Source organism: Vibrio qingdaonensis (assembly GCF_026191675.1).
Classification (GTDB): domain Bacteria; phylum Pseudomonadota; class Gammaproteobacteria; order Enterobacterales; family Vibrionaceae; genus Vibrio; species Vibrio qingdaonensis.
Genome location: NZ_JAKRRY010000007.1, coordinates 1 through 57,671, shown reverse-complemented (window position 1 = coordinate 57,671; position 57,671 = coordinate 1). Strand labels below are relative to the sequence as shown.

General features: G+C 44.7%; 53 protein-coding genes and 7 pseudogenes (1 of these 60 running past the window's edge). 44 read left to right on the top strand and 16 right to left on the bottom strand.

From position 1 onward, the window contains the following. The 17 genes from MD535_RS07545 to ureG form a co-directional block, all read left to right on the top strand. Positions 1-336, top strand: the final stretch of a protein-coding gene (locus MD535_RS07545) for a hypothetical protein (protein ID WP_265674267.1). It extends 546 nt beyond the left edge of the window; 336 of the gene's 882 nt are visible here — the last part of the coding sequence; its start codon lies beyond the left edge, outside the window; the stop codon is at positions 334-336. Between the two features lie 154 nt (positions 337-490). Further along, the gene (locus tag MD535_RS07540; RefSeq protein ID WP_265674266.1) at positions 491-640 is read left to right on the top strand and encodes a hypothetical protein; all 150 of its coding nucleotides are present in this window, start codon (positions 491-493) and stop codon (positions 638-640) included. Between the two features lie 114 nt (positions 641-754). Continuing rightward, the gene (locus tag MD535_RS07535) at positions 755-970 is read left to right on the top strand and encodes a TIGR02450 family Trp-rich protein (protein ID WP_265674265.1); all 216 of its coding nucleotides are present in this window, start codon (positions 755-757) and stop codon (positions 968-970) included. A gap of 139 nt (positions 971-1,109) precedes the next feature. Further along, on the top strand, positions 1,110-1,955 hold the full coding sequence (locus MD535_RS07530) for a GNAT family N-acetyltransferase (RefSeq protein WP_265674264.1): 846 nt from the start codon (positions 1,110-1,112) through the stop codon (positions 1,953-1,955). A 247-nt stretch (positions 1,956-2,202) separates the two neighbouring features. Continuing rightward, complete coding sequence (gene urtA / locus MD535_RS07525; RefSeq protein ID WP_265674263.1) at positions 2,203-3,489, top strand: urea ABC transporter substrate-binding protein; 1,287 nt, start codon at positions 2,203-2,205, stop codon at positions 3,487-3,489. 102 nt (positions 3,490-3,591) lie between these two features. Beyond that, entirely contained in the window at positions 3,592-5,217 is a 1,626-nt protein-coding gene (urtB, locus tag MD535_RS07520; RefSeq protein WP_265674262.1) for an urea ABC transporter permease subunit UrtB, read from the top strand. A gap of 11 nt (positions 5,218-5,228) precedes the next feature. Further along, on the top strand, positions 5,229-6,395 hold the full coding sequence (urtC, locus tag MD535_RS07515; RefSeq protein ID WP_265674261.1) for an urea ABC transporter permease subunit UrtC: 1,167 nt from the start codon (positions 5,229-5,231) through the stop codon (positions 6,393-6,395). Beyond that, the gene (gene urtD, locus MD535_RS07510) at positions 6,392-7,243 is read left to right on the top strand and encodes an urea ABC transporter ATP-binding protein UrtD (protein WP_265674260.1); all 852 of its coding nucleotides are present in this window, start codon (positions 6,392-6,394) and stop codon (positions 7,241-7,243) included. Before urtC ends, urtD begins: the two co-directional genes overlap by 4 nt. A gap of 1 nt (position 7,244) precedes the next feature. Then, positions 7,245-7,940, top strand: a complete 696-nt coding sequence (gene urtE / locus MD535_RS07505; protein ID WP_265674259.1) for an urea ABC transporter ATP-binding subunit UrtE — start codon at positions 7,245-7,247, stop codon at positions 7,938-7,940. Beyond that, positions 7,937-8,851: an urease accessory protein UreD gene (locus MD535_RS07500; protein ID WP_265674258.1), complete on the top strand. Its 915-nt coding sequence runs from the start codon at positions 7,937-7,939 to the stop codon at positions 8,849-8,851. The genes urtE and MD535_RS07500 overlap by 4 nt, the downstream gene beginning before the upstream one ends. A gap of 32 nt (positions 8,852-8,883) precedes the next feature. Then, positions 8,884-9,186: an urease subunit gamma gene (ureA, locus tag MD535_RS07495; protein WP_265674257.1), complete on the top strand. Its 303-nt coding sequence runs from the start codon at positions 8,884-8,886 to the stop codon at positions 9,184-9,186. Positions 9,187-9,194: 8 nt separating this feature from the next. Next, positions 9,195-9,530 (top strand): urease subunit beta, encoded by a 336-nt coding sequence (locus MD535_RS07490; protein ID WP_265674256.1) that lies wholly within the window; start codon positions 9,195-9,197, stop codon positions 9,528-9,530. 77 nt (positions 9,531-9,607) lie between these two features. After that, positions 9,608-11,311 (top strand): urease subunit alpha, encoded by a 1,704-nt coding sequence (gene ureC, locus MD535_RS07485; protein WP_244354136.1) that lies wholly within the window; start codon positions 9,608-9,610, stop codon positions 11,309-11,311. 51 nt (positions 11,312-11,362) lie between these two features. Further along, a complete protein-coding gene (gene ureE / locus MD535_RS07480) occupies positions 11,363-11,815 on the top strand; it encodes an urease accessory protein UreE (protein WP_265674255.1) in 453 nt (150 codons plus the stop codon). Positions 11,816-11,888: 73 nt separating this feature from the next. Continuing rightward, entirely contained in the window at positions 11,889-12,458 is a 570-nt protein-coding gene (locus MD535_RS07475; protein WP_265674254.1) for a HupE/UreJ family protein, read from the top strand. A 3-nt stretch (positions 12,459-12,461) separates the two neighbouring features. Further along, on the top strand, positions 12,462-13,154 hold the full coding sequence (locus MD535_RS07470; protein ID WP_265674253.1) for an urease accessory protein UreF: 693 nt from the start codon (positions 12,462-12,464) through the stop codon (positions 13,152-13,154). Positions 13,155-13,193: 39 nt separating this feature from the next. Beyond that, positions 13,194-13,814 carry an urease accessory protein UreG gene (gene ureG, locus MD535_RS07465; protein WP_244354128.1) on the top strand — a complete coding sequence of 207 codons (621 nt, stop codon included), beginning with the start codon at positions 13,194-13,196 and terminating at the stop codon, positions 13,812-13,814. Between the two features lie 79 nt (positions 13,815-13,893). On the opposite strand, the gene MD535_RS07460 is transcribed toward ureG, so the two are convergent. Next, positions 13,894-14,352: an exoribonuclease R gene (locus tag MD535_RS07460; protein WP_265674252.1), complete on the bottom strand. Its 459-nt coding sequence runs from the start codon at positions 14,350-14,352 to the stop codon at positions 13,894-13,896. A 279-nt stretch (positions 14,353-14,631) separates the two neighbouring features. Between MD535_RS07460 and MD535_RS07455 the strand changes: the two genes are divergently transcribed. Both MD535_RS07455 and MD535_RS07450 read left to right on the top strand, forming a co-directional pair. Continuing rightward, on the top strand, positions 14,632-15,165 hold the full coding sequence (locus MD535_RS07455; protein WP_265674251.1) for a YbhB/YbcL family Raf kinase inhibitor-like protein: 534 nt from the start codon (positions 14,632-14,634) through the stop codon (positions 15,163-15,165). Positions 15,166-15,224: 59 nt separating this feature from the next. Further along, positions 15,225-16,007: a helix-turn-helix transcriptional regulator gene (locus MD535_RS07450; protein ID WP_265674250.1), complete on the top strand. Its 783-nt coding sequence runs from the start codon at positions 15,225-15,227 to the stop codon at positions 16,005-16,007. Positions 16,008-16,135: 128 nt separating this feature from the next. Here MD535_RS07450 and MD535_RS07445 read toward each other — a convergent pair whose 3' ends face one another. After that, positions 16,136-17,431: a DEAD/DEAH box helicase gene (locus MD535_RS07445; protein ID WP_265674249.1), complete on the bottom strand. Its 1,296-nt coding sequence runs from the start codon at positions 17,429-17,431 to the stop codon at positions 16,136-16,138. Between the two features lie 380 nt (positions 17,432-17,811). Here MD535_RS07445 and MD535_RS07440 point away from each other — a divergent pair, with 380 nt between their 5' ends. Beyond that, positions 17,812-18,120, top strand: coding sequence for a Fis family transcriptional regulator (locus MD535_RS07440; protein WP_265674248.1), 309 nt, complete (start codon positions 17,812-17,814; stop codon positions 18,118-18,120). Positions 18,121-18,413: 293 nt separating this feature from the next. Next, the gene (locus MD535_RS07435) at positions 18,414-18,614 is read left to right on the top strand and encodes a hypothetical protein (RefSeq protein ID WP_265674247.1); all 201 of its coding nucleotides are present in this window, start codon (positions 18,414-18,416) and stop codon (positions 18,612-18,614) included. 154 nt (positions 18,615-18,768) lie between these two features. Here the strand turns inward: MD535_RS07435 and MD535_RS07430 are convergent, their stop codons facing one another. Then, a complete protein-coding gene (locus MD535_RS07430) occupies positions 18,769-19,809 on the bottom strand; it encodes an oxidoreductase (RefSeq protein WP_265674246.1) in 1,041 nt (346 codons plus the stop codon). A gap of 5 nt (positions 19,810-19,814) precedes the next feature. Then, positions 19,815-20,666 carry a DeoR/GlpR family DNA-binding transcription regulator gene (locus MD535_RS07425; protein WP_265674245.1) on the bottom strand — a complete coding sequence of 284 codons (852 nt, stop codon included), beginning with the start codon at positions 20,664-20,666 and terminating at the stop codon, positions 19,815-19,817. 389 nt (positions 20,667-21,055) lie between these two features. Between MD535_RS07425 and MD535_RS07420 the strand changes: the two genes are divergently transcribed. Continuing rightward, on the top strand, positions 21,056-21,763 hold the full coding sequence (locus MD535_RS07420) for a GntR family transcriptional regulator (RefSeq protein ID WP_265674244.1): 708 nt from the start codon (positions 21,056-21,058) through the stop codon (positions 21,761-21,763). A gap of 46 nt (positions 21,764-21,809) precedes the next feature. On the opposite strand, the gene MD535_RS07415 is transcribed toward MD535_RS07420, so the two are convergent. Continuing rightward, positions 21,810-23,009, bottom strand: coding sequence for an enolase C-terminal domain-like protein (locus MD535_RS07415; protein WP_265674243.1), 1,200 nt, complete (start codon positions 23,007-23,009; stop codon positions 21,810-21,812). A gap of 264 nt (positions 23,010-23,273) precedes the next feature. On the opposite strand from MD535_RS07415, the gene MD535_RS07410 reads away from it, so the two are divergent. Continuing rightward, entirely contained in the window at positions 23,274-24,716 is a 1,443-nt protein-coding gene (locus tag MD535_RS07410; RefSeq protein WP_265674242.1) for a PTS transporter subunit EIIC, read from the top strand. Positions 24,717-25,018: 302 nt separating this feature from the next. Then, positions 25,019-25,174: a CCGSCS motif protein gene (locus MD535_RS07405; RefSeq protein ID WP_265674241.1), complete on the top strand. Its 156-nt coding sequence runs from the start codon at positions 25,019-25,021 to the stop codon at positions 25,172-25,174. Between the two features lie 179 nt (positions 25,175-25,353). On the opposite strand, the gene MD535_RS07400 is transcribed toward MD535_RS07405, so the two are convergent. From MD535_RS07400 to MD535_RS07375, 6 genes and pseudogenes are all read right to left on the bottom strand, one after another. Then, positions 25,354-26,094, bottom strand: coding sequence for a DUF3726 domain-containing protein (locus tag MD535_RS07400; protein ID WP_265674240.1), 741 nt, complete (start codon positions 26,092-26,094; stop codon positions 25,354-25,356). Next, complete coding sequence (locus tag MD535_RS07395) at positions 26,088-27,827, bottom strand: hypothetical protein (RefSeq protein WP_265674239.1); 1,740 nt, start codon at positions 27,825-27,827, stop codon at positions 26,088-26,090. Before MD535_RS07395 ends, MD535_RS07400 begins: the two co-directional genes overlap by 7 nt. Positions 27,828-27,986: 159 nt before the next feature. Continuing rightward, a pseudogene (locus MD535_RS07390) lies at positions 27,987-29,498 on the bottom strand (BCCT family transporter); the annotation flags it as partial. A 230-nt stretch (positions 29,499-29,728) separates the two neighbouring features. Beyond that, complete coding sequence (locus MD535_RS07385; protein ID WP_265674237.1) at positions 29,729-30,718, bottom strand: membrane dipeptidase; 990 nt, start codon at positions 30,716-30,718, stop codon at positions 29,729-29,731. A gap of 93 nt (positions 30,719-30,811) precedes the next feature. Then, positions 30,812-32,269: an aldehyde dehydrogenase family protein gene (locus MD535_RS07380; RefSeq protein ID WP_265674236.1), complete on the bottom strand. Its 1,458-nt coding sequence runs from the start codon at positions 32,267-32,269 to the stop codon at positions 30,812-30,814. A 105-nt stretch (positions 32,270-32,374) separates the two neighbouring features. Further along, a complete protein-coding gene (locus MD535_RS07375; RefSeq protein WP_265674235.1) occupies positions 32,375-32,776 on the bottom strand; it encodes a RidA family protein in 402 nt (133 codons plus the stop codon). Between the two features lie 157 nt (positions 32,777-32,933). On the opposite strand from MD535_RS07375, the gene MD535_RS07370 reads away from it, so the two are divergent. The 6 genes and pseudogenes from MD535_RS07370 to MD535_RS07340 form a co-directional block, all read left to right on the top strand. Next, on the top strand, positions 32,934-33,818 hold the full coding sequence (locus tag MD535_RS07370; protein ID WP_265674234.1) for a LysR family transcriptional regulator: 885 nt from the start codon (positions 32,934-32,936) through the stop codon (positions 33,816-33,818). 585 nt (positions 33,819-34,403) lie between these two features. Next, positions 34,404-35,156 carry a TerC family protein gene (locus MD535_RS07365; protein WP_265674233.1) on the top strand — a complete coding sequence of 251 codons (753 nt, stop codon included), beginning with the start codon at positions 34,404-34,406 and terminating at the stop codon, positions 35,154-35,156. A 64-nt stretch (positions 35,157-35,220) separates the two neighbouring features. Further along, positions 35,221-35,415 carry a hypothetical protein gene (locus MD535_RS07360; protein ID WP_265674232.1) on the top strand — a complete coding sequence of 65 codons (195 nt, stop codon included), beginning with the start codon at positions 35,221-35,223 and terminating at the stop codon, positions 35,413-35,415. Between the two features lie 105 nt (positions 35,416-35,520). Further along, positions 35,521-37,635, top strand: a pseudogene (locus tag MD535_RS07355) (methyl-accepting chemotaxis protein). 195 nt (positions 37,636-37,830) lie between these two features. After that, positions 37,831-38,148, top strand: coding sequence for a hypothetical protein (locus MD535_RS07345; protein ID WP_265674229.1), 318 nt, complete (start codon positions 37,831-37,833; stop codon positions 38,146-38,148). 109 nt (positions 38,149-38,257) lie between these two features. Continuing rightward, positions 38,258-38,395, top strand: a pseudogene (locus MD535_RS07340) (IS630 family transposase); the annotation flags it as partial. A 39-nt stretch (positions 38,396-38,434) separates the two neighbouring features. On the opposite strand, the pseudogene MD535_RS07335 reads toward MD535_RS07340, so the two are convergent. Next, a pseudogene (locus MD535_RS07335) lies at positions 38,435-39,167 on the bottom strand (IS6 family transposase). Between the two features lie 423 nt (positions 39,168-39,590). On the opposite strand from MD535_RS07335, the gene gatZ reads away from it, so the two are divergent. Next, the gene (gene gatZ, locus MD535_RS07330; protein WP_265674228.1) at positions 39,591-40,865 is read left to right on the top strand and encodes a tagatose-bisphosphate aldolase subunit GatZ; all 1,275 of its coding nucleotides are present in this window, start codon (positions 39,591-39,593) and stop codon (positions 40,863-40,865) included. Between the two features lie 81 nt (positions 40,866-40,946). Here gatZ and xylB read toward each other — a convergent pair whose 3' ends face one another. Further along, complete coding sequence (xylB, locus tag MD535_RS07325) at positions 40,947-42,434, bottom strand: xylulokinase (RefSeq protein WP_265674227.1); 1,488 nt, start codon at positions 42,432-42,434, stop codon at positions 40,947-40,949. A gap of 162 nt (positions 42,435-42,596) precedes the next feature. Between xylB and MD535_RS07320 the strand changes: the two genes are divergently transcribed. From MD535_RS07320 to MD535_RS07280, 9 genes and pseudogenes are all read left to right on the top strand, one after another. After that, positions 42,597-43,646, top strand: coding sequence for an alcohol dehydrogenase catalytic domain-containing protein (locus MD535_RS07320; RefSeq protein ID WP_265674226.1), 1,050 nt, complete (start codon positions 42,597-42,599; stop codon positions 43,644-43,646). Next, a complete protein-coding gene (gene gatY, locus MD535_RS07315; RefSeq protein WP_265674225.1) occupies positions 43,643-44,497 on the top strand; it encodes a tagatose-bisphosphate aldolase subunit GatY in 855 nt (284 codons plus the stop codon). The genes MD535_RS07320 and gatY overlap by 4 nt, the downstream gene beginning before the upstream one ends. Positions 44,498-44,509: 12 nt before the next feature. Continuing rightward, positions 44,510-44,932, top strand: a complete 423-nt coding sequence (gene fucU / locus MD535_RS07310) for an L-fucose mutarotase (protein WP_265674224.1) — start codon at positions 44,510-44,512, stop codon at positions 44,930-44,932. A gap of 9 nt (positions 44,933-44,941) precedes the next feature. Next, a complete protein-coding gene (locus MD535_RS07305; RefSeq protein ID WP_265674223.1) occupies positions 44,942-46,465 on the top strand; it encodes a sugar ABC transporter ATP-binding protein in 1,524 nt (507 codons plus the stop codon). Continuing rightward, on the top strand, positions 46,465-48,450 hold the full coding sequence (locus tag MD535_RS07300; RefSeq protein ID WP_265674222.1) for a substrate-binding domain-containing protein: 1,986 nt from the start codon (positions 46,465-46,467) through the stop codon (positions 48,448-48,450). The genes MD535_RS07305 and MD535_RS07300 overlap by 1 nt, the downstream gene beginning before the upstream one ends. 45 nt (positions 48,451-48,495) lie before the next feature. Continuing rightward, on the top strand, positions 48,496-49,518 hold the full coding sequence (locus MD535_RS07295; RefSeq protein ID WP_265674221.1) for an aldo/keto reductase: 1,023 nt from the start codon (positions 48,496-48,498) through the stop codon (positions 49,516-49,518). Between the two features lie 130 nt (positions 49,519-49,648). After that, the gene (locus MD535_RS07290) at positions 49,649-50,422 is read left to right on the top strand and encodes a DeoR/GlpR family DNA-binding transcription regulator (RefSeq protein ID WP_265674220.1); all 774 of its coding nucleotides are present in this window, start codon (positions 49,649-49,651) and stop codon (positions 50,420-50,422) included. A 146-nt stretch (positions 50,423-50,568) separates the two neighbouring features. After that, positions 50,569-51,217 (top strand): annotated as a pseudogene (locus tag MD535_RS07285) (IS5 family transposase); the annotation flags it as partial. 47 nt (positions 51,218-51,264) lie between these two features. Beyond that, positions 51,265-51,863: pseudogene (locus MD535_RS07280) on the top strand (transposase); the annotation flags it as partial. Positions 51,864-51,945: 82 nt separating this feature from the next. On the opposite strand, the pseudogene MD535_RS07275 reads toward MD535_RS07280, so the two are convergent. Further along, a pseudogene (locus MD535_RS07275) lies at positions 51,946-52,295 on the bottom strand (transposase); the annotation flags it as partial. A gap of 73 nt (positions 52,296-52,368) precedes the next feature. Here MD535_RS07275 and MD535_RS07270 point away from each other — a divergent pair. Beyond that, the gene (locus MD535_RS07270; RefSeq protein WP_265674219.1) at positions 52,369-52,788 is read left to right on the top strand and encodes a GNAT family N-acetyltransferase; all 420 of its coding nucleotides are present in this window, start codon (positions 52,369-52,371) and stop codon (positions 52,786-52,788) included. A 122-nt stretch (positions 52,789-52,910) separates the two neighbouring features. On the opposite strand, the gene MD535_RS07265 is transcribed toward MD535_RS07270, so the two are convergent. Then, positions 52,911-53,555 carry a flagellar brake protein gene (locus tag MD535_RS07265; RefSeq protein WP_265674350.1) on the bottom strand — a complete coding sequence of 215 codons (645 nt, stop codon included), beginning with the start codon at positions 53,553-53,555 and terminating at the stop codon, positions 52,911-52,913. 383 nt (positions 53,556-53,938) lie between these two features. Here MD535_RS07265 and MD535_RS07260 point away from each other — a divergent pair, with 383 nt between their 5' ends. From MD535_RS07260 to MD535_RS07250, 3 genes are all read left to right on the top strand, one after another. Beyond that, positions 53,939-54,937 carry a 2-hydroxyacid dehydrogenase gene (locus MD535_RS07260; RefSeq protein ID WP_265674218.1) on the top strand — a complete coding sequence of 333 codons (999 nt, stop codon included), beginning with the start codon at positions 53,939-53,941 and terminating at the stop codon, positions 54,935-54,937. A 212-nt stretch (positions 54,938-55,149) separates the two neighbouring features. Continuing rightward, complete coding sequence (locus tag MD535_RS07255; RefSeq protein WP_265674217.1) at positions 55,150-55,797, top strand: hypothetical protein; 648 nt, start codon at positions 55,150-55,152, stop codon at positions 55,795-55,797. A 305-nt stretch (positions 55,798-56,102) separates the two neighbouring features. Next, entirely contained in the window at positions 56,103-56,717 is a 615-nt protein-coding gene (locus tag MD535_RS07250; protein ID WP_265674216.1) for an alpha-ketoglutarate-dependent dioxygenase AlkB family protein, read from the top strand. Positions 56,718-56,779: 62 nt separating this feature from the next. Here the strand turns inward: MD535_RS07250 and MD535_RS07245 are convergent. Further along, a partial coding sequence (locus MD535_RS07245) for a diaminopimelate decarboxylase family protein (protein WP_390902904.1) occupies positions 56,780-57,671 on the bottom strand: 892 nt, incomplete at its 5' end.

Here is a 57,671-nt window from a genome sequence, read left to right as displayed (position 1 = left end):
CATATTATGAGAGAGGTCAGCGAAAAGTATCGTTATCATTTGCCAGATTCCATCCCTCAATGCCAGGACGAATCCGACTCTTGTATCACCATTTATGAAGATGCCAAACAAGAATTTGTTTTGGTTTATTTTTTGCCGATTGAAAATAGTGCGTTTATAAACAACCGCGCTTATTTGATAAAAGCGGTAACAGGCGCTATCTCAGAAGTTCCATTGTCGCTTCTCACTGAAGTAAAAAAAGATGAAGCGCAGCCAATATTGTCATTGCCAAAGACGTTGCATTTAACGCTTGATAGGCAGCAAACGGTTGTGTCGATGGAAGCACGAAATGACTAAAGACTTCCCAACTAAGTACTTATACCCACCTACGTTAGTCACACTGTATTAGCCAGAATATACACGCAATGTTCACTTTATTTACATGATGCCTTGACCTCAACTTAGCTTGAGGTTTTATGCTTACCCCAACAACAACGAAAAGGGGTAGGTCATGCAAAATAATTATGTAAAAGAACTCGCAACAAAGACTTTTCAGGAAGATATTGCCAAAGAGGTTCAGCGAGCACAGCAGCGTCCGTTTCATAGCCCGAGCTTTATTGCCGGTCTCTTTACCGCAGTAATAGTCGTGAACCTACTTTGAGTCGAGACATTGGCTTGTTGTTATTTATTCCTTTAATTGGATTGACCTGAAACATTACGAGGCTCGTAAAAACGGCAGTGTTTAAATCCATTCGCCGATATTCACGGAGTCATTATGAATCGAATTAATCCAGCTAAGCTGCGCAATAGTAAATGGACAGCAACGAAACCACTGAATCGAGAAAAACATTTTTTGGTAACAGAAGTGGAGTTTGAAGAAGATGGCTCAGTTTTATCGTGTAAATTAGAAGCCGTTTTATCAAAACGCGAATACGCTATTGATTGGGTTATCTTGAAAAATCCTCAGGACTGGCTTCAAGGTTGGAAGTAATGAAGCTTACTCGTTGCACTTTCGCGAAATGTCTCTGTTCATAATTAGGGCAAAGAGAGCGTCATTGCCCTTGTTTCATAAGCTAATCCACACTAGTTTATTCTTTAAGGGCACATCAATAACAAGGCAGAAAGGGACGATGAAAGGATTTCATATTCGAGTGATGGCTAAGGACGAACTAGACGTTGCGGTTGCTTGGGCGGCTGAAGAAGGGTGGAACCCTGGGTTGAACGATGCGGCCAATTATTACTTAGCGGATCCTACCGGCTTTTTAGTTGGTGTGCTTGATGGTGAGCCCATTGCATGTATCTCTGTTGTGAAATATAACAATCGTTTTGGTTTCCTTGGCTTCTATATCGTCAAACCTAAGTATCGTGGTTTAGGCTATGGTTGGAAAATATGGCAACGCGGAATGGCGTATTTGGATGGCTGCAATATTGGCTTAGATGGTGTGGTTGAACAACAGGATAACTATCAGCATTCAGGCTTTGTTTTTTCCCATAATAACGTGCGATATGAAAGTGTCACTCGACGGTGCGACCTTAAGTTAGATGAGGTCATCGCGGCGAATCAAGTCGATGAGTCTACGCTGACTCGCTATGTCGAAGGCTTTTTCCCAGCAGCAAGAGCGGCGTTCTATCGCGCTTGGTTTACTCAACCCGACAGTGTGGCACTTGTTTATTATGATGGCAGTGATATCAAAGGTGTGGGGGTCATACGCGCATGCCACAACGGATATAAAATAGCCCCTTTGTTTGCTGATAATGTAGCGATCGCGAACCAGCTCTACCCTAGTCTCATCTCTGCGGTCAATGAGGGCATGCCGGTTTATCTTGATGTCCCCGAAAATAACAAAGCCGCAATTGAGCTTGCTCAGCAGTATCAGATGACGCCAAGTTTTGAAACGGCGCGCATGTATACAAAATCTTCACCAGATATACAGCTGGGTCGAACGTATGGTGTGACGTCATTTGAAATTGGTTAGTGAGGTTAAAAGCTCTAGCCATTACTTAAAATATTACGAGTCACCTCTCCAAATTAGTGAAACTCATTTCAACACTTGCACCAATATGCGGCGCATCACAATGGTGTGATGTGCTTAATTTGTGCGCCCGAAAAAATAAACCTAATCATTTCAAGTGCTTATGCCTATCTCTGCGCCATTTTTAAAAGTGGCATTTTTCTTGATGTATGAATATTGAATAACTATTCATAATAAGGAGATATCCAGCATGAACATGACGTTCAAACTTAAGCTTGCGGCAATCGGTGCATCACTTGCTTTCACCTCTGGCCTAGCGATGGCCGACGACACGATAAAGGTCGGTGTATTGCATTCACTCTCTGGAACCATGGCGATTAGTGAAACCACACTAAAAGACACGATCCTGATGTTGGTAGAGGAACAAAACAAAAAAGGTGGCTTGTTAGGTAAAAAGTTAGAAGCCGTGGTGGTAGACCCTGCGTCAAACTGGCCATTGTTTGCGGAAAAAGCACGAGAGTTGGTAGAGAAAGAGAAGGTAGACGTCGTCTTTGGTGGTTGGACATCCGTATCTCGTAAATCCATGCTGCCTGTTTTTGAAGAGCTCAACAGTATTCTTTTCTATCCGGTCCAGTATGAAGGTGAAGAGTCGTCTAAAAATGTTTTCTATACTGGTGCCGCGCCAAACCAGCAGGCTGTACCTGCTGTTGATTACTTAATGGAAGAGCTGGAGGTGGAACGCTGGGTGTTAGCTGGTACAGATTATGTGTACCCGCGTACGACCAACAAAATCCTTGAAGCGTATCTGAAAAACAAAGGGGTGAGTGAGCAAGATATCATGATTAACTACACGCCTTTTGGTCATTCTGATTGGCAGTCAATCGTGTCTGATATTAAGAAGTTTGGTTCAGAGGGTAAGAAAACGGCGGTTGTATCGACCATTAATGGGGATGCAAATGTACCTTTCTACAAAGAGCTTGGTGCACAAGGCGTCTCTTCAGAAGACATACCTGTGGTTGCATTCTCTGTGGGTGAAGAAGAGCTCTCCGGTATGGATACGTCCGCACTAGTTGGACATCTGGCGGCATGGAACTACTTCATGAGCGTTGATACCGAAAGCAATAATGAATTTGTTGAAACATGGCAGAAGTTTATTGCGAGTGAAAAACGTGTCACCAACGATCCAATGGAAGCACATTACATTGGCTTTAATATGTGGACTCAGGCAGTCACTAATGCCGGCACCACAGATGCTGAAAAAGTACAAGACGCACTAATCGGCGTGTCAGTACCGAACCTTTCTGGCGGCTACTCCACCATGTTGCCAAACCATCACATTACGAAACCCGTTCTGATTGGCGAGATCCAAGATGATGGTCAATTTGATGTCGTATGGGAAACCACGGGTTTAGTGGCAGGCGATGCTTGGTCAAATTACCTCCCGGAATCTGCCAAGCTTTACTCAAGTTGGTCTAAGCCATTTTCTTGTGGTGCGTTTAACGTAGAAACCGGTAAGTGTGCAGGTAGCGCAAACTAATTCCTCGGTTATGTTGGTGCTTCTACATAGATATGTAGGAGCACCTTTTCGTTTCTGCCCAGATAAATGATGGATTGTGGGCAGTACAAAAGGACACATTTCATGAAAATTATCATACAGATGTTGAAAGCGGTGGTGTTCCTTGTTTTGGGTACGCACGTTGCGTTCGCCAGCGTTAGTGACAGAGAGTCTTTTTCTCAAACGCTTATAGGAAAAAATAACCCCCAGAAAGAAACAGCGATGAATTGGATTATTGGTAACGAGTCAAATGACGTTGCTAAATCTGTTTTGACCGCCTGGTTACAAGGGGACTTGTTCTATTTTAACGACAGGAAAAGTGAACACTTTCAAAGTTTATATATTTCGACAGATATCAAGCAGGCTTCTCACGCACAAAGCGCCTGGAGTGACGACACTCTTGCGGTAGAAAAATCCCGTCTTTTTAAAAAAGTGCGAGTCAATAACAAGTTACGTGGTCTATTACGTTTAGAAATTGCGGCATTAGGGCTAGAACATAGCGACCCAAGTGTACGTTTAAGTGCGGTAAATGCTTTGTTGGGGCAAACCGATGAAGCGATGGTTGCTCGGTTAAGTACACAACTGAATGTTGAAAAAGACCGCGATGTTGCTCATATACTTAACCTTGCCGTAGCCATTGATAATGCGCTAACAGGGGTGACAATAGAACAACGGATATCTGCCATCGAGGTATTGTCTCATTACAAACAGTCTGTGGTATTACAGACGCTAAATAGCGTGCTGAAGTCGGAAGAAGACCCCGCTGTTATTGCTGAAGCAGAGCGAGCACTTGGCCGCTATCAACAAAGCCAGCAACTCTATTCGGGGGTAGAAACGGTCTTTTTTGGCTTGAGTTTAGGCTCCGTGCTGGTTTTAGCGGGTATTGGTCTTGCGATTACTTTTGGCGTCATGGGCGTTATTAATATGGCGCACGGTGAACTGATTATGATCGGTGCTTACACGACCTATGTGATGCAACAGCTTATGCCGAATCAGATTGGCCTTTCTTTGATTTTGTCTATTCCGATGGCTTTTGTTGTATCCGGAATGGTGGGTATTGCAATTGAACGAAGCGTTATTCGTCACCTCTACGGTCGACCTCTTGAGACTCTTCTTGCGACTTTTGGTATTAGCTTAATCTTGCAACAAGCGGTTCGATCTATTTTCTCGCCACTGAATCGCTCGGTCAGTACGCCTGAGTGGATGTCAGGTGCGTTACAAATCAACCCGATGCTGTCGCTAACATACAACCGCCTCTACATCATATTGTTTTGCATCATGGTGTTTCTTGGTCTTGTCATGGTGTTAAAGAAAACCCCTTTAGGGTTGCAAGTGCGTGCCGTTTCGCAAAACCGTGGCATGGCGAGAGCGATGGGTATTCGTTCTGAACGTGTTGATGCGCTGACATTTGGTTTAGGTTCTGGCGTAGCGGGAGTGGCGGGTGTAGCCCTATCTCAGCTGACCAATGTTGGACCTAACATGGGTCAGGCATACATTATCGATTCGTTTATGGTGGTGGTGTTTGGAGGGGTTGGTAACCTCTGGGGCACGCTCGTTGCCGGGTTGTCTCTGGGCTTATTCAATAAAATCCTTGAACCATGGGCGGGAGCAGTACTGGCGAAAATTCTCGTGTTGGTATTTATTATTTTGTTTATTCAAAAACGTCCACGTGGGCTATTCCCGCAACGCGGACGAGCAGCAGAAGGTTAAGGGTAATTATCATGCAATCAAAATCTTTTGTACTGTCAGCCATGCGCGGCGATAAAGGTGGCCAGCTCACCGTCTTCGCTATTTTGGCCGCTGTAATACTGGTTCCGCTGGCCAATGTCATGTTACCAGTTGGTCACCCCTTACATGTAGAAACCTTTACCATCTCTTTAATGGGCAAGTATCTAAGCTATGCCATGCTGGCGTTAGCCGTAGATCTCGTATGGGGATATTTAGGTATTTTGAGCCTAGGGCATGGCGCTTTCTTTGCCCTTGGTGGCTACGCGATGGGCATGTATCTCATGCGTCAGATCGGCGATCGGGGAGTGTATGGCAATCCGATATTACCGGATTTTATGGTATTCCTGGATTGGCAAGCATTACCGTGGTTCTGGCAAGGGTTTGACCAGTTCTGGTTTGCGTGTTTGATGGCGGTGTTGGCACCGGGAATACTGGCGTATTTGTTTGGTTACTTGGCATTTCGCTCGCGGGTTTCTGGTGTGTATTTGTCGATCATGACTCAGGCATTGACCTATGCACTGATGCTGGCCTTTTTCCGCAATGAGATGGGTTTTGGAGGCAATAATGGGCTGACTGACTTTAAAGATATTCTGGGTTATAGCCTACAACAAGACGCCACTAAGATCGGGTTGTTTATGGTGACGGGCGTTGCGCTTGTTCTGAGTTACTTTGTTTGTCGTAGTGTTATCAGTAGTCGCTTGGGCCGTGTATCAATGGCGATTCGAGATACGGAGTCGAGAACGCGTTTCATGGGTTATGACGTCGATGGGATCAAACTGTGGATCTTTGTATTGTCAGCGGTCATTGCGGGTATTGCCGGGGCATTGTATGTCCCCCAAGTTGGCATTATTAATCCAGGAGAGTTCGCTCCGCTCAACTCCATTGAAATAGTGGTTTGGGTTGCGCTTGGCGGTCGGGCGACCTTGTTCGGTGCCATTGTCGGTGCGTTGGTGATCAACTATGCCAAGAGTTGGTTTACGGTTGAATTTCCAGAAGTGTGGCTGTTCGCCCTCGGTGGTCTATTTGTGCTGTCCACGATGTATTTTCCACAAGGTCTGATCGGTTTTATTTCTGACAAAACCCAATTAGCGAAAAACAAAATTGGTGCTAAAAGAAAGGCATCAGATAACGCGAATAGCAGCAAGGAGGCGACCGTATGACGACGTTAAACCGCGCCCAACAACTGAAGCACTCTGTTCAGGAGTTCACTCGTCGCGATGAGGTGTTCTCTTTCTTAAAACCTGAACGTCACCCCCTAATTGATACTCGACACAATGTGTTGCTGTATGTCGAGGGGGTCAACAAAAGCTTCGATGGCTTTAAGGCGATTAACGATCTTAACCTGTATATCAAGGAGGGAGAATTACGCTGCATTATTGGCCCCAACGGTGCTGGAAAAACCACCATGATGGATATTATCACGGGTAAAACCAAGCCGGATACGGGACAAGTCTGGCTTGGCTCGAATATTAATCTTCTTGGTATGAATGAGTCAGAAATTGCGAACGCTGGTGTCGGGCGTAAATTCCAGAAACCGACGGTCATTGAATGCCTATCGGTATGGCAAAACCTTGAATTAGCTATGTCTGGAGTGAGAAGTGTTTGGGGGACGTATACCGCCAAGTTGTCGGGTGAGCAAAAAGACAAATTAGAGTCGGTATTGGAACTCATTCATCTGAAAAACCACGCAGCACTTCACGCTGGAAATCTATCGCATGGTCAAAAACAATGGCTAGAAATTGGCATGTTACTCATGCAAAACCCCAAGCTATTACTGGTGGACGAGCCAGTAGCCGGGATGACTCACCAAGAAATGGACCGAACCTCCGAGCTCCTTAATTCATTAGCTGGAAAGCATTCAGTGGTGGTGGTGGAGCATGATATGGATTTTGTTCGCTCTATCGCCAGTCATGTCACCGTGTTGCACCAAGGTCATGTACTGGCAGAGGGCACCATGGATCAAGTTCAGGCCCATCCAGAAGTTAAACAGGTTTATTTAGGGGAATAACATGCTGCAGATCCAATCATTAAATCAATTCTATGGTGAGAGCCATACCCTATGGGATCTGGATATGTCTATTCCAGAGGGCAAATGCACGGTATTGATGGGACGAAACGGCGTCGGAAAAACGACATTATTGCAATGCATCATGGGCTTAGTGAAAGTGAAAAGTGGCGACATTCAATTGAATGGTGAGTCACTGCTCAAACACGATGCTGAATCCCGACCGCGCATGGGCATCGGTTATGTGCCGCAAGGTCGTCAAATTTTCCCAATGTTGACGGTTCAGGAAAACCTCGAAGTTGGATTGCCGATCCGCGCTAAGGGAGATAGAACGATTCCAACATTTATTTTCGACTTATTTCCCGTGCTTAAAGAGATGTTGCATCGCCGTGGTGGCGATCTATCAGGTGGGCAACAGCAGCAGTTAGCTATTGGTCGAGCACTGGTTGTTAATCCTAAGCTACTGATCTTAGATGAACCAACAGAAGGGATACAACCCAACATTGTACAAGAGATTGGCGACATCATTCGTATGCTCAACGAAAAGTGGGGGCTGACCGTGTTGCTGGTCGAGCAAAAGTTACCCTTCGTGCGCAAAGTCGGGGATCAGTTTTGTATTCTTGATCGTGGCAGGCAAGTCGCAGAAGGAGACATGACCGGACTTAATGAGCAACTGATCAAGGAGTACTTAACAGTATGAGTCGTGCAGATACCATCCCTGTGTCGAGTTTACCGCCTGAGCTAGAAGCAACGTTAGGACAGGTCATCGACGCCCACACCGAATGTGGCTGGAAAGCGCGTTTAGCGCTGACCTTTATCGATCGCGGTGACAAAACGGTCCTTAAACACCGTTCTCAACAAGGTCCACTTGCGATTCAGCGCCCACTGTATCCTGAAGGTAATCCTTGTCATAGCTATCTGCTTCACCCACCGGGTGGCGTCGTAGGGGGTGATACCTTGCAAATCACCGTGCAGGCACATCAAGGTGCTAAAACGCTGATTACCACACCGGGAGCCACCAAGTTTTACCGTTCGGAGTCTAAGTACGCCAAACAGCAACAAACGTTGCATGTCAGCAAGGATTCTCGACTGGAATGGTTACCGCAAGAGAACATTTTTTTCCCCGATGCTCATGTTCGTATGGACACGCGAGTGCACCTCGAAACGGGTGCACAATTTTTGGGCTGGGAGATGCACTGTTTTGGTCGACCTGCACTAAATGAGGGATACAGCGCTGGTCATTTAATCGGAAAAACAGAAATTTACCTCGATAATCAGTTGCTCCTTAGCGAGGGGTTAAATGTTCGAGGTGATGATAAAGATATGAAAAGTAAAGGGTTATTAGATTATCAAATGATGGGGGCGGTTTATATTTCCATTGATGACGATGATTTTTATCAGTTGGTACAGAGCTTGCTCATTAACATACAACAAGAATACAAAGAAGGTGCGGTGCTCATTGCTGCGAGTCAGTTGGATAACTTATTGGTCATTAGAGCATTAGGGAACTGGAGTGAAGTGATCTTGGATTGCTTTCAAAAGGTTTGGCAATTGACGCGTGAGCATTGGACGGAAGAGTGCCCAGAACCACCAAGGATTTGGGCAACGTAATACGCACTCAACACTGATAATAAGGCTTATAAATGGAATTAACTCCTAGAGAAAAGGATAAATTGCTGATTTTTTGCGCGGGAATGCTGGCGAAGCAACGTAAAGATAAGGGCTTGAAACTTAACTACCCAGAGTCAATTGCGTTTATTTCTAGCGCTATCTTAGAAGGGGCTCGCGAAGGCAAAACGGTTTCTGAGCTGATGGATTTTGGTCGAACATTACTGACTACAGAAGACGTCATGGAGGGCATTGCATCGATGATACCTGATGTTCAAGTCGAAGCGACCTTTCCAGACGGAACCAAGCTGGTTACTGTTCACGAACCCATAGTCTAGGAGAGCGTATGAGTACTTCAACGACCAAATATCAGGGGTTTGTTCCAGGACAAGTTGAAACGGCTAAAGGTGACATCGAGCTCAATGTTGGGCGTGAAACCCTCAAAATAAAGGTCGAAAATTTGGGTGACCGCCCAGTGCAAATCGGCTCCCATTATCATTTCTTTGAAGTCAACGCAGCACTCAGTTTTAAGCGTGAGTTAGCGCGAGGCTATCGTCTCAATATCGCGGCCGGAACGGCAACACGTTTTGAGCCAGGTCAGTCACGTACGGTTGAGTTGGTGGCCTTTGCTGGTAAACGCGAAGTTTACGGCTTTCAAGGTAAGGTCATGGGCAAGGTTTAACGAGTTGAAGCCAAATTGAATAGAAGCCAAATCCGGACAGTAACTAACGGTACGGAAGATAATAACAAGGAAGAATAATGGCGAGTATATCCAGACAAGCATACGCAGAGATGTTTGGTCCTACCGTGGGCGACCGAGTACGTTTAGCGGATACAGAATTATGGCTAGAGGTAGAAAAAGACCTGACTGTGTATGGAGACGAGGTTAAGTTTGGTGGTGGCAAGGTCATTCGTGATGGTATGGGTCAAAGTCAAAGGCCAAGTCGTGAAACGCCAGATCTTGTGATCACCAACGCATTGATTCTTGATTACTGGGGCATCATCAAAGCAGACGTTGCCGTCAAAAATGGTCGTATTCAAGCGATTGGTAAGGCGGGCAATCCCGATATCCAACCGGGCGTTGATATCATTGTGGGTCCGGGTACGGAAGTATTGGCAGGTGAAGGGTCGATACTGACTGCGGGTGGCATTGACTCTCACATCCACTTTATTTGTCCTCAACAAATCGAAGAAGCCTTAGCATCCGGTGTGACGACGATGATTGGCGGTGGTACAGGGCCCAATACCGGCACCAATGCCACAACTTGTACGCCGGGTCCGTGGAATATGCATCGTATGCTTGAGTCTCTTGACCAGTTTCCAATGAATTTCGGTTTGCTTGGCAAGGGCAATGCAAGTCAACCTGAGGCGCTTCGCGAGCAGGTGACGGCGGGTGCTGTTGGTCTTAAATTACATGAAGATTGGGGAACGACGCCAGCCTCTATCGATACGTGCTTGACCGTTGCTGATGAGATGGATGTGCAGGTCGCCATTCATACCGATACGCTCAATGAATCTGGCTTTGTTGAGTCGACATTGGGTGCGATTGGCGACCGCGTTATTCATACTTATCATACTGAGGGCGCGGGCGGTGGGCATGCCCCCGATATCATTAAAGCGGCGGGCGAATCCAACGTACTGCCCTCTTCAACCAATCCCACTAGACCTTATACCGTTAACACCGTAGACGAGCATTTAGACATGCTAATGGTCTGTCACCACTTGTCACCATCGATCGCGGAAGACGTTGCCTTTGCTGAATCTCGCATTCGACGTGAAACCATTGCGGCGGAAGATATTTTGCATGACCTTGGCGCATTTTCGATGATCGCGTCAGACTCGCAAGCGATGGGACGAGTGGGAGAAGTCATCACTCGCACGTGGCAAACCGCCCATAAGATGAAAGTTCAGCGTGGCAGTCTGAAACAAGATTCCAGCTATAGCGATAACTTTCGCCTAAAACGATACATCGCTAAGTACACCATCAACCCCGCGATTACCCATGGCATGGCGCATGAAATTGGTTCAATTGAAGTAGGGAAACTGGCGGATTTAGTACTTTGGAAACCGGCATTTTTCGGTGTCAAACCTAGCGTCATTTTGAAAGGTGGCATGATTGCCATGGCACCAATGGGCGATCCGAATGCGTCGATCCCAACCCCGCAACCGGTTCATTATCGCTCTATGTTTGGTAGCTATGGTAAGGCGTCTCAGAACACATCAATGCTGTTTGTTTCTCAGGCTGCGCAAGATGCGGGCATTGCTTCTGAGTTAGGGCTAGGGAGCTTGATTGGTGTTGCTAAACATTGCCGAACCATTAGCAAGGCCGACATGAAGTTAAATGATTGGCAACCCAATATTGAAGTCGACTCGCAAACGTATCAGGTGCGAGCAGATGGCGAGTTATTGGTGTGTGAACCGGCGGAAGTGCTGCCTATGGCTCAGCGCTACTTTCTATTTTAACCACCTTTACCCTAGCACGTCTTTGAATTTTGAGTGATTGAGGACAACACATTGATCGAATTGACAGAAATATCAGAACAACTTACGACGAAGCCTCATGCATTTTTGAGCTTGCCGATTGATAGTCGCATTAAAAGCCGCCTAAAAGTCATCCTTGATGATGGGCGTGACGCAGGCCTCTTTTTGCCGCGAGGGCATATTTTGCGAGGTGGTGAGCAGTTAAAAAGCCGCTGTGGCCTAGTGATTGAAGTGAAAGCCGCACCGGAGAAAGTGTCGTCCGTCTATTGCAGTGACTTGCTTTTACTGACTCGTGTCGCCTACCACCTTGGTAATCGTCACGTGCCGTTGCAAGTGGAGTTTGGTTGGGTTCGTTACCAGCATGACCACGTTTTGGATGAAATGGTCGAAGGTTTGGGCGCGAAAGTGTCGGTCGAGCTGGCATCCTTTGAACCTGAAGGCGGTGCCTATGGCGGGAAAAGTGGAGGGGGTCATCACCACCACTAAATACATAACGTAATTGGTATGACACGCAACTTACAATAGTAAACACAATAAAGAACAAGAAAAGGACATTTCAATGAAATCAACGTTCGTCAAAATTAGCGTAGCCGCTCTTTCTCTTTCTCCTGCAGTGGCGTTGGCCCACCCAGGACATGATTCAACTGCGTTCACAAGTGGTCTGCTTCATCCTGTTACTGGTATTGACCATCTTATTATGTTGGTCGCTTTTGGCTTACTTGTTGGCTGCTTAACCGCCACCAAGAAAATAAAACTAGGCTTATTGGCAAGCGCGTTAATCACTCTTATGGTTGGCTTATTGGCGGGTAAAGTTTTTGGCTTAGTGTCGGGTGTTGAATTGGCGATTGTTGCGTCCTTGTTTATGGTGAGTTTAGCTATCTGGCAAGTATTTAGTGTGTCACAACGTATGGTGAAGTTGGCCGTCGGTTTGTGTATCGGAATGATGTTTTTCCACGGGTATGCGCACGGTGTTGAGGCGCAAGGAACGCTAGGTCAATTCTCTTTAGGTTTGGCATTAGGGGCGAGTGCATTAATGGCAATGGGCACTCAATTGGGACAAGGGCTAGCGTCGCGTTGGTTATCGGTTGGTGTTGCAACCGCGAGTTCACTGTTTTTAATGGCTGCTTAGTTTATGACTGTTAGTGCTGCTATTGATAATGATGTGTCGAGTTATCGACTGTTTCAACTCATTAGTCCATCTCTTCCTATTGGCGGGTTTACTTACTCGCAGGGTTTGGAATGGGCGGTAGAGGCCACTTGGGTTACTGACAGAACATCGATGGAACAATGGCTGAGCAATATGTTGTTTAGCAGCGTTGCTACGCTTGAGCTGCCGATTATCGATAGGCTTTATGTCGCCGTTAAAGCAAAGGATACGGCTCAGATCCACTACCTTTCACAAATGCTTCATAGCAGCCGAGAGACGAAAGAGCTTAGAGCAGAGGAAAAACAGCGCGGGTTGGCACTCAATACGTTACTTAATCGGCTAGAAATTGAAGCCGATGGGGTTGAATTAAGTGACTATCCCGCGAATCAACTCCTTGGGTTTTGTGTGGCTGCAGTGCATTGGAATATCGATGTAATGGCATTGAAAAAAGGTTACTTGTGGAGCTGGGCAGAGAACTTAGTGATGGCTGGCGTTAAGTTGGTACCCCTTGGTCAGACTGATGGTCATATTGCATTGATCAATCTATCCGATCAGTTCACGAAAGCTTTACGGATTGCCGAGCAAACAGAAGATTGGATGATTGGCAGTTTTACGCCTTCTGTGTCCATTGCCAGTAGTCTACATGAAACACAATATACCCGGCTTTTTCGTTCTTAATGAAAAACAGCGAAACAAGATGATGAAATAGGAAATACTATGGAAAGTTACAAACAACCGTTACGAATTGGCATTGGTGGTCCAGTAGGATCAGGTAAAACGGCGTTGTTAGAAGTCTTGTGTAAAGCAATTCGCGACAAGCTCAATATCGCGGTCGTCACCAATGATATTTATACTCAAGAGGATGCGAAGATCCTTACCCGGGCAGAAGCACTTGAGCCAGATAGAATCATTGGCGTAGAAACGGGAGGTTGTCCTCATACCGCTATTCGTGAAGATGCTTCAATGAACCTTGCTGCTGTAGAAGAGCTCGCGAAGCGGCATAAAAATCTTGATGTCGTGTTTGTAGAAAGTGGCGGTGATAATCTAAGTGCCACTTTCAGCCCAGAATTAGCAGATTTAACTATTTATGTCATTGATGTGGCAGAGGGTGAAAAAATCCCTCGTAAAGGCGGTCCTGGTATTACGCGCTCGGATCTACTCGTCATCAATAAGATCGACCTCGCACCTTATGTGGGAGCGTCACTAGAAGTGATGGAACAAGATACGCAAAGAATGCGTCCAACCAAACCGTATGTGTTTACTAACCTGAAAGAGAGTCATGGGCTCGATGTCATTATCGACTTCATTTTGACTCAAGGTATGCTCGAGTTTCATTAGATATGATGTTAGCCATGGTTAACGTGCGCTGTTAACTATGGCTTGGCATTAACGATAGACGAGAATACAAAAAGTGTGTTTATGCTGACGGATTTTGCTTGGCATTAATACTGGCGTAGGTGTGTAGTAGCTCTGTGAGGATTTTTACCCAACCAAAGGCTTCTGTTGGTGGATTGATAAGCAGCGTTTCAACGTGCTCACAATGCGTTTCCAGTGTAATGGCTTGTTCCAAGTTAAATGAGATGGCATAAAAGTGCCAAAGCACCAAGCGCGTCATTCGCTCACTATTTTGTTTAGCATTGTCAGAATCATCAAAGGCTTGCTGGATCTCACATAACGCAATAGCAGTCATACGTAGCGTTGCATCCAACCGTGCCGACATCATACGTTCTTCACTGTCGACTTCTTCATGTTCAAAAGTGAACAGCTCACTCATGACTTCTTCTGGCACCATCTTACTGATCATTCGCATACTGAACTCTTCTAGTTCGTGGCGTGGCATGGTGACAAGGCAATTAAAGGTGTAATCACGAAGCATAGATAAGGTGCTCTAGTTGGCTATTCAATTGAACCCGCATTTTAAGCACTATGGGTGAATTTACCAGCATTGAAATAAACATTGTCTGGATTTATTGCAATCGTTCGGTTGCTTGATTGAAAAAGCAGAACCATAAACCTTCTATAAGTTTCATTGTTGGCTGTTATTTAGATTAATTTGATACTTACTGTTGCTATGTTCTTTTTGACAGCGGTTATACTTATCTCGAGCTTAACCACTCGAACTCAACATATCGAACTCAACAAGTAGGAACGTATTATGAAAGCAATCACTAAGTCGATTATTGCATTAAGTTTTTTAGCGGTTGGATCTGCTCAGGCATTGGAGATCACAAGTAATGATATTCAAGAAGGTCACCCTATGGCGAAAACGTTCGAATATTCTAGCTGGGGGTGTGATGGTGGCAATTTGTCGCCACAGTTGATGTGGAAAGATGCACCAGCAGGAACCAAGAGCTTTGCTATCACCGCTTACGACCCAGATGCACCGACGGGAAGTGGTTTTTGGCACTGGATCGCGTTTGATATTCCAGCCACGGTTAACGAGCTGCCTCGCGGCGTAGATATAAAGAAGCTAGGCGGTATGGAGTCACGCATTGACTATGGCACCGTAGGTTTTGGTGGGGTATGTCCTCCTGAAAATGATGGTATGCACCGCTATCAATTTACTGTTTGGGCACTGCCAACGGACAAATTAAATTTACAAGAAAATACACCAGCGGCAGTAGTGGGCTTTACTTTGAATAGTATGGCACTTGATAAAGCGACATTAACGGCGACGTATACTAGATAACGCGTATAGCAGAGCAGATAACTGTGTATGCCCAATGATAGAACAATGGAGGGGAATGGATGAGCAATCAATATCAAGTGTCGTTCTTTCGCGCTGAACAGCCACAACAATTACGTAATGTGCGGATTCATTCCCCGAGTATTATTCAGATCATTACGGGTAGTAAGCGCTTGTTTTGGAAAGACGCTACTGAGGATATTTTGCCATCTCAAGTGTTGTTATGTGAGGCGTCGGCGTCAATGTGCTTTGAGAACCTTCCTCAAAAAGGGCGTTTTTTATCGAGGATGTTTAGCTTTTATTGCCAGCCTCCAAATACGATGCTGGAACTGAGTACTCAACGAGCCAGCAGGCAAGAGGGTCCGGCGTTAATGATGGATAGCGCCTTGCACGACACACTTAATGCGTTGTTTTCATTCGATTTGAATACCATGAGCCAAGCTACACAGACGTTTTGGGTGATGGGGTTGTTTCAACAATTGGCTGAGAAAGGGGCATTGCATCAACTATTTCGTAATTCTAGCGTGTTTAGTCGGAAACTAAGTTATTACTTGGCTTATGCTCCGGGCAAGGAGCATGCACTGGAAACGGTCGCAGAGCGATTTGCGATGAGTCGAGCAACACTGATTCGTAAGCTCAAACAAGAAGGTACTCAGTATCGTGAAGTATTAGCGGAAGTGCGGCTTAGTCATGCATTGCATCTGATGCAAAATGGTCATGATAATGTCCTTAGTTTAGCGCAACAGTGTGGCTATCAATCGGCGGGCCGCTTTAGCCAGCGCTTTAAAGGTAAGTTTGGTGTGACGCCTGCTGATTACATGAAGACGTTGAATAGGATTGAGTGATTGGAGTTATAGGCGTGTTACTGATTTTGACGGTATATCACTAAAAAAACGGCCTAGCAATGTTTGCTAGGCCGTTAATGCAAATTAAGGCGTTTGCCTAAGTAATAAGCGTGCGCCTTACTCTGTTATTACCCTTTCAAGCGGGTGGTTTTGTTTGATTTGTTTTTAATTGCACGAGCAAAGCGAAGACGACGTTCGGCTGAGCTTTGCTCGTCTGAATTATTGGTACGGCTTTGGCGATCTTTATAGGCGGGTTTGCTTTGCATCTTAGTTAAAAGCGCATCACGACTGGCTGGTTCATAACCCGCCAGTTGAACACGTTTGATTCGTTGTTGAATCAACTTTTCAACTTGAACAAGAGTGAGTTCTTCTTCACGGCTAACAAATGAAACCGCATGACCTTGTTGTCCAGCACGGCCCGTACGACCGATGCGGTGTACGTAGTCTTCTGCAAGGAATGGCATGTCGTAGTTCACCACATGTGGTAAACCTTGAATGTCTAAACCGCGCGCGGCAACTTCGGTTGCCACCATTACGCGGGCTTTACCAGACTTAAATTCGTCTAGCGCACGTCGACGGGCACTCTGTGCTTTATCGCCATGGCAAAGTACCGCGTTGATGCCATCTAGCTTAAGCTCTTTTACCACTTCATTAGCGGTTTCTTTGTAGTTAACAAAGACCAGGACTTGCTGCCAGTTTTTTCTGCCAATTAATTCAGACAGCAGCTCGCGCTTACGGTCTTCATCGACTGGGTAAACAACGTGCGCAACCGTGTCTGCTGTTGAGTTTTCAGCATTAACAATAATACGCTTTGGTTTACGTAATAAATCTTGCGCCAATGCGTTCATTTGTGGCGATGACGTTGCAGAGAAAAGCATGGTTTGTGGGTGCTGAGCGATACCATTCATGATGGTACGAATGGCACTAATAAAGCCCATATCTAGCATGCGGTCGGCTTCATCAAAAACCAAAAACTCGAGACTAGCAAAACTAATGTTACCAAGCTCAAGGTGCTCGATTAAGCGGCCCGGTGTTGCTACAAGGACGTCTACGCCTGCGTTAAGTTTACGTTCTTGAGAGGACATTTTAGCCCCACCAAAAACTGCCGCGACAGAGATATCAACGTACTTCGTGTAGTTCTCAATGTTATGTGCGATTTGGTCAACAAGTTCGCGAGTTGGCGCAAGAATTAGTGCGCGGACTTGTGAGCGGCGGCGTGATTGCGGATTTTCAACCATTTGCTGAATAATAGGCAAAGAAAATGCAGCGGTTTTACCGGTACCAGTCTGTGCATGTGCAAGGATATCAGCACCACGACGAGCGTGTGGGATAGCCTGTTGTTGAACGGGAGTGAGTTTTTCATAACCACACTCAGTTAGTGCGCGCACAATATCAGCTGAAAAACCTTGTGATAAAAATGACATTCTTTGTTCCTAAAAGCAGTGGCTGTTACGGGTGCTTTTCAACACAAAAAGTAGCAAACAGCGGCTGACCAAAAATACGGTCGCTGATTATAGAGGAATAATCAGTGCCTGTGGTGACTAATTTTAGGTGTTGACGCAAATTTGTACAATGACAGGTGTCGGAAGGTAAAAAAGTTTGTTCAGATACAATAAAGATAGATCGTTTTGACGGTATCAAGTCGGATGGGGGGAGGTAAGCTAAAGCACTTCTGGGCCTTTATGAACTTGGTGCGGGTATAATCGAATAGTAAAGCCTGTTGTATGACATACTTTTTCTAATATTGGGCTCGCAAAGTATGCAGTCATAGTGACTCATCCACTACAAATAGGAAATTTTCTTGATGCGAAAATCCGATAAGAAGATCGATAATCTGATTAGAGAAGTGTTAACCAAAGTTTGTGAAGATACCCTTAAAGGCTACGACGGTTTTGTTTGGGTGACTCATACGGTTAAATTCTCGTCCTTCCCACAGAGCTTAAAAATCATCTGCGTATTCGAAACGAATCTAGAGAGAACCAATTTTTTAATGGGAGACGGCCAGCAGCATGTCTCAGCAACCATCCAAAAGGCGTTCAGCCAGGCTGGGGTCCAACTAAAGAATGTAGAGAAGCAAATTAGTTACGATGCACAAGAAAAGTTCGAGAGTTGATATAAAGCCAGAAGGCTAATGTCTACCCTCTGAATCAGTGCGACAAATAAACTATTCTTGTGAGAATTACAGAACCCATCATTTCACCGATTCGATTTCAAGAATGCTTGTGGTGATTGTTTTCATTAAGTGATGACGACGCGTGCGGTTAAGTGAGCAAATTCACTAACAGTTTTCCGCGTTTCCCCGCATAATGCGCGCTCAGCTGTCGTAACGTCGATAAGCAACAGACGAATTGTCGTACGGTAGCGACGATGAATCGTGTCATCAACGGGTAACTAAGAATGCATTATATGAGTTTGCAATTGGATGCGGCAGCGCAAGCTATCGCCGGTGAATTGCTAGAAGGGTTAGAAAACGAAGAGGGTTGGATCAAAATGACCGCACGAATTGCGGCGCAAATTGATACCAAACTGAATGAAAATGGCTACGTGGGCACCGTTACTTGGTTTAGTGATGAAGACTATATCGAGAGCGATATTGTTTATTCCTAGAGAATCACTCCTAGCAAACTACATTCGGCTCACTTCACCGAATTGATGTCTTTTGTAGAGCACGACTTTTTGACTAGCGTTGGAAAGCCGTGCTCGTTGGTATCGAAACAGAGCGTTACTGTTCCGAACCATTTTCATAGCTACTTTTTAACCACTATTTTTCAACGGTTAAGGTCTTACCAAGTCGGCTGCTTTCCATCGCCAGTTCAATAATTTTTATGGTCCAAATCGCGTCGTTCGCTTCAACAGGTGGGCGACCGTTATTGCGTACCGCCTCTGCCATAGTTGCAAAATAGTGTTGGTAATTGCCTGGCTCAGTAACCACTTTGTTGATGGAATCTGCGTGATACAAATTACCGTGATGCTCCACTGCTTCTTCTGTCCAATTTGGCTCTGATGGCGAAACACCCGCGATCAATCTTTCTTCTTGGGGATCGAGGCCGAATTTTTCATAACTACCTTTCGTACCTTTGACGCTAAAGCGATGATTTGGCGCAGCGCTAAAGAGATCGCCGTGTAACAGCACGACGTGGTTAGGATAATGCAGTGTGACATTGAAGTAATCCACATTCGAGGAGCCTTCTCTTAGCATCAAGCATTGGGCGGTAATCGCGTCCGGTAAACCAAAAAGATCTAAAGATTGATCAATAAGGTGTGAACCTAAATCGAACAGAATGCCGCCACCATTTGTGGTCTGTTCACGCCAGCGTTGACGAACCTCTGGACGAAAACGGTCGAAGTGAGATTCGAAGTGTTTAATGTCGCCAATCTTACCTTCTTCGATGAGCTTTTTGACGGTAAGGAAATCACCATCCCAACGGCGGTTATGATAAACACTGAGTACACGTTGTTGTTTCTCGGCTAGTGCAACGAGAGTCTCGCCATCTTCTACCTGAGTCACAAATGGTTTTTCGATGATGACGTGCTTGTTATTTTCTAGGGCTTTTTTCGCCAATGAAAAGTGCACGTCATTGGGTGCGGTGATAATCACCAACTCAGCATCGCTGTTATTGAGCAGCTCATCGGCGGTGTGATAATGCGCCACGGTCGGCCAATCATGTGTAACGGACTCCGCTTGGCTGCTGCTAATCGCACACAGATCAAATTCAGCCATGCTGCTGATAAATGGGATGTGGAAAGTTTTTGCTGAAAATCCGTAACCAATGACGGCGGTTTTGATAGGGGTAAAATCCATAGTGTTTAACTCTTCGTCGAAGGGGTCGTAAGAATGATGTCGATATCGTGCTTGGCAAGCTGACTGGCAATGTTAGCGGGCGGGGCTTGATCGGAAACGATCACATCAACGTGCTCAAAGCTGCAGACTTGGAAAAAGTGTTGCTGGCCAAATTTGCTGCTATCACAAACTAAAATGGTCGTTTCCGCTTGTGCGATCATGGCTTGCTTCATCGAGGCTTCGGCTTCGCTGCTGGTGGAAACCCCATGCTCTGATAAGGCGCAAACCCCTATGAATGCTTTGTTAATTCGGTAGCTTTCTAATTGCTTAATCGCATTACTGCCAAGAATGGCACGATGAAACACGTCAAACTCCCCACCCAAAATATGAACCCCAATCTTTTGTTCTGCATTGTGTATTGAGTCTGCGCCACGAGTGAGTGTTGATAAACAATCGACCGAATTGGTGACGACAGTAAGCGGGGCGCGTAGGTACGTTGCCATTGCAGTTAATGTCGTTCCCGTATCAAGCAGTACATAGTCATTCGCTTCAACTAGGCTGGCGGCGAGTTGGCCGATGTCCACTTTTGCCTGACTGATGGTTTTTTGCTGATAGGCTATTGCATATGGAGTGACCGGAGAAATTATCGCACCACCACGAATGCGTTGTATACCGGGTTGTTGAGCAAGCTTGACGAGGTCACGTCGAGCTGAATCCCGGGAGATCGCAAATTGCTCGCAGAGATCATTAAGGGTAATTTTGCCTTTTTGATTGAGCAAGGTTTGCATTGCTAGTAATCGTTCATCTTGGGTCATAGCTTGTTGTGTCATAGCTTGTTGTGTCATAGCGTTTTGCGTCATCGTTATCGGTAGACTCATGTTCAAACCGTGCCATATGAGGCAGTTAACATGATTGTGTTTGTTAACGTAATGGGATTTACTTAAGTGGTTTTGCGTGATTGTAAGGTATGTTAAGTGGTTTTGCACGCGTTAGCTTAGTCATCGTGCAATCTTTGCTGTTCAGTGGGGGGCTTCACGATAGAGACGGCCTTTCGGGAGTGGTGTTTTTGATAGCGAGAGGACGAGAGAGAACTTTTTAATAAAGATGGATCTCAAGGGAATAGTCGCCTAAAATTATGGAGTTAGGTAAAGTATTTTCAAAAGCTAGCATCGATAGTCGATAGTCGATAGTCGATAGTCGATAGTTTATGTGCAATGTTGTATTCACACTCTTTTAGCCCCTCTAATTACTAGGTTTTCATAATCCGATGAAAAAATATGAGTTTATCGTTCAAGACGTTATCAGTAAGATCTGTCAGAATGTTATTACGATGAAATTGCCTTCAGAAAGAGAGCTTGCAGAAAGTTATGAGGTATCCAGGTTTACCATAAGGAAAGCACTAGAGAAATTAGAATCTATCGGTATTGTTACCGTGAAGTCTGGTTCTGGTATATTTATTAATGGAGACATTAATAATAACCCTCTTGTGTATAACTCTATTACTGAAAATAGTTTCAAGAGTATGTCGTATAGTAAGCTGACATTGAACAAAAGAGTGATGGATTCAAATGAGAAACGTGTGTTTCTTTTGGACGATGACGATTATATATGGAATGTAAAGCGCTTAAGGCTCATTGATGGAAAAGTCATTCAAGTAGAAGAAGCGAGAATGCCAGTAAAACTATTTCCAAAAATGAATGATACGATTATAGAAAACTCTTTGCAAAAGCACGCACTCGACATAGGTTTAGATATTGAACAATATCTCACAACCTACCGCGCCGTAAATACCTCAAAAGAAGAAGCACAACTGCTAGATTGTAAGCGTGGTGCAGCGGCAATGAATATTACCAACCGTGGTTTTCTCTCGAATGGTGAAGTGTTTATTGTCAGTGATATTATAGATATCAACTATCAATGCACGTATCACACCCCATTTAATAGTAAAAACATTCAATATCGAGATAAAAAATAGCCGCAAAGCGGCTATTTTATTCATGGGTTAGAATAGTACCCACCCATTAAGGTGTATGAATACTGCCATCAGGTAAGCGGCTTTGTGTCCATTCATGCGGACGATATTCCACTGGATAGTCAGTAGCAGCTTGGCGGTTCATCTCAACACCAATACCAGGGACTTCAGAGGCATAAAGATACCCATTCTTGGGTTCTTGTGCATTTGGGAACACCGCATGGGTATTCTCTTTATATTCAACATGCTCTTGGATAGCGGCGTTGTGCAAATGAACGTTTAAGTGAGTATTTACTGCGGCACCAATCGGTGTCATATCAGGCGGGCAGTGCCATGCGATACGCACACCAAAGTGTTGACAGAAGTACCCTAGCTTTAGTGCCGGTGTGATACCACCAATTTGTGAAACATGGCAGCGGATAAAATCGATGCGACGATTAATAATGAGAGACTTCCATTCCTCGGGATTATTAAATAACTCACCCAGCCCAAGAGATACCGAGGTTTGGCTTCTTATATTATCTAACCACTCGGTTTGACTTGGCGGCAAGATATCTTCAATGAAGAATGGCTTGTATTGCTCAACATCTTTTGCAAATTGCACCGCTTGATTAGGGAATAGGCGCTCATGCACATCATGGAGAATGTGGAATTCATTACCATATTTCTCGCGAAGCGATTTAAACATGGTCAGCGTGTTATCCATATACTGGTCTTGGTCGTAATAGGATCCAGAAGTTGGGTTTTCTGTTGTATGGATATTTTCTGGCACACCACCGTAAAACCCAAGTTGGCAGCGAATATGTTTATAGCCTTGTTCAAGGAAACCATCAACGAGTTTGTAAATACCTTCCATTGAATCACTCGTGGCATGAGTATATACAGGAATAGCATCACGAGACTTACCACCAAATAATTGGTGTAAAGGCATATTAGCAAGTTTGGACTTAATATCCCAAAGTGCCATGTCAACGCCTGAAATAGCATTGTTAATAACTGGGCCATTACGCCAATAAGCATTAACCATCATCATTTGCCATAAATCTTCTATATTATTGGCGTTTTTTCCAATAAGCAGAGGCTTTAAGTATTCATCTACCATCGTTTTAACCGCGAGTGGGCGTTGTTGGAACGTCGCGCAGCCATAGCCAGTGACACCAGCATTGGTTTCAACAATGACAGTGACTAAATTATGCCTGTCTGGTTTGGTAATAATACATTCAATACCAGATATAATGGTTTCTTTCACAATGATGCTGCCTATATAAATTAACTGCTATTATCTAACCGCTAAAAACAGGTTTGATCAAGTAAAAAATAGCCTATTTTTTATTGGTTCATTATTAGTGGTAATAGTTAATGAAAAACAGACCAATTCTGGAAATATCATGAAATGTGCTAAATTCGATGTTGAAGTGTGATTGCTTTCTCACTTTTTCGAGTTGGATTTATAGGCCGTCTCCGTATTATACAAACAGACAAATTCATCATAAAATAATAATTCGGACGATATATGCAAGCGAATGAACCTATGGATGCATTGGATCCAGCAAAGATAGCCTCATCTAAAAATATGAATATAAAAGAAAAAATAGGCCTGTTGGTTGATGCTCTTGGGGGCATTAACAATATTGCAGACTCGACGCATTGTATGACGCGTCTGCGATTCAAATTGAAAAATGAGTCGCTTGCCGATGGCGAAGTGATAAAGAGTATTCATGGTATAAAAGGCGTGGTTTTTCAGGAAGGACAGACTCAAGTCATTGTTGGCGTTGAAGTAGAGCAGTGGTTTAAATCACTGCCTGCTAACACAGCATCTGACGATGATTCCATAGAAGCGATAGAAACGGCAAGTAAAGGCAAATTGTTCCAAGGTGCGATGCGCATCGTAGCGGGTATTTTTGGCCCCGTCGTCCCGGCGATTGCAGGTGCAGGCATGTTGATGGGTCTACTATCGGGACTGATTGCGACCAATGTTATTTCCGAAGATTCAGATACCGTATTCTTTTTCCGCTCTATCTCAGTCGCGGTATTCTTCTTCTTACCGATGCTGGTGTCATTTTCTGCTGCGAAGATGTTTCGAGTCAACGAATACATTGCGTTGGCAGTGGCAGCGGCGATGCTGTCACCAAAATTAGCAGATAAGGCAGCGGCGTTAAACGGCATTGGAGAGCTTGCTGAGCTAAAAGTTATGGGAGTTATCCCTGTTGAACTGCTCAATTATGGCGGTGCTATCGTTCCTGCGATACTTGCTGTTTGGTTGCTGTCTAAAGTGACGCCATTAGTCGATAGATTGATCCCATCTGTGGCAAAACCAGTGTTTACGCCGTTGTTTGCGTTTGCGATTACGTCGACGATTACTCTATCTGCTGTCGGACCTTTAGGTATTTGGTTAAGTAATGGTGCGGGTTGGGTAGTGGGTTCACTATTGGAAATCTCCCCAACGTTAACTGGCTTTGTATTTGGTATTACTCGCCCAATTACAATTGTGTTTGGTATTCATCACAGCATGACGCCGATCAGCTTGAACAACTTTGCGCTGTATAATAAAGATTTGCTAATGCCAATCATGTGTTTAGGCAATCTGGCGATTGCAGGGGCGACCATGGCGATTTGGCACAAGCAACGTAAGACCGTGTCTAAGGAAGAGTCATCAATTACAGTGAGTTCTGGCATTACGGCAATTCTTGGTATTACAGAGCCTGCGTTATTTGGTGTGTTAACGAAGTATACCAAAGCGATGCTGACAGCGAGCTTAGCGGCCGGTATCTTTGGTGCCATTTCTGTGACTATTGATACGCATCTTACTAGCTATATTTTGTCTTCAGTGTTTAGTTTGCCAGCGTATCTATCGGGTGGTACACAAAACTTTATTCAAGCGGTGCTGGGTGTTTGCGGCGTGTTTGCTCTCTCCTTTGTCCTAACCTCGATGTTTGTTAAGTTAGATGACAAGTAAGCTTCTATAGTGACTGGCTGACAATAATAGCCGAGTTCGTGAGTATTCATACACAAAGAGCACGGCTATAAATAGAGGCTAAGCCCGTTCATAAGTGAGCGGGCTTTTTTGTGTGTTATTTGATCGAGTCGCGATGCCGCGTTTTTCATCGGCCAACTCATGAGTGTTGTTGGTATGCATGTATAGACTGTTTGAGGTTAAGCACAGAAAAGATGTGCGAGATCAATAGTTGACTATTTTACTATGGTATTGTGCGACTACTATTTAGCCAACAGATTTAGCCAACAGATTTGGAATCAGACATGACATTATCAATTAAGAAAATTTTTCAAAAGAAAGACGCCCAAGCGACTCAAGAAAAGAAGCCTAGCTCATCGGAAAAGATGGCGGATAAGAATAATGCCGAGGGTAAAGGCAAGCATGATACCCCAACGGGTTGCTGTGGTTCATGCTCGTAACACAATCAAGATAGACCGTTCAAATTAGGGTTGATAAAGTGAATAGCGCTTTGGATCGGAGCTTATCAGAACCACGAGCGCTATCAATTGATGTTACAGAACAGTCATACTAGAAATTATGCGATTCAAGGCAGTAATGCCAATGATCATAATCTCAAAGGCCATCACTAAACAGGTAGCTAAGCCACTTCTCCAGCCCCTTTCACCGACTGTTCACTGTTTTCCACCAGTATTGCGGTTGCCGTTTGTTTAAGCAGTCCCCACTCTTGGTCGTCAACGCTAATACCATTATGCCACGCATTTTGTTGCGCTTGTGACAGTTCATTAGAATCGATATGCAGGCTGTAATCACGCGAAAGCGCTGTTACGTCAAAGTCTTGAACGGACAGCTCTATGATCATGCTATGGTTGCTATGGTTGTTGGTGTCTTGAATGTCTAGCGCATCTGATAAGAATAACTCGGGTGCCACACAACCGCGATTTAGGATATACATAGTATGTTTAGGACTGCTGCCATTGGTCCACCTTGCCATACAGGCTATACCTTTTGCTGCTAGCTTGACTAATTCACTGTAAGCTAGCCAGCGATTGTGACAATGATTCAGTTCGATAGTCATCGACTTTGAGCCGACCATTTTTTCAATGGCATAGTCCATTATAACTGGCAGGTGGCACGCTAAACTGCAACGGTGAAGATTTACGCTTATCCGTTGTGGCTGCGTGAGCGTAATATCAGCCGGGCGGTCTTGGTCATGACTAATATAGCGACTGGCGTTATTAAAGTGACGCACCCCGTGCAGTCCAACCATTTGTAGATCGGCAACCATGTTGGCAATAACGTCGGCTTCTCCGCATGAGCGACGCATCCCAAGAAATGCCTTGTTGACCGCAGCAACCAGTTCATTGTGAGAGACTAGCATGATACGTTTCCTCCTGATGACAGTTCGTTGCTTTGTAATGATTCGCTGCTCGGTAATAGTGGAAAAATCCAATTATCTTGGAAGGTATTATTGTGAATTTCATCAAGCAGAGGTGCGCCTTGGAAAAAGGTAACGCGAACCCAACGGTCGGAGCGAGGGTCAAATTTTGTTGCGCCAAAGACCGCCAGTTTGCAGCGTAGTAGATGCATTGGTAATGCGTCTTTGTGTAACACATTCATTTGAATATCACCCATTTGTTTATGACCGAGCGTCCAAACGCGCCTTGCAATTGCACGATGCTGTGGATGCTGCACAAGAAACTCAGCCAGTGATAGCTCGGATTCGTGTTGACGTAGAGTCTGATAAAGGCGGTTAACTTGGCGCGCTACGTCCAGCGGCAGTGCTTTGTCTTCACCAAGCTCCACTCCGCGAACGCCAAGTCTAGGCTCTTCTTTGTCCTGCGAGCGATACCAAAACCAATAGTGATTGTCTGCTAGATTGAAATCGATATCGATAGCCCATTGGTAGGCGCGTTCTATGGTCGTCTGCAGATCATGAACTTTTTTGCCACTGGGCAAAAATAAGGTTTCATCGCTGTTCATCTTCTCTTGATAAGTATCGACCAATTCTGGGTAGACCTCCATCAAGCACGACAAAAGGATCTCTTGTGCTTCTAGACTCATGTCGGCGCAATCTTGAATAAGATCGCGCCACGAGGAGTGTTGCGTCATCAAACTAGGCAGTTGACGTGTTAAGTGATTCAAGTCAGCTATCGCGTCAGCGTTGAATTGGCGCTGCTGATCGTTGATGGTGATCACTTGTTGCAAATGCAACGTGGCTTTGTTGAGCAGAGCTTGAAGCGTAGAATATTGCTTATCATCGGTTGGATGCTGCAGTACCGCTGATAGGGCTTGTTCTCTCGTGGTCATCCACTGATCAACAATGGTTGGATGATTAATAAGATAAGGTGCCATGCCCAAACCAGTGGCATTGCCAACGCCTAAGTAACGTTGAAGAGAGGGATGTAGTGATGTGGCGTGTTCACCGCCTTGCTGAACCGCAAGGTAATGAACCCAGTCTAAGCTAAATTCACGCAGTAGATAAACCGCACACATTTGAGCGCTAAATGATTGATTAAAATCGGGGTTATTTTCTAGGCGCTTAAAATCAGCGATGCCAAATTTACCATTGCCGTAAACAGCAGTGGTTCTGAGAATATAACCGACTTCTGCCAACTCTTTCGGATTCGGCTGTTCGCCTTTAGCCAGGTAGCGAACGATGTGTTCGAACACTCTCACGCTTTTGTTCGCCCGTGCAAGCACTAAGACGTTATTGGGGTTTCGACCCGCTTCTTGCAATGGAACATTCGCTCTAAGTTGCTCTAGGAGCGCGACGTTGACATCACCGTCCACTAAAGCAAAGGTGACATCCCAGCGCTCAGCAATCACACGATCATTACGATCTTCGTCCGCAATGTCATCGCAAAATACCACCAAGTGGTAGTGATGGTTTGGGGTGGTTAATTTATAGGTAACATGACCAAACCCTTGTGGCGAAAGTTGCCAGTCGGCTTTGGATACTCGCCAATGTTGTTTGGCCATTTTGCGAATGATCGAGCGAACAAAACTGATTCGGTTTTGATGCATTGCGCCTAATCTTTCCGGTGCCATGACGATGTCAGCAGAGCGTAGTGTAGGTTGGGTAGTCGTGTAAGTCGTAGGATGTGCATCCATGTTGCTCACCACCATTTTAATTATAGTTTGTTGATGTTCTAGTCGGAGCGAGATGACTCGCTCCGCTATGCCTGCCGTCTTCAGGTGTATCTTCACCTGTTTGACGAATGTCTTTCATTTATGGCATTCACAGCGGCAGCGTTTTTGCTGCCCTGCAAGTTATAGCCCTTGCTCTTTTGCTAGCTTCATTGCGATTTGAGGAGCGTTCCACAGTGATGGCAGCAAGATGAGTGAAACGGGCACCGCGGTAATAACAATGAATGATTGCAACGCGGAGATGCCGCCGGAACCAAGGGAAATCAGGATTAATGCTGTTACCCCCATCATTACCCCCCAAAAGGTGCGAATAATCGCATTGGGTTCGGTTTCACCACTAATGACGACACTAATGGTGTAAGTCATCGAGTCGCCGGTCGTGACAATGAAGATAGTGGTGAGAATCAAAAATAGAATGGACGTTAGCATTGGAAACGGCAGCTGCTGAGTCATTGCCAGTAGCGCGCCAGGTAAATTAAAGCCTTCAAATGCTTTACTCACGCTACCAGGATCGGCGATTTCAAACGCTAAGCCCGAACCGCCGACAATGGTGAACCAAAAACACGTCACGAGAGGAGCAACGAGGCTGATGATAGAGACCAATTGACGAATGCTGCGACCTTTGGAAATACGAGCGATGAAAATTGCCATCATCGGGCCGTAGCCTAAGAACCAGCCCCAGAAAAACACGGTCCACCAACTTAACCAGCCTTCATCACCACGATAGGTCGCCATAGGAAGGAAGTTATTGAGCATGCTTCCTACACCTTGAATATAGCCATTTACGATAAAATTGGTTGGCCCGAACATTAGGATGTAAATCATCAGCGCGACCGCTAAGATCACGTTATAACGACTCAGCATCTGCATACCACGATTCAATCCGCTGAGCGCTGACAAGGTATAGAGCACAATGGCAAAACTTACGATGATAAGTTGCGTAGTGAAACCATCTGGAATATCGAACAACGCATTAAGCGCATAACTTATTTGTAAGCCGAGAAAGCCGATAGGGCCAATGGTTCCAGCGGCAACCGCCACGATACAGCAGGCATCAATGAGGGCCCCTGTTTGGCCTTTGAGTGCACGCTCTCCCAGCACTGGGTAGAGTAAGATACGTGGTTTAAGAGGCAATCCCTTGTCGTAGTGTAAGTGCATCACCACTATGGACGTTAAGCTGCCCACAATTGCCCAAGCAAGGAATCCCCAATGCATGAATGATTGAGACAGGGCGTTAACCGCACCTTGATAGGAGCTTTCTTGCGCGCCATATAAAGGTGGTGGGCTAACATAGTGTGCGATAGGCTCTGCTGCTGCCCAAAATACGCCGCCTCCGGCAAGAAGGGTACAGAAGATAATCGCTACCCAGCGGAAGGTGTCCATTTCGGGTTTGTTTACTCCGCCAAGAATGACTTTGCCTGTTCGCCCTGCTGCAAGTGCAAGACCAATAAGAAAAGTCAGAAGTAGCAGCAGTTGCCAATAGGGGCCAAAGACATTTACTGACCAAGCAAAGCCGGTGTTAACGAGATTAGAGAGTAATTTGGCATCGTATAGAGCGATGGCAACAAAAAGACCGATAAAGCCGCCGCTGTACCAAAAGGCAGGGTTACTTAATCCAAGGTTTTCGTATGTACTTGCGTTATCAGTACTGGCTTGTTTGTCACCAGTGGAGGCAGCGGTCATCTCCGCTGGCTGCACTCTCGAAGCTTTGATACTTGTAGCTTTCACTTTATTGGTTAAATCTGACATGCTCTGACTCCAGAGGTTTCTTTGCGTGAATTTCGGGTTCACGACAAAGGATTGAGTTAACACCTACTTTGTTATTTTTGCTATTAAGCAGGCTGTTCCATGTTTGGGCTACGACTTTACGAAATAGGCTCTAATCCTTGTTGTAAGAAGGTAAACCAGTTCTCGCCCAGTATTTTTCCTGCCTCGGATTCGCTGAATCCATGGCGCATTAATCCGTTGTAAATGTTTTCCATTCCAGCGCTACCGCAAAACCATGGCAGCGCATCGGGCCATCCAGCGTTACTGGCTGATCCTTCCCCATAATCCATGGCTTTAGACCAACGCCCGTTGCGCATCCACTCTAGAACCTCTTGAGGTTGGTTTAGGCATAGATCGCTACCAATACCTAAGTGCTCGACCCCCACCATATCGGCGGTTTTTGCCACCATTTGGCAGAAATCTTCCAAGGAGCATTGGCTGCCATTTGGCAAATGAAAGGGGTATAAACTAAACCCAATTAATCCGCCTCGAGCGGTGAGCGCTTTGATCACGTTGTTGGATTTATTACGTAGTGCGTCAAACGCAAAGCTTGGGTTAGCATGGCTGATGCAAATGGGGCGTGAAGATAAGTCAATCGCCTCAAGCGTTGAGCGCTCGGCGCTGTGTGACATATCCACGATCATGCCAACTCGGTTCATTTCTTCGATGGCTTGCTTGCCGAATCGTGTGACACCGCTGTCGTGGCTTTCATAGCATCCCGTGGCTAATAGACTTTGATTGTTGTAGGTGAGCTGCATGATCAGCAACCCTTGCTGACGCATGACCTCAATGAGACCAATTTCATCTTCAATGGGCGAACAGTTTTGCGCGCCAAAGAAGACACCCACTTTCCCTTGAGCTTTCGCTGTTTCAACGTCGGCCATTGAGTGTACTGGCATAATGAGGTCAGCATTTTGCTCAAACCTTAAGTTCCACTCGGCGAAGCGAGTGAGTGTTTCTCTGGCATTCTCGTGATAAACCATGGTGGCATGTACGGCAGTGATGCCACTGCGTTTTAGGGTTTGAAAATATTCTCGGTCCCAATTGCAGTACTGCAATCCATCTATAACAATCCGTTGTTGGTACATAGCCATTCCTCACGCTTACGGGTTCGTATCGGGTTTTCGATTGAAGTGGGAGCTTTGCTTTGGCCTTGCATAGCAAAGCTCCACGCACGCGTCTTAGTAAGGACGTTGGTATGCGGTTTTAACGACGGTATAAAACTCTTTCGCGTACTGGCCCTGTTCACGAGGTCCAAAGCTGGATTCTTTACGTCCCCCGAACGGTACGTGATAGTCCGTTCCCGCCGTTGGCAAGTTGACCATGACACAACCGGTTTGTGCTTGTTGTTTGAATAGTGCGCTGCTACGTAGACTCTGCGTGATGATGCCGCCAGTGAGTCCGAAACGCGTGTCGTTTGTGGTTGCGATGGCTTCATCAAGATCAGCAACGCGAATCACGCTGGCCATTGGTGCGAAGACTTCTTCTTGGTTTACATCCCAGTGGTTTTTCGTGTTTAGAAAGAGGGTAGGTGACATGTAGTGCCCATCATGTTTAAGGTTGAGCTTTTCTCCACCAAACGCGAGCTCTGCGCCACATTCGCGTGCTTTGTCTATCCATGCGAAATTGGCGTCCAGTTGATTGCCATCGACAACTGGCCCCATGAACACTCCTTCTTCAAGTGCGTGACCGACTTTAAGTTCGCTCATTCGCTTAATGAGTGCTTCGACGTAAGCATCGTGAATACCGTCCATCACCACAAGGCGTGAGGACGCGGTACACTTTTGTCCCGCACCAGAAAACGAACCTGCGATGGTTGCTTCGACAGCAATTTGGATATCGGCGTCGTCGGCGATGACTAAGGCGTTCTTACTGCCCATTTCTAATTGGCAACGAACAAAATTAGGGGCCGTCGCCGCCGCAACCTTACGACCTGTTTCTACGGAACCAGTAAAGCTGACACCATTGATATCGGATGAGTTAATTAAGGTGTTACCTACCTTGCTGCCACTGCCAAGGACAAGGTTGAACGTCCCTGCGGGAATGCCTTGGCGATGAATGATTTCGGTTAACGCCACGGCACTGGCTGGCGTGAGGTTAGCGGGTTTCCAAATAACACTGTTACCGAATGCCAGCGCTGGGGCGATTTTCCATGCGGCCGTTGCGGTTGGGAAGTTCCAAGGTGAGATGATCGCAATGACACCCACAGCTTCTCGAGTCACTTCAACGGAGACGCCAGGGCGAACAGAGTCGGCACTGTCACCGATTTGTCTTAGTACTTCTGCTGCAAAATATTGGAAGAATTGACCCGCGCGATAAATCTCACCGCGACCTTCCATAAACGGTTTGCCTTCTTCTTTAGAAAGCAGCGTGCCGAGTTCATCGCAGCGGGCAATGAGTTCATCACCAATGGCTTGCAATACCGCTTGCTTGCGTTCTATAGGGGTTTTCTCCCATTCTGGTTGCGCGTGCTTAGCCGCCGAGATGGCCTGCTCAACTTGCGCTTCGCTGGCTTGAGCGAACTGCCCCAAGTTTTCACTGATATCTGAGGGGTTGATGTTGGCAATGGTATTGATTCCAGATTGCCATTCTCCAGCAATATAAAGTGCATTTTCAGTAGGAAGGGTAGCGATAGTCATGATGGTGTCCTTGTCATGATGTGGTTGCATGTGAGTCTGGCAACGTCGGTAAAAGTAAAAAGTAACTCAATAATTAACACGGTTAGCCGTCAGTCAGCGGCATGCTTATGTCTGCGGTTCTGATACGGCCGCATAGACAACGAATTCAACCAACATCTCTTCGCGCGCTAATCCGGCAACGACAACGGCGGCTCGGTTAGGGTAGGGGGCGTTGAAATGTTCGGCGTAAACGGCATTGACGGCTTTTAAATATTCTCGGTCGGTTACGTAAATCAAGACTTGCAGTACGGAATCGAGAGATTCTCCTGCGCACTCTAATGTATGGGCGAGGTTGGCAAAGGTTTGACGAGTTTGAGCCTCAATCCCCCCTTCAACGACGGCGCCCGTCGTATCAATCGGAATTTGAGCGGTATAAAGCGTACCATTATTGACAATAGCCCATTCAAGCGGTGCTTTTGAGGCGAAAAGTTCAGTCTTAACTGGGTGTTTTTTTGTTTGAATGTCCACGTTCATATCCAACCATGTAACAGCAATGTTTCGAGATGGTTAAATAGTGCCTTCTGATATATGATAAATCTAACGGTAAATATTTTACATTTGATAATAAAAACTTATCACCTTGCGTTAAGTAAGGTAAATAAAGGGCTGGCAAGGGATAGAGCATATGCAGATTAAGCTTCAGCAATTGAATCACTTTGTGATGGTGGTCGAAGAAGGGGGATTTCGGGCCGCCTCCCACCGGGCTAATCGTTCACAGGCTGCACTATCAACATCGATCAAAGAACTGGAAAGAATTCTAGGGCAGCCTTTGTTTGAATCGGGCAACAAATCAACACTCACGCCCTTTGGTGAAATATGTTTGCCAAAAGTACATAAATTCTTAAATGTCTATAAAGCGCTAGATAACGATCTCCGAGCGGCGGCGGCTGGGCAACAAGGCAGGGTGAGAATTGCCAGTGTTCCATCGGTCGCCGCGAAATTAATCCCTAGCGTATTAGGCGCATTTTGTGAAAAGTATCCGCAGGTCGAAGTGAGCTTAATCGATGATAATGCTGCTGGGGTTGAAGCTAGATTGCTTTCAGGGGAAGTGGATCTGGCGTTAGGAAATAGCTCCAATTTAGAACAAGATACGATTGATTTTACCCCCTTAATATCGGATCAAATAGGCGTGGTCTGTTTGAAAGATAACCCTATCGCATCGCAACCCAACGGTATTGAGTGGCAAACGTTATTGAAGCAGCCATTTATTCGTAATGGAACTTGCACACTGCTGGATGCAACCCCGGCACGCGCTTTGAGTGAGCAAGCCTTGTACTCTGTCGAGAATATCACGTCTTTATTCTCGGTATTAGAACTGGGTATTGGTGTTACCACCTTGCCTAAGTTAGCGTTCCCAACGAATGAGACCCGATTGGTTTGGATTCCACTGATTGATCCGCCTCTTGAACGGCAGATAGGTATATTTCGTTTAGCGGAGCGAACCATTTCGCCTCAAGCGCAAGCGTTTTATGACCTGTGTGTGGAATACCTAAATTATCAAGACTCTTGAGGGCTCACCAGAAGCGATAGCTAGGTAAACGAGCGTGATACAAAATGGTGGTGCAGTACAGTAATGCGGTTTGGTTGAGCTTGCACTCGAAGACATATGTTTGTCATGACACTTGATTATGATTGATGAGCCAATGTTGATGAATAGGATGATTACAATGCGAACCATGCTGGCGGAGCTCATTTTATCACGGTGCGCCTTATTTCGATTGAGTCCAATACTATTAAACCGACCTCGCTCCTTGGGTATCGTTCAATATGCTATGGTGCTGTTGCTCGCTGTACTTTTTGTTATGAGTGTTGGCTCATTAAGTATAGAAGCATGGCTTTACCAGTATTATTCGTTGCCTAGCTAAAGGCGGTAAGTGGTGCATTTTACAAACAGCGATATGGCTATTTTCATGCAAAAAGGACAAGTATAAATTTATGAATGGCGGATACCATTGGTTACATTTAAGGCTATTGTGCTGCTGGTGACTAAGTGATTTACTGGCGGCTCTTAATTACAGAGGAATACCCCATTAATGGACGACCCCTATAGTCGGCTGAACCAATCGATGCACTTCTTTTCTATGGAGTCATCACTATGCTAGAACTTTTCATGATGCCCGAGACCTGGGCCATATTTGCCACACTATTTGCTCTGGAAATCATACTTGGCGTTGATAACGTTGTGTTTATTTCAGTGCTATGTGAACGCTTACCTCAACAGCAAAGAGCACTGGCTCGAAACCTTGGTATCGCCTTGGCCGTAGCGGCTCGTATCGTGTTGGTGTTTTCTATCTCATGGGTTATGTCACTCACTGAACCGGTACTGCAGTTTGAAACCGTACAGCTAAGTGGTAAAGATTTGATCATGATTGGTGGTGGCGCGTTCTTGTTAGCAAAAAGCGCGAAAGAGTTATGGAGTTGGTTAACTCATAGCGAAGTGGTGCATTCCACTCATGCGAGAACGGGACTCGCAGTCGTATTGCTACAGATTGTAGCGGTTGACGCGGTTTTTTCGATGGACTCGGTCATCACAGCCGTTGGCTTAACAAGTGAGGTGCCTATTATGGTCGCCGCGATACTTGCTTCCGCTGTCGTAATGGTGTTGACGGCTGAAAAAATTAACAGCGTTGTCACTCGATACCCTGGTTTTAAATTGCTTGCTTTACTGTTCTTAGTATTGCTAGGGGCGTTGTTGATGGCAGAAGGTGCCGGTATTCACCTAAACAAAGGCTATGTGTACTTTGCGATGGCGTTTGGCTTGGTATTGGAGCTTTGCCATATTCAGTTAAAGAAAAAGCATCGTCGAGTGATTACCGCGATTCGTCTGATGCCGAGCGGATACCGCTAGTGTAAAAGAGGATCCACAGTCTGCTCAGATGAGCGGCAAATAGCTCTGTTGGTAGTCCTTAGCAATGAAAGTTGGTAAGGACTTCAGTGGTTGGCTTCCACTGTGGTTGGCTTCCACTAAGGCACGTAAAATGTTTATTCTTGGTATTGGTTCCTCACTCCCTCGTGGTCTTGCTGTGACATGGGATTCTCAAATCAGTATGGTGCCCGCTGTGCACCTCATTGGTGCGAGAGGTCTTTTTTTGAATGTTACCCAATGAGTGCCTTTGCTTACCCTTCCTTCTTTAAACTAAAAAAAGCGATATATTTCAGTTGGGTACATAAATTGCAATATGGTCAATGAATAGCAATCATAGGAATTGATCATGGATTTAACTCATTCAGAAAGGCATTGGCTGCCGTGGTTAGGAAAAACTGGCAAAGTCGCGATGAAGATGTCATGTTTTGCAAATCGACGACGTAAAGTAGAGTTGGAACAAACGTTTGAAAGTATCGCAGAAACGCGAGTTAAGCTTCTAACGACGTGGGCAAATAATCAGTGGCGTTTTTTGGAAGATGCAGCATTTTATTTGTCATCAAAATCGGATAAAGAATACTCAGAAGCATTAACATTGCTATTAAATCGAAGCCGAGACTTTTCAGAGCTCTTTGTTGTCAATGACGCTGGCAGAGTATCACATTCCACTTATCTCCCTCAGAACAATGAAAAAATCACCCAAGCTAAAGCGCTCGATCGCGGTCGTACTCAACCTTTTTTGCATGGACCTTATGTTGATCCAGTGACAATGGCGATTGGTCCATCCTCCTCTACGTTTCACGATGCCGTTACACTGATGTTCTATCAGCCCATTCAATTTGGCGACGGTAAAATGAAGGTGCTATGTGGTCGAGTACCAAATGATGTTTTAGGTGATTTAATTCAACGTGAGGCTGGACATATTTATACTGAATCAGGTGATAACTACCTGTTTATGGTAGAAGCTAACTTTGATCCAAGTGTCCCGCAAGGTTCAGCGCTTTCTCGGTCTCGATTTGAAGATGCGACGTTTTCCCATGGTGAAAATTTAAAGCAAGGCATTTCTACAAATTGGGGAGAGGTGAAAATACGAAATCACACGGAATTTGAGGTCATATTCAATGACCCTGCAACGAATCAGCTGCACCCTGGAGTGAGAGAGACGATTCGTCATGGTCGTAACGTGTTTGTCGACTACCCTGGCTATTCAGACTATCGACATATCCCAGTGATAGGTAAAGGCGTCACATTTTCGTTACCGGGTTCTATTGATAAATGGGGCATGATGTGTGAATCAGACCTAGAAGAGGTGCATCGTCATCGCTCCGTGACAAGGCGATTGACGTCTCATTTTTTCCTGTCTGTGCTGCTAGTGACGTCGCTCCCTTTAGCACTGCAGCATTTTTTGTCTTGGTCTGCCTATTTGGGCGCTGGTGTGTCGTTGTTTTTTGCTTTGGTTATGACCGTACTATTCCAGAAAATGACCGCGAGACCGTTAGTTAAAAGTCTTGAGCAGATGACAGGGGTGATGAAGGTTCTTGCTGAAGGTGATGGCAATTTAAAACAGCGACTCGACGCGTCGAAATTCAAGTCTGATGAAACTGGGGATCTGGGCCGTTGGACAAACAGCTTTATTGATAATTTAGAAACGGTAGTACTAGAGCTTGTCTATGCAAGCCGAGAGGTAAATAAGGTATCGGAGTCGATGTTTCGCTGCAGCCAGCGTTTGTCTAGTTCAAGTGAAGATACAGCTAATTCAATTTCCCATTTGTTGGCACTTTCTGGCAGGCAGGGTAATGAAATACAGTCCGCGAATGATAACGCGCATGAGATGCACGGATTGATGACTGACTCTGTTGAGCATGCGCAAAGTGAGTACACTAAAGCTCGAGATAGCGCAGAGTCCATTAAGCAGATTGTGCAGGCGTCGGCGGCTAGCGTGAATGATGTTAATACTGAAATGGAAAAAATTGGGGATATCGTAACGCTCATTACCGATATTACCGCGCAGACGAATTTACTGGCACTTAATGCGGCAATTGAAGCGGCTCGGGCAGGTGAGCACGGACGAGGGTTCTCTGTCGTGGCTGATGAAGTCAGAGTATTAGCTGATAGAACTGCCAACGCGGCGCTGGATATTGGGCAACTCATGAATCAGTTGCGACAGCAGTCAGAAAAAGCGGTGGGAACAATGCACCAAGGTATCAGAAATGCAGAGACCAATTCTCAGCTCATTGACGCTTCTCATAAGAACGAACAACTGTAAAATTCTGTGAATTCATTATTTGAAACCATCACTGACCTTGCTAGCATGAGTTCCAATAATGCGATGACAGCAGAACAAGCGGCGAATTCAACGGATACACTTCAACATCAATCTCAACAGTTAGCACGAAGGACGGCACTAATGCAAAACGCGATTTCTAGATTAGACCAACTTGTGGGACGGTTTGAAGTGTCGTAACTGCTTGCGTGTTCAATGGTGTTCATCCGCTGAGAAAATGTCAGCGTGGCGATTGATTGGTTTGCATTTATTACCTGAGTTTTATCAACAGGTAATGAATGCAAATTGATCTAATACAGTTAACCTATCAAGCAGAATGAGGTAACATCCATGACTATGATGTAAATGCCTGATTAAAATGGAATTGAATAGTTAATGTTGTTGGAACGAATTGCTGAAATCATTGAACTTACAGATAGTGACCATCTCGCTCGGGCGATGGAAATATTTAACCAAAGCGGTTCTGTATCAGATGAGTACTTACCTTTTCTCAATGCCGTCTTTGAACAAGCCCCGGAGCTTCTGGTGACACGGCTGACTAAACTTGGTTTTAAAGGCACTATCGTGATTGCTCAAGTGAATCATGCAGCAGGTGTTAAAGGTTATGTGCTTTACGATTCTGAGCGCGTTACCAATGTGGAAACGCTAATGCCTGCTCCAAATGAGGCAGTACTTTCTCCTACCGAGTCGTAACGAGTTTTCGGTTATTTTAATCACCTATTATAGACAGGATCTTAAGAGCTATCCTCGTGATCATTGTAGATGCTGGATTTTCAATAGAATCAGGATCATGCTACACATCATGAAAATCACACTGACTCCTCAACAGAAACTGCAACTCGAACAAATGCACGGTTCTAATTGTGATGGTCGAGTGTATGACCGTATTAAAGCTGCCTTGCTTGCCTCTGAAGGTTGGAGTCAGGTCATGACTTCAAAAAATAGGGAATACAGATCTATGCAGTAATGCGCTTAACGATTATTGGTAAACTGCCTCAACATTGAATAGACCATTCATGAAAGCGGATCTCTCCCGTACACGAGTTTTACGTTTATCATGACGCAACCAGAAATCAAATTGATCTTTGTTCAACATCCGTAGAGATTCAAACCCTTGAATGGTGCCCATGCTCGCTTCCGAAGTTTAAAACCGCCAGTGCCCACAACAAGTTTCTTGATGGGGTGTGATCAGATTCGATTCCATAATTTAGGTACTTCACTTTCCGGTGCTAGACATCCACGCGAAGTAGGCCTTCTCTTTTCAGGTGGACAATCGCATTGGCATAGAAGGAATGTTTGTCTGTATTTAACGCTTTACGCTGAGTCTCTACATCATGGTGTATTAGGTATCGCTTCAGGAACTGACAAGCCGCGTCTTTATTGCGTTTGTGAGAAAAATAGAAGTCCAGTGTCTAGTCTTGTTTGTTGATAGCTTGGTACAGATAATGCCACTTTCCTTTTACCTTGACGTAGGTTTCATCAAGCTGCTACGAAGACTTGACTCGGATGAAATGACGGCAGCGTAATTTCTTCCGTAATGCTGGAGTATATTCAATGAAACACCGATAAATGGTTGAACGGTTAACCGAAACCCCTCGCTCCGGCTATATGTCGCTTAGGTTAGCGTAGCTTATTGGCGTTGAACCATACCAACGTAGACACCAAAGAATGATTTCAGGGGCAAAGTGCTTCCATTTGAATTCGCTCGTCATTGATCTCACCATCATTATTGTAGAGGATGATAGTTTCATCCTCTGCCCAATTTTTTGCAACATGCCCTTTTAATTGCTTGAGTAGGTGAGAACGAAATAGATAAGTCGGTTTTAGCCTTTAGACGCGAGGGAATGTATCCCACGTTAAGTTCTCATCTTGAAGGAATTGATAATATGCGTAAGAGCTTGGGAGTAGGGATTAAGGTCTTTAGAACCCTTAACCGCTTTTTGGTAAAAGTGAAGATAGCATGTCGGAGGCTACCATTATCTTTCAAACCCTCCTGTCTTGAAGTGTTCGTCGAGCTTAATTTTAATCACTAAGTATATTGCACGCATTTACAATTATCAGCCTATTGTTTGTTTACAAATGATTACGATATGATCAATAATAAACGTAAGTAATTGAAGGTAAGTGGTGGATTTATGAAGGCTATTGTAGAAAGGCATGTAAGTAATGGAGATGTTGGGATCTGTTCTGTTTGCTCTGCTCACCCTTGGGTGATTGAAGCAACGCTTCGTTTTGAAAGCAGCAGTAACAACAAAGTATTGATCGAGTCGACTTCTAATCAAGTAAACCAGTTTGGCGGTTATACAGGAATGATTCCCACTGAGTTTAGGGATTTTGTTTATGATATTGCAAAGCGAGTAGGGTTTCCGATTGAAAATATCATTCTAGGAGGTGACCATCTTGGCCCAAACTGTTGGCAATCGGAACCCGCAGAGTCGGCGATGTTAAAATCGGAGCAGCTAATTAAAGCCTATATTACGGCGGGATATAGCAAAATTCACCTGGATACTTCGATGTCGTGTGCTGATGATCCAGTTCCGCTCGACCCAATGGTTGTGGCAAGGCGAGCAGCAAGATTGGCGAAAGTGTCCGAAACTGTGGCGAGTGCTGAACTTAAAGAGATTCTAACGTACGTTATTGGGACTGAAGTACCGACTCCAGGTGGAGAGAAAGAGGCAATACAGGCAGTTCATGTCACTGAGGTCGACGCTGCGAAGTTGACTATCGAAACCCATAAGCAGGCTTTTGAAGAGGCTGGTGTTTATTCGGCACTGGACCGCGTCGTTGGCATCGTTGTCCAACCTGCTGTTGAATTTGACCACTCGAATGTTATTCATTACAAGCCAGAGAAAGCTCAGCAACTATCTGATTTTATTGAATCAACACCGTTCGTGTATGAGGCTCATTCAACTGATTATCAGACGAAAGAGAATCTACGACACTTAGTGAATGACCATTTTGCAATTTTGAAAGTAGGTCCATGGCTCACATTTGCAATGAGAGAGGCGGTATATGCCTTAGCTGAGATAGAGAAAGAGTTGGTGGATGCATCAAAACAAAGCCATGCGAAAGAAGTGATTAATCAAATCCTGATGGATGATAAGCGATATTGGGAACAGTACTATAGCCATACTTTCTCGGATGCCCGTGTGCAGCTTAGCTTTAGCCTTTCCGATCGCATTCGCTACTACTGGACTGATGAACGAATCGTTCGTTCACTGGATGTGATGATCGATAATCTCAACAGCGTTGATATTCCTTTGGGCTTACTGAGTCAGTACCTACCCGTTCAATATTCAAAAGTGCTGTCGGGTGAATTGAACGCTAAGCCAATGGATGTCATTTTCTCAAAGGTTCAAGAAGTACTCGAGCAATATGCCTATGCATGCGAGCCTCGTAAAGCAAGCTAGTCTCTAATCTGTTGCTCACGCATTATAAAGGCACCTATTTGAAGGTGCCTTTTTGCGCTTATGGTCAGTCACTATAAATCATCATCTGTGAAAATCGCTGCTCATGTAGTTGTCTACAAGGGTGTGGTAGTCGTTAGATAACGATTGGTATTTCTGATGGTTTTCTGAGTTTGGGTGCACAGTTGAGGGTTGGTCAAACTGAACGAAGTCTTTACAGATGTCGGAAAGCGAATAACGCTGCTGTCGCAAATTCTCGCAGGCCCAATAAGCTTGTATTGCGCCGCCTACAGCTGCTGCTTCAGTTGAGTGCGGAACAACGAGCTTTAAGTTGGTAACGTCTGAAATCATTTGTCGCCATACACGGCTATTCGCACCGCCACCGATGATGCAGGCTTGGCTGAATATGACGCCAGATTGCTTAAGAACGCTAATGCCACGAGCCAGGTTATACGTTACGCCTTCAACCGTGGAACGTAACAAGTTTTGTTGAGACAGGTTAGAGGCGGTCATTCCCAATATCGCTCCCTTTGCGCTAGAGACGTTGGGCAGTCGAGCGCCATTATAGAAAGGCAGGGAAAGTAAGCCATCAGATCCAACGTTAGCACTATTCAACATTTGGTCAAAATGCGAAATATCTTTACCCATAAGATCTAATATTTGGTTATTTGCTGTGGTGACATTCATTGTACTGGCTAAGGGTAAATAGCCATTTGAGGATGAACAGAATGCATTAAGGTCAGGGTATTCGGTACTGTCTATTTGCTGATGGGAATGTCCGAATACCGTTCCTGATGTCCCTAAGCTAATGGTTAACATTCCTTCATCGACATTACCTGTGCCAATAGCCGCCATCATATTATCGCCGCCGCCACTAGAGACTATGACGTTTGAAGGCAATCCAAGCACGGCGCACATTTGCGGCCTTACATGGCCAAACACCGCGTCTGATGTTACCACTTCAGGAGCTTGGTAGCTTGAAGGTAAATCCATGAGACCTAGTATGCCTTGATCAATCGATTTTGTGTGAGTGTCAAACCAACCCGTTCCAGAAGCATCTCCAGCTTCAATGGCATAGCGGCCCGTAAGGCAATAATTTAAATAATCATGTGGCAACATTATTTTATGGATTTGCTTGAACGCGCTGGGATTGTTGTCTTTTATCCATAGTAGCTTTGCAATAGTAAAGGCTACGGGAACCTGAATACCTATTTTTTCAGGGAACGCTATGTTGTATTTTCTTTCAAAATCTTTCAATGCTAGCTCAGGTCGTGTATCGCACCAGAGTAGTGAATCGCAAAGAATGCGATCGTTACTGTCGAGTAACACCAAACCGTGTTGTTGGCCAGAGACACCTATCCCTTTTATTGACTTTCGATTCCCTTCAAAATCTATTAGTGCCTTATTTATTGATGATACCATCGCGTCGAACCACCACTGGGGAGACTGTTCACGCTTGCCTTGGTTGTCAATGCTAATCTGATGAGGTGTATATGCGCTGCTCAGTATTTCTCCGTTATTCCAGATAATTGCCTTTGTTCCTTGAGTGCCACAATCGATTCCTAGATACATTTTTGGCTCCTTCTTTTAGTTGATTTCATGCTCATTTTTGTGATCGGTCGTTAGTATTCGTAAATTAAAGTTGGTAATTGAAATTCATTATACATAAACTAGAAAGCATTCGAAAGCACAAGGGCAAGTTTGTTAAATTATAATAAGGGTAAGGGTGTTTGAATGCTAAGTATTGCTGTCAAATCAAACAGAAAATTAGAAGTCACCCACATTGCACAGCCAAAAGCGGATGCGAATTCTGTGATTGTAAAGGTGCACTTCTCTGGGTTATGTGGTTCTGACCTTCCTCGAATTTTCTATGAAGGAGCGCATTTCTATCCCATTGTTTTAGGGCATGAGTTCTCAGGGGAAGTTGTTGAAGTTGGTCAGAGTGTTACAGGGTTTAAAATTGGAGACCGTATTGCATGTGCTCCACTAATACCATGTAAGCAATGTAAGCAATGTAAGGAAGGTAACTATAGCTTGTGTCCAAATTACAGCTTTGTCGGTTCAAGAGTTCAGGGGGGCAATGCTGAATTCGTTAATGTTCCGAGTCAATGTTGTTTCAAGCTTGACGATACAGTCACTTCCCTAGAAGGCGCTTTTTTTGAGCCTTTGACTGTAAGTTTACACCCCATATTAATGGCTGATGGCTGTGATAATAAAAATGTGGTGGTAGTAGGAGTCGGTACTATTGGTTTGTTGGCGGTTCAGGCGGCGAAAGCACTAGGCGCAGCAACTGTAACAGCGATTGATATAGATGATGATAAGTTGGCAAAAGCTAAGTTATTGGGTGCAGACTTTTTGTTTAACTCTAGTGACGGAGATATGCTTGCCAAAATCAAGGAAAACAAGCTCCCCGTCACTCCTCAGCTGATTTTGGAAACAGCGGGTCACCCTCAAACTGTTAAGTTATGCATTAATATCGCCGATCCTAAAGCCACTATTGCGCTAATTGGAACACTACATGAAGACCTTAATATGAGCCATCAAGATTTTGGCCAGATACTTCGTAAGGAACTGAAGTTGTTCGGAAGCTGGATGAATTACTCGGCACCGTATCCAGGTAAAGAGTGGGACTTAGCAAAAAGTTTATTTTCGCAAGGGTTGATTAAGACTGGCGACCTGATTGATGGAGTCTATAGCCCGAATCACTTTGTCGAGCGAGTTACCGGGCTGCAAGGAAAAAGTCCCGCTGGAAAAATTCTACTAGATTGGAGCCAATCATCATGACATTAACACACACAAAATTTTTGCTAGAAGATGCGCAGAAATATCGTTATGCAGTGCCTGCATTTAATATTCACAATCTTGAATCAGTTCATTGTGTTTTGGATACTGCGAAGGAAATGGACTCCCCAGTCATTCTCGCGGGTACCCCGTCGACTTACAGCTATGCAGGTACTTCAGAACTTGTTGCTTTGGTATCTGCAGCGGCGAAAGAGAGGAATATGCAAGTGGCGTTGCATCTTGACCATCATACCGATATTAATGATATTGAAGCGAAAATCCGAGCTGGTATTCGCTCTGCCATGGTAGACGGGTCTCACTTCCCACTTCAAAATAATATTTCTATCACTAAAAGTGTTGTGGATTTGTGTCATCGTTATGGCTGCAGTGTGGAAGCCGAGCTTGGACAGCTAATTGGCCAGGAAGATGACCTGATTATAGAGTCGGTTGATGAACCCTATACTGACCCAATGCAGGCGGTTGAGTTTGTGAGCAAGACTGGAATCGATTCGTTGGCCATTGCCATTGGAACAGCGCATGGCTTATACAAAGAAATTCCCAAGCTTGACTTTGATCGCTTAGAAAAAATTTCGAAAGTCGTTTCTATACCCCTTGTACTTCATGGAGCCTCGGGTGTGCCGGCCGATGATATATCTCGTTGTGTATCAATGGGGATCACCAAGGTTAATGTCGCAACAGAACTCAAAATCGCCTATGCCAACACACTGAAAAGAGTGTTTGCTGATGACCCTACGGTTAATGACCCTAGGGTGTATAACATCGAAGCAAAAAATGCGATGGCGCAAGTGATTCGTCAAAAAATTGATATCTGCCGAAGTGCAGGACGCTTATAAAGGACGGACTTTATGTTAAAGAAAATCAACCCAATTATTGACCCTGAACTCTTGTATATATTGGCAAAAATGGGACATGGAGATGAAGTGGTTCTCTCGGACATACACTTCCCAGCCTATTCAATTAACGACAAGGTATTGCAAGCGCGCAGCTGCGAAGTATCTGACTTAGCGGAGGCAATATCATCGCTAATTGAATTGGATCAGTACGTCCCAGATAAGGCCGTAATGATGTCGACCATAGGGGATGACGTACACCCGGCAGGGATGATAGATGAGTATAGAGCTAGTCTGGCAGAAGACACGGAAATCTGTTTCATTGATAGATTTGCTTTTTATGAGCGAGCCTGCAAAGCCACTTGTGTGGTAGTGACAGGAACAACAAGGAAATACGGGAATTTAATTCTTAAAAAAGGTGTGACTCCTACAAACTAAGGAATTGTTATGAGTAGTCCAATATTAACGATGAGTGGCATATCCAAAGCCTTTACCGGGGTACAAGCCCTTTTGGATGTCAACTTTCAGCTTCGTGCAGGAGAAGTCCATGCTTTGATGGGCGAGAACGGCGCTGGCAAGTCCACGTTGATGAAGGTCCTGATCGGGGTACATAAAGCCGACAGTGGCTTTATTACTTACCAAGGGAACGATGTCGAGTTTAATTCAGTGCTTGAGGCTCAAAAGTCAGGTATCTCAATGATATTTCAAGAGTTGAATCTTATTCCGCATCTATCAGTGGCTGAAAATATTTTCTTTGCAAGAGAGCCACTAAAACACGGATTGATTGATTACAAAATGATGCGTAGGGAGGCGAGTAAATTATTGGATATGTTTGACATTGATGTGCTGCCTACCGATATCGTCAACACCTTATCGGTCGCTAAGCAGCAAATGGTGGAGATCGCGAAGTCGCTGAGTTTTGATGTCGAAATATTGATTATGGATGAGCCAACGTCGGCGCTAACCGACCGAGAAATAGACGCGTTATTTGTTCTAGTTGACAAGTTGAAGTCTCGTGGCGTTGCGATTGTTTATATATCGCACCGCATGGATGAGCTGCGACGAATATGCGATCACATCACCATTTTCCGTGATGGGCAATACGTCTCGAACCACCGTTTTAATGAAATATCTATGGACGACATTATTGCCAAAATGGTGGGAAGAGCGTTAGATAACCATTTTCCAGAGAAAAAAGCAGTTATCAGTGATGAGTTGATTTTTTCAGCAATGAATGTGACGCGTCACGGCGTATTTGAACCGCTAAATTTTGATTTGCGAAAAGGCGAAATTCTCGCAATTACCGGGCTTGTTGGTGCAAAACGCACCGAACTGGCAAGGGCGCTGTTTGGGGCCGACAAGTTGTCCGAAGGCGAAGTATTCATCCACGGAAAACAAAAAACTATTCGTTCCCCAGCAGACGCAATTAAAGCGGGTGTTGCTTATTTATCGGAAGATAGAAAGCTCAATGGTATCGCAGTGAAAATGTCTATTCGAGAAAACACCACGATGGCGTCTCTCGATAAAGTCAGCAGTAATCTCGGAATCATTTCCAATAAGTCAGAGGTAGAAGCTGCCAATCAATATATTTCAAAGATGGATATTAAAACACCGACTGTTGAGCAGCTTGTAGGTAACCTTTCAGGTGGGAACCAACAAAAAGTCGTTATCGGTAAATGGTTGTTTAGAGACGCCAAAGTGATGATTTTTGATGAGCCTACACGTGGCATTGATGTTGGCGCTAAGTATGCCATTTATGAGCTATTGGATGAATTGGCCCATCAAGGTGTGGGAGTCATCATGATTTCCTCGGAGTTGCCAGAGGTTCTGGGAATGTCAGACAGGGTCATAGTAATGAAGGAAGGAGAGATGACAGCTATGTTGAATACTGCTGATACGTCTCAGGAGGAAATTATGCAGTATGCAACCGGCGTGAAAAATATGTTCCCATTACTTGAGGAGGCAATCTAATGAGAGAACAACATAAAGCGTTGTTACAAAAATTGGCATCGGTCGGTGGTTTAATCGCTTTACTTATCGCATTCTCGATCGCTAGCCCGTACTTCATGACCGTGAATAATATGATGACGGTTGGTCTGCAGACATCGACGATCACCATCATAGGTATCGGCGTTATGCTGACAATCCTAACCGGTGGAATTGACTTATCGATAGGCTCAGTCATGGCGCTTTCTGGTGTTACAGCAGGCCTTGCTGTTAACGCTGGCGTCCCAGTTCCATTTGGAATGGTCATTGGTGTACTTACCGGAGCTGGTTGTGGCTTATTCAATGGTTTGTGTGTGTCAAAACTGCGCTTGCCTCCCTTTATAGCGACGTTAGGTATGATGATGATTGCACGTGGCGTTGCACTCTATATTACCAACGCGGCACCGGTATCAGGAATGCCAGAATCATTTTCTTATCTTGGTAATGGCGCATTATTTAGAATGGTAGAAATTGGTGATAATGGCTTCCCTAACGTGATTTTCGCCGGGATTCCATACCCAGTGATTGTCATGTTACTCGTCGTCGCGGCCTTTTCTTTCTTACTAACAAAAATGCGCTTAGGTCGTTACTTGTATGCAATCGGTTCAAATGAAGAAGCTGCGCGCCTATCAGGTATTGATACAGATAAAGTAAAAACAGCCGCGTACATGGCCTCCGGCATGCTTGCAGGTTTAGCTGGCGTCATTATAGCAAGTCGACTTGTGACCGCTCAACCTAATGGTTCTGTGATGGCCGAGTTAGACGCAATCGCATCGGCCGTAGTAGGTGGTACATCGTTAATGGGAGGAGTTGGCACTGTAACTGGTGCGGTAATCGGTTCATTCATTATTGGTGTATTGCGTAACGGTTTAAACATGAACGGCGTGAGCTACTTCGTTCAGCAAATAGTAATCGGTGGTGTGATTATCGCTACCGTTGCGTACGACCAATATCGTATGCACAAATCCACAGTGAAATCCCCTACAAAAAAGTCTAAAAAGGATGTTAAAGATATGAAAATTAATAAAATAGCTACGGTTGCTGCTATCGGGTTCACTCTCTCTTTTACTGGTATGTCTACTGACGTAACTGCTGCAGAGAAAGAAATTGCGGTGGTGGTAAAAACAGAGAACTCAAACTTTTGGCAAAATGTTAAAGGTGGGTCAGTGGACGCGGCGAATGGCCTAGATTCATATAAAATCACCTTCCAAGGACCAGCGGCCGAAACGGCAGTCGATGAGCAAGTTAATATGATTCAAAATGCATTGAACCGTGGTGTTGCTGGACTGGTAGTAGCACCGACAGATCCAAACGCTCTAGTGCCAGCATTGAAAGCTGCATGGGAGCGTGGCGTACCTGTTGCATTGATTGATTCTGGGTTAAACGATGACGACAAATATCACCAAGCGTACCTTTCTACAGACAATCGCGCCGCTGGTAGATTAGCAGCAGAGCAAATGATCAAAGCGCTTAATGGCAAAAAAGGCAAGGTTGCTATGATGAGCTTTACCGCAGGTTCTGGTTCAGCCATGGATCGAGATGGTGGTTTTAAAGAGGTGATTGAGGCTGCAGGGTATGAAGTAGTTGGTCCGTATTATTCAAATGCAGATATGGTGACCGCATTGAACCAAACGGTTGATGTGTTAGCTTCGAATAACGATTTAGTTGGCATATTTGGTTCGAATGAACCGACAGCGGTAGGCATGGCTCGCGCAATTGAACAGGGTGGCTATACGGGAAAAATTGTTGCTGTTGCTTTTGATGGAAACAAAGATATTCAAGAATTCATCCGTGATGGTGTGCTCGATGGAGCCGTGGTTCAATCTTCTTATGGCATGGGGTTTATGGGAGTGGTTACGGTTGCTGAGATCATCGCTGGTAAAAAGACGGCATCGTATATTGATACGGGTGTTGTGTATGTAACTCAAGACAATATCGACGGTGAAAAAGCACAAGCCGTTCTTTACTAATTGGAATTACCCCCTTGTAAGCAAGGGGGAACATGGAGAAATACAATGTCACTATCAACATTAGAGAACACGGTTGATGTACGTAAAGTGCCAACAAAAACGTTGCGTACAGGTGCGAAAATGCCAGCTATCGGACTAGGAACCTTTGGTTCTGATAGGTTTAGTCCAGAGCAAGTGTCTGACGCGGTAATGGGCGCGCTAAAATCAGGGTACAGATTTCTTGACTGCGCTTCAATTTACGGTAATGAAGATAAGATTGGTAAGGTACTTTGTCAGGCGATGAAAGAGTTGGCCCTCCCAAGAGAGGCATTTTTTATCAATTCTAAAGTTTGGAACGACCAACACGATGATGTGGTTAATGCTTGTAAGAAGACTCTTGCAGATTTGAATGTTGACTATCTAGATCTTTACTTGGTGCATTGGCCTTTTCCCAATTTTCACCCAATTGGCTGTGATGTGGATTCGAGAAGCCCAGACGCAACGCCTTATATTCACGAACGATTTATGAATACCTGGCGTCAACTGGAACAGCTTGTTGATATGGGACTTGTGAAAGCGATTGGTACATCGAACATGACGATTCCTAAGATGGAATTACTATTACGTGATGCTCGCATATTGCCATCGGTTAATGAGATGGAATGCCACCCATTGTTCCAACAGCAAGAGATGTACGATTTTCTTACGAAGCATCAGATCGTTCCTGTTGGTTTTTGTCCTATTGGCTCACCGTCGAGGCCGGATCGCGATAAAACAGAAGCTGATCTGGTTGATACTGAGAACCCAGTAATTGTAAAAGCGGCGCATCGTTTGGGTGTTCACCCTGCCATTGTTTGTATCAAATGGGCAGTACAGCGTGGCCACGTGCCAATTCCATTTTCAGTGAGAGAGAACGAGTACGTATCAAACCTAAAGTGCATCACTGAAAACCCTCTTACAGAGCAAGAGATGCTAGATATTTCGAAAATAGACGCAAATAATCGACTTATTAAAGGGCAAGTATTTTTGTGGGAAGGTTCTAATTCATGGGAAGACTTGTGGGACATAGACGGAACAATTACTAAGTAATAAAGTATATTAATTAAAGTTTACCCCCTATTTGGATTGCAGTTTTCTTCAAATCGTGTTGAAGTTGACTGCGGTCACCTAATTTTGAAATGAAGCGAAAGTTTATTGAAGATGATTGCAAGGTTGGTAAATGAATCCATTGAGACGTAAAGAAAAAATTCTCGAGCTTTTAAAATCGAAAGATCAGGTTTCGGTCAAGGAGTTGTCGACGCTTTTTAGCACCTCTGAAGTAACGCTACGAGCGGATCTTAAAACGTTAGAGCTACAAGGTAAGCTAAAACGTTTTTTTGGTGGCGCGCAGTCTATCAACTCTTTACCCCTGACTCAAAGCGATGATGAAGTTCAATTAGACAGTCGTTATGACATGAATAAGGAGTCCAAAGAGAGAATCGCTGAATCGGCGGCGAAACTCGTCAAAAAAGGTGATTCAATTATTATTGATAGCGGGAGCACAACGCACTTGGTCGCAGAAAACCTAGCACAACGTGGCGGCTTCACCGTGATCACTAATAATCTTGCTGCTTCGGCGGTATTAACGGACGCTGACGATACTACGTTGGTTATAGTTGGTGGTACCTATCGAAGCAAAACCAAGTCGCTTCACGGTTATCAAGCAGAGCAATGTTTGTCTGGAGTTCAAGCTGACATTTTGTTCGTTGGAGCCGATGGTATCGACCCCGAAAAAGGTATTACGACATTTAATGAAGGTTATGCGATTACGGATGTAATGGCTAAATGTGTAAAACAAGTTATTGCAGTAGTTGACTCATCAAAGATCGGTCGAATTGGCTTTAACAAAGTACTGGATGCATCGAGGATCACTTGTTTGGTTATTGACTTGGGTATTTCAGATGAAATGAAAAAACGATTTGAAGATGTCGGTATTAAAGTAATTGTTGTATGAGGTGTTGGCTTTTGTGCTGCCTTAAATAATAGCGAATACTTAAGAGTTCACGGTATTAGGGCGTGTTGATCTTTCGTGAAAATTTTTTGAATAGCATAGTGAAGCGTTATAATTACTTCGCCAAAAACAACTAAACGAACGACACTATGCCTAGAGCAATATTAACCGAAAAGCGGTGGAGACTACTACTTCAACTTATGAAGAGTACAGGCCGAATTTACAATAAGCCTGAACATAGAATGACCTTTTAGGGCACTCTCTATCGAATGAGGACAGGGATTCCTAGCGAGATTTTCCCGTTGAATTTGGTTATTGGAATACGGTTTATCGCCGTTTCAATTTGTGGTCTAAAGATGCTGACTTAGGGTGGGTGTTCGTGGATGGTTCGATTGTCCGAGCCCATCACATAGTACTGGTGCAGCGACTTTTGATACAGAGTGTATTGGTAAAAGCCGTGGAGGAAATACAACTGAAATTCACTTGGTTGTTGATAGTGGTGGTTTGCCCGTTTATTTCGAGCTTTCTGAAGGACAGCGACATGATATCACTCACGCTGAAAGTCTTGTCGACCACTTTAAAGAAGTGAGTATTTTTATTGACGATAAAGGTTATGACAGCGCAGCATTACGACAGCACGTAACGGATAAAGGCGGTGAAACAGTGATAGCTAAACGAAATTATGGGTAAGATATTGATAGAGATACGATGGATTGGTGCCTATATAAGTACCGTCATTTAGTAGAAAATGCATTCGTAAGAATCAAGCACTATCCCTCAATATCAAGTCGTTATGATGTGTTTACCGATGCATGCCTAAAGATGACTTCCAAAGATCAACACGCCCTAAAACGATGAATTATCAATTACTGTTGGCTGACGCTATGTATCCTGACTTCCACTTTTTAGCGAGCTTGAACAGCATGGTTTTTTTATATTGTCAGCGGAGCTAAGCCTCTGAACCCTATGATTATTGAGGTGAGAAACGGTCAGGGGCGACTTTTGCCTAAGTTAGAAGGGAAGAAGCTTGAAGACATTACTCGAGGCACCAACCGTTCACAAGTTCTCGATCTAAAAGTCAGTCGCGGTAAGCAAGAATTTAGAGTTGTGCGACGTTGGTTTGCCGAAGAAAAGCGATTTTGCATTTGAATTCGGGACTAACTTACCTTCTGATACCGATACTGCAGATGACATCATGGCGATTTACCGCTGTCGATGGCAGGTGGAGTTGCTTTTCAAGGAGTGAAAATTCCACACTAACTGACAACGATTTGTCACCGCACAAAAAGCCATCGTTAATGTGCTTATCTGGGCCAGTTTACTGGCGTTAATCATCAGGCGTAGTACCGCACTTCAGATAATGCCATCGGCCTCTCTGTTTAAGGCGGCTAAAAATGTGGATGCGTGGCTGTTGCTGATATTTGAATGCATCTGCAATGGCGCATGATCCCAGTAATTTCCTCGTCGAGATAAGCTTTGCTTTATTCGATAACGCCACAGTAATTGTCGATAACTTGGGCTTGTATAATGGCTACTATCGCTGTGGCTCTGCTGAATTTCTTGATTATCAAGAATTGTTCAGTGAGTCCGATATCAACAGAGCCGTGGCTTTTTTTAATTTTTCATTATGTTCTTCAAGGCGAGCTAACTTTTTCTTTAATTCACGTATTTCAATTTGCTCAGGCGTCATTGGTGATGCTTTAGGTGTTTTCCCCTGACGTTCTTCTTTTAGTTGGCGAACCCACTTATCCATCGTGGATTTCCGAACGTTCATAGCTTGAGTAGCCTCTGTCACTGAGTGGTTCTGATCTAGAACTAGTTGTGCCGCTTCCAATTTGAAATCAGCGCGAAATAGTCGTCTTGTACGTTTTGGCATAGTGTCACCTGTTAACTTATGAGGTAATGATATCACCTCTAACTAAGTGACCAAATTAAGCGTACAACTGCATATGGATATTACTATTACGACTAACCCATCCGATGAAGATGTCGCGGATATTAGAAACGGCGTGATTGCCCACAATGTGGCGCATTTAGGGGATGTGTTTTTTACTGAGTTTGCGTGTTTCACGTATTATGAAGATGGCACCAAATCGGGTGGTCTGACGGCTGAGATTTTGGGTCAATGGCTGAGTATTAAATTTCTTTGGGTTGATGATGGCGCTAAAGGGAAGGGAATTGGTAGTCAGTTACTGAATGAAGCGGAACAATTCGCTAAAGAGCACCATTGCCATTCCAGCTTGCTAGATACCTTTAGTTTTCAGGCGAGACCGTTTTATGAGCGCCATGGCTACCAGGTAAAAATGACATTACACGAGCACCCTTTTTTGTCGAATGAACGATATTTCTTAACGAAAGCATTGAAATAAACAAAGCGTTAAAATCACATGCACTGAGTAAATAGCACGCAAGTCAAGGTGGAATAAAAAGCCAGAACATTTGCCTGGCATCTTAAGGAAATTAACGCTGGGGGCTTTAGGCTTTTTTTGCGTTATGCGCGTAGTTTAAACTTGGTGCCGTCGAATTTTAGTAAGGACAGCAGTTCTTTAGCGTTACTGGTGCCAAGCTCATCAAATTTTATTCCATAGCCATTGTAGTGGTTGGATTTTTGGACATTACAAATTGGGCCTGATAATGCTGGGAATGAGCGCCCCTTACCGGTTTCGAATTGCACGACAAGTGTAACAGGCTCTCCAATCGTCAGGTGTTTGCTTAATGCTGGCAGAATAAATCGACAGCCACTTTTCGACATGTCGCGGACTTCACAGCGAACACGCCTTTCTCCCACTTCTAGCATGGCGCCTAAATTCACCTCATAGCGTGCTTCTTTACGTAAATTTGTGATGGTCATTGATTGGGGAATGCTCAGTACCAACATCGAGACGGGCTCATCAATGATGTGTAGCAATTGCGAGCGAAACTGTACTACACCCCCTTCACCGCGTTGTGAAATAGCGCGAACGATCAACCAGAACCCCTCTTGATAGAAGTCTTTGAGGTCAGATTCAGAAATACGCGGCATTTCCAGTAAAATTCGGTGATCAGAATGGGCACCAATGAACTTAGAGGCGCAACGAAAAGACGTGCCAACAGGGGTTGTGACAGTAAGTGTGACGTCACTACCATGTTCTATCATGGCTAAAGCGTCTGTGCTATTTAAGGTGTGCGTGCTGCGCGGAGGCGTACTTGGGCTTGTTTTTTTAGTATTTGTTAGCGTCACTGCTCGTTAATTCCTGACGTTTAGTTTTTGGGCACCGATTATAATAGGACTGCGTGTTAGCGAAGTCTGAATCAAGCTAGGCCTGATTTTAGTTAGGGCGGATGCTGGCGAAATATTAGGGGCACATCTCATCAGATGCAATGAAAAAACCACAACAACAGTCAAAATATTGACTTAGTTGTCAATTTTGTCACTTTATTTAATATTTCATAGCTTTAACCATAAATTTTGTAGTGTGTAATCTCACGCAGTTAGGCGTATGCTCAATTGAGAACCATTGAATTGCAGAGAGATTGATTATGAATTCTATTGCCTTTTTTAGTGCCAAATCTTATGACCAAGCATCGTTCAGTAAAGTTAATCGAGCGTTTGACTTTGATTTGCACTTTCACGACTTTAGGCTGACCCCAAAAACCGCCAAAATGGCACGCGGCAGTGAGGTCGTGTGTGCGTTTGTTAATGACGACTTGTCGCGAGAGGTGTTAGTTGAGCTCAAATCTGAAGGTGTGAAGTTGGTGGCTATGCGATGTGCGGGGTTTGATAAAGTTGACTTATTAGCCGCGAAAGAGCTTGGACTGCAAGTGGTGCGGGTTCCTGCCTATTCACCTGAAGCCGTAGCAGAGCATGCTGTTGGTCTTATGATGACGCTAAACCGACGCTTTCACAAAGCGTATCAACGCACCCGAGATGCAAATTTTTCCCTGGATGGGTTGGTTGGGTTTAATTTGCATGGCAAAACGGCGGGTATTATCGGTACTGGTAAAATTGGCATTGCGACCATGCGCATTTTAAAGGGGTTTGGTATGAAACTGCTGTGCTTTGACCCCTACGAAAACCCGGCAGCTCTTGAGCTTGGCGCAACGTATTGTAGTAAAGATGCCTTATTTAAAGCCTGTGATGTCATCTCTTTACATTGCCCAATGACAGAAGATAATTTTCACCTCTTAAATGAACAGGCCTTCAATTCAATGAAGGCGGGAGTCATGATCATTAATACCAGCAGAGGAGAATTGTTGGATTCTTCAGCGGCTATCGAGGCACTCAAATCTGGAAGAATTGGTTCACTTGGGTTAGATGTGTACGATAATGAAAAAGACCTTTTCTTCCAAGATAAGTCTAACGACGTCATTGTTGATGATGTGTTTAGGCGTTTATCAGCCTGCCACAATGTGTTATTTACAGGGCACCAAGCTTTCCTCACTCATGAAGCACTAGAGAGCATTGCAGAGACCACATTAAATAATGTCGGTTGCTTTATGACCAATGAATTGTCGGGCAATGAATTAGTATCGGCTTAATCTCGCAAATTTATGAGTGTGTGACATCGCATTGAGCTCTTGAGGCAGTGGTCGAGAGCTCTAATTGCCTCGATCACCGCTTTGCGAGTCCCTCCTTTCTGTTATTTCTCTCACCCATCACTTTGCTGGGATTCATTCTTGATGTTTATAAATGTATTGAAAATCTAGCGTGGTGTATATATTATGGCCTGAAATCATTAATGAGGTCTATTATGAACGAGAGCGCTAAAAATGAGTTTGGTAGGTTATTGGTTAATCAAGACGCGCTATTGGAGGTTCTCTCTAAAAGTCATGGGTCGTTGACAGACTATCCGGAACTTCAGGAATACTTAGCGCGTAAGAACCCTAACGTCGCGCAGTACTCTAAAGCATTACGAGAAGGCGAATTTACTAGGCAAGAATACCTCGATGAGATTGGCGAACGACTCAATTGGCTTGCTTACGAGTTACAATCTCATATTGATATGGAATTTTTGGTGAATCGTGTCGCGTCAATTGTTGGGGACGATCTCAATAAGATTAAAACACTAACAATTGAAGATATTGGAGCAGATTGCTTATCAAAATTAGTCAACCTGATTGGTCATGCGGTTTATTCTACGCAGCAAACAAAACCAAGTTATCCGTTTCTTGCCACTAAAGGGCAGGTTGACCATCTGTTCTGGAAACAGTCGCATATTGCTTATGATGCTTGGGTTGACGGTTATCAAAGTCACTACAAGTTAACCAATTACTGCCAGGATCAACTGGATTGTAAAGCACCACAAAGTTCTGTTCGTTTCTTCCGTCAATTTGGTGATCCTCGTGATATTGCTGAGTGGCGAGAATACGCGGGCTTTACGTTTGAAGCGAGTAATTAAACGCGGGATTAATCGGTGTTTTCTACGATGAAAGTGCAATGGAAGTGCACTGAATCCAAAGCTCTAATTCATGCTCCCAAAAAATAAAAAGCCCCAGCAACCCGCCAAGTGTTTTATGATGCGTTCCTATTCATACTGTCACGTCACTCGATGACCCTTATACTTAATGGATTCTTTGAACTTTCCGATAGATGGACCAGTCCAGGGTCATTACACTACAAACAACGGTGCGTATCTTATCCTTGATCGTTCAAGGAGCCGTTTCCGCCAACTAGGTCTCTTTGGATAAATAGGTAGCAAGTTTTATGATTGAAAAATCGCTTTCTAAAGAATTATCAATAAATGAAGGAGAATGGACGGACCTCCCGAATGGAAGCGTGTTGTGGATTCCCAATTTTATTAACCCACTGGAATCGAACAGTGTGTTTGATGCGCTTTATCATGACTTAACGTGGCGAGAAGATAAAATTCTGATGTTTGGTAAGCGGGTAACGATTCCTCGCTTACAAGCATGGTATGGCGACGCGAGCTATCAGTATTCGAATTTAAAACTGGATCCTCTTCCTTGGATTGATGTACTACAAGACTTACGCCATCGTTGCGAAACGGTGGCTGAGTGTCCATTTAACTCCGTCCTCGCGAATCTATATCGGACAGGTCAAGATTCGAATGGATGGCACAGCGATAATGAACCTGAACTCGGAGAGCAACCTGTGATTGCGTCGTTAAGCTTTGGCGCAACTCGTCGATTTTCCTTAAAACATAATGCCACTAAACAAAAAGTTATTATTGACTTGCCTGCTGGTAGTTTACTGGTCATGGCAGGGGAGTTACAACGTCACTGGAAGCATTGTGTTCCAAAGACAGCTCGATATGTTGACCCCAGAATTAACCTTACTTTTCGCCAAATATACAAATAAAAAAGCGTCTGCTATTTAGCTAGACGCTTTGATTACATTTCTTTTTCCCCAATAGCGAGGGATTATATCTTGTCAGAGCTACGGGGAGATACGCGGCGAGCTACTGGCTTTTTGGCCGCAGCTTTTTTGGCCGCAGGTTTTTTTGTCGCCGTTTTGGTTGCCGACTTAGTCGCAGTTTTTTTGGCTGTCACTTTACGAACTGGCTTTTTCACTGGAGCCATTTTCTTTTCAATCTCAGCTTTTGCTTTTACAAAACGCTCTGGAAGGATTTGCGTGGCAAATACATCTTCTACTGTTTCTGCGCGTTTGATTAGCTCAGCTTCACCGTCTTTAACCAGTACCGTTGCAGGGCGTGGTAGCGAGTTGAACTGGCTTGCTTGAGACTCTGCGTAGTGACCCACATCCATAATAGCCAGTACGTCGTTTGGTACCAGCTTAGGCATGCGTGCGCCGCTTTCCCAAATAGATGGGATGCAGATAGGGCCTGCGATTTCAGTGGTTCTATCAACAAGCGGTTGTGTCATCTTGTTCGCTGGAAGTACTGGGTTCTTAGACTCTTGAGATTCCACTAGCGTTGCTAGGTAAGTCGACGCGTCCACCATGGTGTACGTGTAATCCATCTCTTGGTCATCTTTTACCACGTAGACAGACGTTAGCAGTGTACCGATGTTACCTGCAATGTAACGGCCAGGCTCAAGCCACAGTTGTGGCACTTCAAAGCCTTCTTTGTTGAACTCTTCAAGCATACCGGCACAGACGATTTTCGCGTAGTCTTCGATAGTGTTTGAGTTCATCATATGCTCTTTGCTGCGACACTCTGGCTCACGCTCACGTGGCCAACCGCCGCCTAGGTCACATTGGAAAGGTTGCACGCCACACTCACGAGAGATCTCAATGATGTTACGTGCGTATTCGCGGTAAAGCGCATCCCAACCTTCAGGCTGCTTAGAGAAG

Bases quoted from the DNA above. Each gene is read 5' to 3' on its own strand.
- MD535_RS07540 (WP_265674266.1), top strand. From the start codon at position 491: ATGCAAAATAATTATGTAAAAGAACTCGCAACAAAGACTTTTCAGGAA.
- MD535_RS07535 (WP_265674265.1), top strand. From the start codon at position 755: ATGAATCGAATTAATCCAGCTAAGCTGCGCAATAGTAAATGGACAGCA.
- MD535_RS07530 (WP_265674264.1), top strand. From the start codon at position 1,110: ATGAAAGGATTTCATATTCGAGTGATGGCTAAGGACGAACTAGACGTT.
- urtA (WP_265674263.1), top strand. From the start codon at position 2,203: ATGAACATGACGTTCAAACTTAAGCTTGCGGCAATCGGTGCATCACTT.
- urtB (WP_265674262.1), top strand. From the start codon at position 3,592: ATGAAAATTATCATACAGATGTTGAAAGCGGTGGTGTTCCTTGTTTTG.
- urtC (WP_265674261.1), top strand. From the start codon at position 5,229: ATGCAATCAAAATCTTTTGTACTGTCAGCCATGCGCGGCGATAAAGGT.
- urtD (WP_265674260.1), top strand. From the start codon at position 6,392: ATGACGACGTTAAACCGCGCCCAACAACTGAAGCACTCTGTTCAGGAG.
- urtE (WP_265674259.1), top strand. From the start codon at position 7,245: ATGCTGCAGATCCAATCATTAAATCAATTCTATGGTGAGAGCCATACC.
- MD535_RS07500 (WP_265674258.1), top strand. From the start codon at position 7,937: ATGAGTCGTGCAGATACCATCCCTGTGTCGAGTTTACCGCCTGAGCTA.
- ureA (WP_265674257.1), top strand. From the start codon at position 8,884: ATGGAATTAACTCCTAGAGAAAAGGATAAATTGCTGATTTTTTGCGCG.
- MD535_RS07490 (WP_265674256.1), top strand. From the start codon at position 9,195: ATGAGTACTTCAACGACCAAATATCAGGGGTTTGTTCCAGGACAAGTT.
- ureC (WP_244354136.1), top strand. From the start codon at position 9,608: ATGGCGAGTATATCCAGACAAGCATACGCAGAGATGTTTGGTCCTACC.
- MD535_RS07475 (WP_265674254.1), top strand. From the start codon at position 11,889: ATGAAATCAACGTTCGTCAAAATTAGCGTAGCCGCTCTTTCTCTTTCT.
- MD535_RS07470 (WP_265674253.1), top strand. From the start codon at position 12,462: ATGACTGTTAGTGCTGCTATTGATAATGATGTGTCGAGTTATCGACTG.
- ureG (WP_244354128.1), top strand. From the start codon at position 13,194: ATGGAAAGTTACAAACAACCGTTACGAATTGGCATTGGTGGTCCAGTA.
- MD535_RS07460 (WP_265674252.1), bottom strand. From the start codon at position 14,352: ATGCTTCGTGATTACACCTTTAATTGCCTTGTCACCATGCCACGCCAC.
- MD535_RS07455 (WP_265674251.1), top strand. From the start codon at position 14,632: ATGAAAGCAATCACTAAGTCGATTATTGCATTAAGTTTTTTAGCGGTT.
- MD535_RS07450 (WP_265674250.1), top strand. From the start codon at position 15,225: ATGAGCAATCAATATCAAGTGTCGTTCTTTCGCGCTGAACAGCCACAA.
- MD535_RS07445 (WP_265674249.1), bottom strand. From the start codon at position 17,431: ATGTCATTTTTATCACAAGGTTTTTCAGCTGATATTGTGCGCGCACTA.
- MD535_RS07440 (WP_265674248.1), top strand. From the start codon at position 17,812: ATGCGAAAATCCGATAAGAAGATCGATAATCTGATTAGAGAAGTGTTA.
- MD535_RS07435 (WP_265674247.1), top strand. From the start codon at position 18,414: ATGAGTTTGCAATTGGATGCGGCAGCGCAAGCTATCGCCGGTGAATTG.
- MD535_RS07430 (WP_265674246.1), bottom strand. From the start codon at position 19,809: ATGGATTTTACCCCTATCAAAACCGCCGTCATTGGTTACGGATTTTCA.
- MD535_RS07425 (WP_265674245.1), bottom strand. From the start codon at position 20,666: ATGAGTCTACCGATAACGATGACGCAAAACGCTATGACACAACAAGCT.
- MD535_RS07420 (WP_265674244.1), top strand. From the start codon at position 21,056: ATGAAAAAATATGAGTTTATCGTTCAAGACGTTATCAGTAAGATCTGT.
- MD535_RS07410 (WP_265674242.1), top strand. From the start codon at position 23,274: ATGCAAGCGAATGAACCTATGGATGCATTGGATCCAGCAAAGATAGCC.
- MD535_RS07405 (WP_265674241.1), top strand. From the start codon at position 25,019: ATGACATTATCAATTAAGAAAATTTTTCAAAAGAAAGACGCCCAAGCG.
- MD535_RS07400 (WP_265674240.1), bottom strand. From the start codon at position 26,094: ATGCTAGTCTCTCACAATGAACTGGTTGCTGCGGTCAACAAGGCATTT.
- MD535_RS07395 (WP_265674239.1), bottom strand. From the start codon at position 27,827: ATGGATGCACATCCTACGACTTACACGACTACCCAACCTACACTACGC.
- MD535_RS07385 (WP_265674237.1), bottom strand. From the start codon at position 30,718: ATGTACCAACAACGGATTGTTATAGATGGATTGCAGTACTGCAATTGG.
- MD535_RS07380 (WP_265674236.1), bottom strand. From the start codon at position 32,269: ATGACTATCGCTACCCTTCCTACTGAAAATGCACTTTATATTGCTGGA.
- MD535_RS07370 (WP_265674234.1), top strand. From the start codon at position 32,934: ATGCAGATTAAGCTTCAGCAATTGAATCACTTTGTGATGGTGGTCGAA.
- MD535_RS07365 (WP_265674233.1), top strand. From the start codon at position 34,404: ATGCTAGAACTTTTCATGATGCCCGAGACCTGGGCCATATTTGCCACA.
- MD535_RS07360 (WP_265674232.1), top strand. From the start codon at position 35,221: ATGAAAGTTGGTAAGGACTTCAGTGGTTGGCTTCCACTGTGGTTGGCT.
- MD535_RS07345 (WP_265674229.1), top strand. From the start codon at position 37,831: ATGTTGTTGGAACGAATTGCTGAAATCATTGAACTTACAGATAGTGAC.
- gatZ (WP_265674228.1), top strand. From the start codon at position 39,591: ATGAAGGCTATTGTAGAAAGGCATGTAAGTAATGGAGATGTTGGGATC.
- xylB (WP_265674227.1), bottom strand. From the start codon at position 42,434: ATGTATCTAGGAATCGATTGTGGCACTCAAGGAACAAAGGCAATTATC.
- MD535_RS07320 (WP_265674226.1), top strand. From the start codon at position 42,597: ATGCTAAGTATTGCTGTCAAATCAAACAGAAAATTAGAAGTCACCCAC.
- gatY (WP_265674225.1), top strand. From the start codon at position 43,643: ATGACATTAACACACACAAAATTTTTGCTAGAAGATGCGCAGAAATAT.
- fucU (WP_265674224.1), top strand. From the start codon at position 44,510: ATGTTAAAGAAAATCAACCCAATTATTGACCCTGAACTCTTGTATATA.
- MD535_RS07305 (WP_265674223.1), top strand. From the start codon at position 44,942: ATGAGTAGTCCAATATTAACGATGAGTGGCATATCCAAAGCCTTTACC.
- MD535_RS07300 (WP_265674222.1), top strand. From the start codon at position 46,465: ATGAGAGAACAACATAAAGCGTTGTTACAAAAATTGGCATCGGTCGGT.
- MD535_RS07295 (WP_265674221.1), top strand. From the start codon at position 48,496: ATGTCACTATCAACATTAGAGAACACGGTTGATGTACGTAAAGTGCCA.
- MD535_RS07290 (WP_265674220.1), top strand. From the start codon at position 49,649: ATGAATCCATTGAGACGTAAAGAAAAAATTCTCGAGCTTTTAAAATCG.
- MD535_RS07270 (WP_265674219.1), top strand. From the start codon at position 52,369: ATGGATATTACTATTACGACTAACCCATCCGATGAAGATGTCGCGGAT.
- MD535_RS07265 (WP_265674350.1), bottom strand. From the start codon at position 53,555: ATGATAGAACATGGTAGTGACGTCACACTTACTGTCACAACCCCTGTT.
- MD535_RS07260 (WP_265674218.1), top strand. From the start codon at position 53,939: ATGAATTCTATTGCCTTTTTTAGTGCCAAATCTTATGACCAAGCATCG.
- MD535_RS07255 (WP_265674217.1), top strand. From the start codon at position 55,150: ATGAACGAGAGCGCTAAAAATGAGTTTGGTAGGTTATTGGTTAATCAA.
- MD535_RS07250 (WP_265674216.1), top strand. From the start codon at position 56,103: ATGATTGAAAAATCGCTTTCTAAAGAATTATCAATAAATGAAGGAGAA.